The organism is Azospirillum humicireducens, from assembly GCF_001639105.2.
In the GTDB taxonomy this organism is placed as follows: Bacteria; Pseudomonadota; Alphaproteobacteria; order Azospirillales; family Azospirillaceae; genus Azospirillum; species Azospirillum humicireducens.
In genome coordinates this window covers 176,212-233,353 of sequence record NZ_CP028907.1, presented here as the reverse complement: position 1 = coordinate 233,353, position 57,142 = coordinate 176,212, and the positions used below count along the sequence as shown (strand labels likewise).

Genomic DNA, 57,142 nt, shown 5'->3' with positions numbered 1-57,142 from the left:
CGGCGTGTAGGGAACCGGATCGAGCAGCACGGCGACGCGCTGCCCCTCCGCCAGTCCGAGGTCGACCATCAGCAGGCCGAGCCCCAGCCGGCGGCAGAGCTTCTTCACGTCGCTGTCGAGAGGCGACGGCCCGGTCGCCTTGCGCCCCGGCTGCGGCACGGCGAGATAGACGCTGTCGCTGACCGCCAGCCGGTCCACCCCCTGGAGCACGAGGTCGAGGGTGAAGCGCTTCTTCAGCTCGACGATCACCGGCGGCTCGTCCCCGCGCGTGGCGACGAGATCGCAGCCGCGGATCTCCGCCTTCACATCGTAGCCCTGGGCTTCGAGGAAGGCTTTGACCGGGGCATAAAGGTCTGTTTCGGCGGTGACGGTCAAAAGTCGCCTGTCAGGACGTCGATGGCACGGAGGATGTCGGAATGGGCGCCGGATGCGGACGCGACGACAGCGCCGATTTGCGCAACAGGCAAAGCGACGATCTGCGGCGTCACGACGACGAATTGCTCGTTACCGACCATGATCGACGGCATGATTTTGGGAATTGGAGTTTCAACTTCGGATGAACGGATCAACGGAACGACCACACGGGTTCTGTCGATACCGACATAATCACCCTGAACGATCAAGAGATAGGGAATGGGGTGATTTTTCTTTCCCTTCGCCGCCGGATTGAGGCAAACGTCGAGAAATCTCATTCGAAGTTCCGGTACTCTTCACCAAAAAGACCAAGCCGGTCCACCAACGCATCATAGGCGGCGAAGGCCACCCGATTGTCTTCCATCCACTTCTTTTTTTCGGCATCCATGGACGACACATGGGATGCGTTTTCCAGCGTATCGGAAACGGGATGTTCATTCTTCTTGGCTGGATCGATCCTGGACATCGAACGGCTCCCGACCATGCGTCACCATCCTAAGGATAGTGACGCAGCATTATCCTGTCCAGTTCGTGACCAGCTGGATGGTCTCTCAGTTTGAAATCCTCGGAGTCCGACCGACACATTTCAACTTCGGGAAGGAGAGCGTGACGCCGCCCCGACCCGTGGCTACAATCCCGGCATGACGAATTCGATCGCCTCTCCTCCCAAGCCACGATAGCCCCGGCAGCGCCGTTCAATGTTGGACGGGACGCGCCGGGGCATCGAGCTTGGAGAGGCAAGATGTCTAAAGACATGACGCGGGCGCGCCGCCGGCATGAGCGTGCCCGTATGGTCGCGAAGGTTCGGCGTATTCTCCCTTGGGCCGACGTTCCGCAGAAGGTAGCCGACAATATGGCAGTGTGCAGTTGCTGGATGTGCGGCAATCCACGGCGCTACAGAATTGAACTGACGATGCAGGAGCGGCGGCAAGCCATCCGGGAACTGGATTGGGATCACTGAAAGCGACGGGGCGATGCCTCTACCGCGCATCACCCCGTCAAATTTCAAAGGCCCCCGCCGCCTGACTCAAAAGCGGGAAGAGCCTTCGCTCTTCCCGCCACCACTCATCAAACCGCCGCCTTCTGCTTGCGCAGGATGCCCAGGATGTCGGACGCCGCCTTCGGGATGTTGGTGCCCGGCCCGTAGATGGCCGCGGCGCCGGCCTTGTAGAGGAAGTCGTAATCCTGCGGCGGGATCACGCCGCCGCACACCACCAGGATGTCGCCGGCGCCCTGTTTGCGCAGTTCCTCGATCAGCTGCGGCACCAGCGTCTTGTGGCCGGCGGCTTGGCTCGACACGCCGATGACGTGGACGTCGTTCTCCACCGCCTGCCGCGCCGCCTCGTCCGGGGTCTGGAACAGCGGCCCGATGTCGACGTCGAAGCCGATGTCGGCGAAGCTGGTGGCGATCACCTTGGCGCCGCGGTCGTGGCCGTCCTGGCCCATCTTCACCACCAGGATGCGCGGCCGGCGGCCTTCCTCGGCGGCGAAGGACGCCACCTCCTCCTGGATCTTCCTGAAGCCCTCGTCGCCCTCATAGGCCGAGCCGTAGACGCCCGACACCGAACGGATGACGGCGACATGGCGGGTGAAGGCCTTTTCCAACGCGTCGGAGATCTCGCCGACGGTGGCGCGGGCGCGGGTGGCCTCGACCGACAGGGCCAGCAGGTTGCCGGTCTTCTCCGTGGCCGCCTTGGTCAGCGCCGCCAGTGCATCCTGGCACTTGGCCTCGTCGCGGGTGGCACGGATCTGCTTCAGCCGGGCGATCTGCGCCTCGCGGACGGCGGTGTTGTCGATGTCCAGCACGTCCACCCCTTCGGGGTTCTCCGGACGGTACTTGTTGACACCGACGATCACCTCCTCGCCGCGGTCGATGGCGGCCTGACGGCGGGCGGCGGCCTCCTCGATCAGCAGCTTGGGCATGCCGCTCTCGACCGCCTTGGTCATGCCGCCCATCTCCTCGACCCGGCCGATCAGCTCCAGCGCGGCGTTGGCGAGGCTGTGGGTCAGGTGTTCGATGTAGAAGGAGCCGCCCAGCGGATCGACCACCTTGGTGACGCCGGCCTCCTCCGCGATGATCAGCTGGGTGTTGCGGGCGATGCGGGCGGAGAATTTGGTCGGCAGGCCCAGCGCCTCGTCGAAGGCGTTGGTGTGCAGCGACTGGGTGCCGCCCAGCACCGCGGCCATCGCCTCGATGGTGGTGCGGATGACGTTGTTGTAGGGGTCCTGCTCGGTCAGCGAGACGCCGGAGGTCTGGCAATGGGTGCGCAGCGCCAGCGAGCGCGCGTCCTTCGGCTGGAACTTCTCCTGCATCAGGGAGGACCACAGCAGGCGCGCGGCGCGCAGCTTGGCGATCTCCATGAAGAAATTCATGCCGATGGAGAAGAAGAAGGACAGGCGCGGCGCGAACTTGTCGACCGGCAGCCCCTTGGACATCGCGGCGCGGACATATTCCAGACCGTCGGCGATGGTGAAGGCCAGCTCCTGCACCGCCGTCGCGCCGGCCTCCTGCATGTGGTAGCCGGAGATCGAGATCGAGTTGAACTTCGGCATGTGCTGGGAGGTGTACTCGATGATGTCGGCGATGATCCGCATCGAGGGTTCGGGCGGGTAGATGTAGGTGTTGCGGACCATGAACTCCTTGAGGATGTCGTTCTGGATGGTCCCGCTCAGCTTGTCCTGCGAAACGCCCTGCTCCTCGGCCGCGACGATGTAGCCGGCCAGGATCGGCAGCACGGCGCCGTTCATGGTCATCGACACCGACATCTTGTCGAGCGGGATGTCGGCGAACAGGACCTTCATGTCCTCGACGCTGTCGATGGCCACGCCGGCCTTGCCGACATCGCCGACGACGCGCGGATGGTCGCTGTCATAGCCGCGGTGGGTGGCGAGGTCGAAGGCCACCGACAGGCCCATCTGGCCGGCCTTCAGGTTGGCCTTGTAGAAGGCGTTGGACTCCTCCGCGGTGGAGAAGCCGGCATATTGCCGGATGGTCCAGGGCTTCACCGCATACATCGTGGCGCGCGGGCCGCGGGTGAAGGGCGGAAAGCCGGGCAGCGTGTCCAGCTCCAGCCCTTCCAGGTCGGCGGCGGTGTAGAGCGCCTTGACGTCCAGCCCTTCCGGGGTCTTCCAGACCAGCTTGGAAATGTCGCCGTCGGCGCCGAGATCCTTGGCGGCCAGCTTGTCCCAGTCGGCAAGGGTCTTCTGCGGGAACTCGGTCATCGACGCCTCCTGATGGCTTCTTATGGGCGCTGGTGGACTTGGCAGTGCGTTTCCGTCCGATGCGCCCCCTTCCGGCGGTCGAATGGACCGGCGGAAGGGGGGCAAGGGGGTACGCTTCCTCTCGATTGCGTTTCTTCTTCTTATACGGTTACGCGAATTCCACGATCTTCTGATCGACCGCCAGGCTGCTGCCCGGGGCTGCGTGGATTTTCGCGACCGTCCCGTCCTGCGCGGCGCGCAGAATGTTCTCCATCTTCATCGCCTCGACCACGGCCAGAACCTCGCCGGCCTTGACCTCCTGGCCTTCCGTCACCGCCAGCGACACCAGCAGGCCCGGCATCGGCGACAGCAGGAACTTCGACATGTCAGGCGGCGCCTTCACCGGCATCAGGGCGTCGAGCTGTGCCGCCTTCGGGGTCAATACTTTGACGACGGCCTGCGACCCGCTGTGGTGCAAGCGATAGCCGATGCCGACGCGGTCGATCTGGACGCAGACGGGCGTGCCGTTCACCGTGCCGCGGAACAGCGGCTCGCCGATCTGCCAGTCGCTCCACACCGTGTGGTGCTTGCCGTCGATGTCGACGGTGTAGCCGATGCGCTGCGGGCTGCCGTCCGCGGGATGCAGATGCACCGGATGCTGGGTGCCGTCCAGCACGACCACCCAGTCGTCGCGCACCTTTGCCTTGTTGCCCGGCATCTTGCCGGAGATCTGGATATCGCGGTCGTTCAGGCTGCGGTGGATCACCGCGGCCACCGCGATCAGCACCGCCGGGTCTTCCGGCGGCAGGTCCGAGGCGTGGAAGCCGGTCGGATATTCCTCGGCGATGAAGTTGGTGGTCAGCCGCCCGTCGACGAAGCGCTGGTTCGCCATCAGCGAGGCCAGGAACGGGATGTTGTGGCTGACGCCGCGGATGTAATACTGGTCCAGCGCCTCGCGCATGCCGGCGATCGCCGCATCGCGCGTCGATCCCCAGGTGCAGAGCTTGGCGATCATCGGATCGTAGTACATCGAGATCTCACCACCCTCGAACACGCCGGTGTCGACGCGGACATGCGGGTGGGCGGCCGGCGGCCGGTAGTGGGTGAGGCGGCCGGTGGAGGGCAGGAAGTTGCGGAAGGGATCCTCGGCATAGACGCGCGCCTCGACGGCCCAGCCGTTCAGCTGCACGTCCTCCTGGCGGATCGTCAGCTTCTCGCCGGCGGCGACGCGGATCATCAGCTCGACAAGGTCGAGGCCGGTGATCAGCTCGGTGACCGGATGTTCGACCTGGAGGCGGGTGTTCATCTCCAGGAAGTAGAAGTTGCGCTCGGCATCGACGATGAATTCCACCGTGCCGGCCGACTTGTACTGCACCGCATTGGCCAGAGCCACCGCCTGCTCGCCCATCGCCTTGCGGGTGGCGGCGTCGAGGAAGGGGCTCGGAGCCTCCTCGATGACCTTCTGGTGGCGGCGCTGGATCGAGCATTCACGCTCGTGCAGGTACAGGCAGGTGCCCTGCCCGTCGGCCAGCAGCTGGATTTCGATGTGGCGCGGCTGCTGGATGTATTTCTCGACGAAGACGCGGTCGTCGGCGAAGCTGGAGCGTGCCTCGTTGGTCGCCGAGCGGAAGCCCTCGCGCGCCTCCTCGTCGTTCCAGGCAACGCGCATGCCCTTGCCACCGCCGCCGGCCGAGGCCTTGATCATCACCGGATAGCCGATGTCGCGGGCGATCGTCACCGCCTCTTCATCGTCGGCGATGACGCCGAGATAGCCGGGAACGGTGGAGACGCCGGCTTCCTTCGCCAGCTTCTTGGACTCGATCTTGTCGCCCATCGCCTGGATGGCGTGGGCGTCCGGACCGATGAAGGCGATGCCGGCAGCCGCCAGCGCCTCCTGGAACTCGCGCTTCTCCGAGAGGAAGCCGTAGCCGGGATGGACCGCCTGGGCACCGGTCTTCTTGCAGGCCTCGACGATGCGGTCGACCAGCAGGTAGCTCTGGGCGGACGGAGCGGCGCCGATGTGGACGGCCTCGTCGGCCATCTCGACATGGAGCGCGTTCCTGTCGGCGTCGGAATAGACCGCGACGGTCTTGATGCCCATGCGGCGTGCCGTGCGGATGACGCGGCAGGCGATCTCGCCACGGTTGGCGATGAGGATCTTCTCGAACATGCTGCCGGCCCTCACAGCGGAATGTTGTCGTGCTTGCGCCAGGGGTTCTGGAGCTGCTTGTTCTTCAGCATGGACAGCGCCTTGGTGATGCGGCGGCGGGTTCCGTGCGGCATGATGACGTCGTCGATGTAACCGCGCGACGCGGCGACGAAGGGATTGGCGAATTTCTGCTTGTACTCTTCCGTACGCGCCTCGATCTTCTCGGCGTCGCCGATATCGCTGCGGAAGATGATCTCCACCGCGCCCTTGGCGCCCATCACCGCGATTTCCGCCGACGGCCACGCATAGTTCACGTCGCCGCGCAGATGCTTGGACGACATCACGTCGTACGCGCCGCCGTACGCCTTGCGGGTGATGACCGTCACCTTCGGCACGGTGGCCTCGGCGTACGCGTACAGCAGCTTGGCGCCATGCTTGATGATGCCGCCATACTCCTGGCTGGTGCCGGGCATGAAGCCGGGGACGTCGACCAGGGTCAGGATCGGGATTTCGAAGGCGTCGCAGAAGCGAACGAAGCGCGCCGCCTTCTTGGAGCTGTCGATGTCGAGACAGCCGGCCAGCACCATCGGCTGGTTGGCGACGATGCCGACCGTGGAGCCGTTCATCCGGGCGAAGCCGATCAGGATGTTCTTGGCGTATTCCGGCTGGAGTTCGAAGAAGTCGCCCTCGTCGACGATCTTGAGGATCAGCTCCTTCATGTCGTAGGGCTTGTTCGGGTTCTCCGGCACCAGCGTGTCGAGCGAGAAGTCCTCGCGGTCGAGCGGATCGGCGCAGGGGCGGACCGGCGCCTTCTCCCGGTTCGACGACGGCAGGAAATCGACGAAGCGGCGCAGCTGCAGCAGCGCCTCGACATCATTCTCGAAGGCCAGATCGGCCACGCCCGACTTGGTGGAGTGGGTGACGGCGCCGCCCAGCTCCTCGGCGGTCACGACCTCGTGGGTGACGGTCTTCACCACGTCGGGGCCGGTGACGAACATGTAGGAGCTGTCCTTCACCATGAAGATGAAGTCGGTCATGGCCGGCGAGTACACAGCACCGCCGGCGCACGGCCCCATGATCAGCGAGATCTGCGGGATGACGCCCGAGGCATCGACGTTGCGCTGGAACACCTCGGCATAGCCGCCGAGCGAGGCGACACCCTCCTGGATGCGGGCGCCGCCGCTGTCGTTCAGGCCGATGACCGGGGCGCCGACCTTCAACGCCTGGTCCATGATCTTGCAGATCTTCTCGGCATGCGCCTCCGACAGCGCACCGCCGAAGACCGTGAAGTCCTGGCTGAAGACGAAGACGAGGCGGCCGTTGACGGTGCCGTGGCCCGTCACCACGCCGTCGCCCGGGACCTTCTGGTTTTCCATGCCGAAGTCGATGCAGCGATGTTCGACGAACATGTCGAACTCCTCGAACGACCCTTCGTCGAGGAACAGCTCGATCCGCTCACGCGCGGTCAGCTTGCCTTTGGCGTGCTGGCCGGCGATGCGCTTCTCACCGCCGCCCAGCCGCGCCGCGGCGCGCTTGGACTCCAACTTGGCCAGAATGTCTTGCATCGGGCGTTCCCATATCGTTGGCGTCGCAGTGACGGTCCCCGCTCCGGCGCCGAGCGACGCAATCATTCACCGGAACGCCGCGGATTATTCACAAACTTCGCAGCGCTTCAAACAGCCTCTTCGCAAAAAGGTGCGAAGTTGCGAAGCCCTTTGCAAATGCGGCTTTGTGCTTGCTAAGATTGCGAAGAACGGCGGATTTCCAACGCCGCCCGTTGGGCGGGATTTTATACGCATGCAAAAGAAACTCTTCCTTGGCTATAAGCTGCGCCGCCTGCGCGAACAGCGCGGTCTGACCCAGGCGTCGCTGGCCAAGACGCTGGAGCTTTCCCCCAGCTATCTCAACCAGTTGGAGAATAACCAGCGCCCGCTGACCCTGTCGGTGCTGATGCGGATCGCCGCCACCTTCGAACTGGAACTGTCCGCCTTTCTGGAGGACGAGGACAGCCGGCTGGTCTCCGACCTGCGCGAGGCGCTGGCCGACCCGCTCTTTGCGGGAGCACCGCTGACCTCGGGCGAGCTGCGCAGCGTGGTCGGCTCCAGCCCGGAGCTGGCCCGTCGGGTTCTCAGCCTGCATCAGGCCTATCAGAAATTGCACGAGCGGGTGCAGTCGCTGGCCGACAGCCTGTCGAACCGCGAACAGGGCGACAGTTTTGCCGGGCCGCAGTTTCCGTACGAGGAGGTGCGGGACTATTTCCACTACTGCAACAACTACATCGGCCCGTTGGACGAGGCGGCGGAGCGGCTGTGGGACACCGAGAAGATCCATTCCGGATCGCTGTTGAACGAACTGGCCGCCTATCTGAAGCGCCGCCACGACGTGCGGGTGAAGATCGTCGCCGACGAGGCGGGTGAGACCGCCATGCGCAGCTATGACGCCTCCACCGGCACGCTGCGCCTGTCGGCCCTGCTGACCAGCGCCAGCCGCGCCTTCCACATGGCGAACCAGATCGCATTGCTGGAGTTCGGCGACCAGATCGACGAGCTGGTGGATCAGGCGAAATTCTCCAGCGAGGACGCCCGGTCGATCTGCCGGGTCGGGCTCGCCAACTACTTCGCCGGTGCTCTGGTCCTGCCCTACCGTGCCTTCGCGGCGCAGGCCCGCGCCTTGCGCCACGACGTGGAACAGCTGCAAAGCCGCTTCTCCGCCAGTTTCGAGCAGGTCTGCCACCGGCTTTCCACCCTGCAGCGGCCGGGCGCGCGCGGCCTGCCCTTCTACTTCGTGCGGGTCGACATGGCCGGCAACATCACCAAGCGCCATTCCGCCACCCGCTTCCACTTCGCCCGCTTCGGCGGCGCCTGCCCGCTGTGGAACGTGCACGAGGCCTTCGCACAGCCCGGCAAGATCCTGGTGCAGTTCGCCCAGATGCCCGACCGCACCACCTACATCAGCATCGCCCGCACCGTGACCAAGCGCGGCGGCGCCTATCTGAAGCCGTCACGGCAATTCGCCGTCGGGCTGGGATGCGAGGCGAGCCATGCGCCGGAGCTGGTCTATGCCGCCGGCATCGACATCGCCGACCTCAAGGCGGCGGTCCCCATCGGCGTCAACTGCCGCCTGTGCGAGCGCACCGACTGCCAGCAGCGCGCCTTCCCGCCGATCGGCAGCGAGTTGCGGGTGAACGAGCATCACCGCAGCTTCGTGCCCTACCTGTTCAATCCGCCGGACACGCCGTCCGGCTGAGCGCCGGCTCCGTCAGGTCCACCGAACCTTCGTCGAGCACGACGCGGTCGCGACCTTCGTTCTTGGCGCGGTAGAGCGCATTGTCGGCACGGATCAGCAACCGGTCGATGCTGTCGCCGTCGCGAAAGGGGGCGACGCCGAAACTGCCGGTCTGGCGGTGGCCGTTGGGAAAATCATAGGCGCGCATCATGCGGCGCAGCCTTTCGGCCAACGCGAACGCGGCTCCCGGGCCGGTCTCCGGGCACAGGATGAGAAACTCCTCGCCGCCCCACCGGCCGACCGTGTCGGTGGCCCGCAGCGCCTTGCCTGCCAAGCCGGCGAATTCGACCAGGACCTGATCGCCGAAAACATGTCCGAACCGGTCGTTGACCTGCTTGAAATGGTCGAGATCGACCAGGATGATCGACATCGGCCGGCCATATCGGGCGGCCCGCTCCATTTCCGAACGGCAGACCTCGTTCAGATGGCTGCGGTTGGCAAGTCCGGTCAATACGTCGGTGCGCGACTGCACCCGCAGCCGCTCGTTCACCCGCATCAGCTTGACGACCCAGAACAGGCTGGTCAGGACGACCGCGGCGGGAAGCGCCAGCAGCTTCGTCAGCGTCCAAGCATCGAGCGGCGACTGGACCTGAATGGCGACATGCCGGTTGGCGATGGATGTCCGTTCGGCGGTGGAAATCGTTCCAACCCCGCGGTCGAGGACAGCCAGCAACCCCGGCTCGTCCTTGCGAACGCCGATCCGCAACGCATTCTCGTAGCCCGGCAGATGGCCGGCAACCTTCAGGTTGAACCAGCCGGCGGTCTTGATCGTATAGACGGCGACCGTCAGCGACCTCAACGTCATGTCCGCCATGCCACGGGAAACCGTCGCGAAGGCCTCCGCCTCGCTGTCGACCAGGACGATGCGGAGGTTGGGAAACTCGCGCCTCACCCTTTCCTCGACCGAGGTTCCCCTGGGAAGCACCATCGTCTCGCCGCCGACAGCGGCCAGATCGGCGATGTAATCATGCCCCTCCCGCGTCACCAGCACGTTCGGGTCGATGAACAGCGGTTCGGTAAAGGCCAGCCATTCCTCCCGCTTCGGCGTCCGGTTCAGGAAGCTGAGGAAGCGGCACCGCCCGTCGCGCACCGCCGCGATGCTCTCCTCCCAATCACGGGTCGGCACGGCCCGCAAAGCCACCCCGGAACGCCGCGAAACCAGCGCCAGAAGGTCTGCCGCGATGCCCTGGTGCTTTCCGTCGGCGGACATGGATTCGTAGGGAGGCCAATCGGGATCGGCGCAGTAGGGAACGGCCTCGCCGGCCTGCGCCGCTGCACCGAACAGAAGCGGAACCGCCAACCCGATTGCCCCCAATAGCTGCAACGGCCGGCCGACCATTCGCCGAAACATCGAATCCGCCATCAAGCCATTTCCCCGGCGTTGGCCAGCCTACCTCGGCCAAGCCTACCTCGGTATGTCGTCGCAGGATAACGCGCTTTGCGTGTCGCGGCTTGGGAAATGATGCGCCGATGGCCCGCTCCTTGCTGATAATCGGTCGCATTATCGCTAGGAGCGCGGATCTCCATCGCTTTCCGACACGGTCACTGCAAGCTGCGTTGCATTTTGCCAATGGCGGGCCATGAACGGTGACATTCTGCATCAAGTCCCCCTCAACCGGGGAAGAGCGTTCGCTCCGGAAGCGATGGCCCGCATGCTGGCGGTTTCCACCACGGCTCTGGCGCAAGCGCGGGGGATAACCCTGGACGTCAGCGTGCTGACCGGCACGCCGCCGCGGCTGATCGGCAATGCCGAGACCGTGAGCAGCCTGTGCAGTGCGCTGGCCGCAAGCGCCATCTCCTGCGCCGAACCGGGCCGGCTCAGCCTCCGCCTCTCGGCCCTGCCGAACGGCGAGGAGTCGGTCGTTCTCCGGGCCGAATTGCATGGCCGCTACGATGGGCACTGCAAGGACGGGTTCGGCAAGGACTTCGCCCGTCGGCTGCTGGCGGCGATGGGCGCGCAGATGACCGTGACGCAGGAGAACGACGGCTCCCTGCGGGCGATGCTCGACATGCCGGCCGCCCTGCCGTCGCGCACCACCGACGGCGAGCTGCTGATGAGCTGGGCGCGTTCGCGCGGCGGCCGGCTCCTGGTCGTGGATGACAGCGCGACCAACCGGATGGTGGTGGCGGGCCTGCTCGCCAAGGCAGGATTTTCGGTCGAGACCGCCACCGGCGGGGCGGAGGCCGTGGTGGCCGTCGCCCAGGCGCCGGTACCGCCCGAGGCGGTGTTGATGGACGTCGCCATGCCCGATATGGACGGGGTGGCGGCCACCGCCACCATCCGCAAGCTGGGCGACGAGCGCAGCCGCATCCCGATCATCGCCGTAACCGCCAATGCCCAGCCGGAGGACCGCGTCCGCTGCCTCGCCGCCGGCATGAACGACTACCTGACCAAGCCGGTCCGCCGCGCCGACCTGCTCGGCGCACTGGAACGCTGGCTGGCGCCTCAACAGGCGTGAGACGCTAGAAGGAGGAGTCCGGCTCCTTCAGGAACGCCTCCTCCTCCGGCGTGCTCGGGCGGCCGAGGACGGCGTTGCGGTGGGGGAAGCGGCCGAAGCGCTGGATGATCTCGCGGTGGCGCAGGGCATAGCGCACCGTGGTCTCGTCGCCGACCCGCTCGGTGAACAGCGCCACCGACCGCTCCTGGCTCGCGAGATCCTCGTGATGCTCATAGGGCAGGTAGAGGAAGATCCGCTCGTCGGTGGTGCATTCCAGATCGAAGCCGTTGGCGACGGCATGGTCGCTCACGGCCCGTGCCTTGTCGTCGGTGGCGAAGGCGCGCGGATCGTCGCGGAACATGTTGCGCGGCACCTGATCGAGCAGGATGCACAGCGCGATGCAGCCGTCGACATCCTCCATCCAGCGATCATGGTCGCCGCGGGCCGCCGCCTCGTAATGGGGACCGAGCGTGTCGGCGACCGCGCGGTCGAAGCTGGCCGATCTGCGGAACCAATAGGGCTTCATCGCCTCGTCGAACCAGAAATCGACGATCTCGTCGATCAGCTTGTCCACCATTCGTCTTCTCCGCCGTAAGTCCACCGCCCGGACGACCCGTTCCCCCATAAACGAACAGGGCGCCCGAAGGGGCGCCCTGTCCAGGTCCGAATTGCCTCACCGAACCGTCGGGCTCAGTGCAGCGTGCTCCACAGCTTGCGCTTGGTGGCATACATCAGGCCAGCCAGCACCAGCAGGAACAGGATGACCTTGACGCCCATCTGCTTGCGGGCATCCAGGTGCGGTTCCGCGGCGAAGGTCAGGAAGGTCGCCACGTCGTGCGCCTGCTGCTCCACCGTCGCCTTGGTGCCGTCGGCGAAGGTGACGCCGTCCGGCTGCAGGATGTTCGGCATGCCGACCTGATGGCCGGGGAACACCTTGTTGTAGTTCATGCCGTCCATCAGCTTGACGTCGGCCGGCGGCTCCTCGAAGCCGGTCAGGAAGGCGTAGAGGTAATCCTCGCCGCCGACACGGGCCTTGGCCATCAGCGACAGGTCGGGCGGCAGGGCACCGTTGTTCGACGCACGGGCCGCCTGGTCGTTGGCGAAGGGCGACGGGAAGCGGTCGGCCGGAACGGCCGGACGCATGAACATCTCGCCCGCATCGTTCGGACCGGCCTGCACCTCATAGCCGGCGGCGATCGCCTTCAGCTCGTCCTCGCTGAAGCCGATGCCGGCCAGGGTGCGGATCGGGACCAGACGCATGGAATGGCAGGCGGCGCAGACTTCCTTGTAGATCTGGAAGCCACGCTGGGCCGACGCCTTGTCGATGGTCCCGAAGATGCCGCTGTGCGGCCAGTTCTGCTTGGGGATGTGCACGCCTTCCGCGGCCTGCGCGGCCCCGGCGAGGCCGAGAGCCAGCGCCGCCGAGAGGATAGCAGTCTTCAACGCGCGCATCAGGCCTTCTCCATCGGCTTGGCATGGGCGCCGGCAGCGATGCCGCCCCCGCCCTTCAGAACGGACTCGGCGATGCTGTTGGGGAGCGGACTCGGCCGTTCCAGCTTGCCCAGCACCGGCAGCAGGACCAGGAAGTGGAAGAAGTAATAGGCGGTGCCGATACGGGCGATGATCAGCCAGGCGCCTTCGGCCGGCATGGCGCCGGCATAGCCGAGAACCAGCGCGTCGAGGGCGAGGATCCAGAAGAACTGGCGGTAGATCGGACGGAACTTGCAGCTGCGGACCTTGGACCGGTCGAGCCACGGCAGGAAGGCCAGCAGCGCGATCGAGCCGAACATCGCCAGCACGCCGCCCAGCTTGTCCGGGATCGCGCGCAGCATGGCGTAGAAGGGCAGGAAGTACCATTCCGGCACGATGTGCGCCGGCGTGACCAGCGGGTTGGCCGGGATGTAGTTGTCCGGATGACCCATGTAGTTCGGCATGAAGAACACGAACGACGCGTAGATGATCAGGAAGATCACCACGGCGAAGCCGTCCTTGACCGTGACGTACGGGTTGAACGGAACGGTGTCCTGCGGGCCCTTCGGGTCGATGCCCAGCGGGTTGTTCGAACCGCAGACATGCAGCGCCGCGGTGTGCAGGATCACCAGACCCAGCAGCACGAAGGGCAGCAGGAAATGCAGCGCGAAGAAGCGGTTCAGCGTCGGGTTGTCGACCGAGAAGCCGCCCCACAGCAGGGTCACGATCGGGTCGCCGACGATCGGGAAGGCCGAGAACAGGTTCGTGATGACGGTGGCGCCCCAGAAGCTCATCTGGCCCCAGGGCAGCACATAGCCCATGAAGGCGGTGCCCATCATGACGAGGAAGATGATGACGCCCAGGATCCACAGGATTTCGCGCGGGGCCTTGTAGGAGCCGTAATAGAGGCCGCGGAACATGTGGATGTAGACGGCGATGAAGAACATCGACGCGCCGTTGGCGTGCACGTAGCGGATCAGCCAGCCGTAATTCACGTCGCGCATGATGCGCTCGACCGAATCGAAGGCCAGCGAGGTGTGGGACGAATACTGCATCGCCAGGAACAGGCCGGTGGCGATCATGATCACCAGCATGATGCCGGCGATGGCACCGAACGCCCACAGATAGTTGACGTTCCGCGGCATCGGGTAGTGGTTGTACTCGTGATCCAGCATCGTGAAGATCGGCAGGCGGCTGTCGATCCAGTTCACGACCGGATTCTTGAACTTGGTGGCTTGAGCCTGAGCCATCTCGGGGTCTCCAGAACCGTTGGGCCGCTTAACCGAGCCGGATCTTGGTATCGCCCGTGAAGGCGTACGTCGGAAGGACAAGGTTGGCGGGGGCCGGGCCCTTGCGGATGCGCCCAGCGGTGTCGTAGTGCGAGCCGTGGCAGGGGCAGAACCACCCGCCATACTCGCCGCGCGGATCGGTGACCTTCTGCCCGAGCGGCACACAGCCCAGATGCGTGCAGATGCCGATGACGATCAGCCATTCCGGCTTCTTCACGCGGGCATCGTCGGCAGCCGGATCGCGCAGGTCGCCCAGGTTGACCTGCTTGGCGGCTTCGATCTCCTCGGCGGTGCGGTGGCGGACAAAGACAGGCTTTCCGCGCCAGGTGACCGTGATCGCCTGCCCCGCGGCGACCGGAGCCAGATCAACGTCGATGGAGGCAAGCGCCAGGGTGTCGGCCGCCGGATTCAGGCTGTCGATGAAAGGCCAGGCCGCCGAGGCCGCCCCGACAACGCCGACCGCACCGGTGGCAAGATACAGAAAATCGCGGCGGGAACCCCCCTCGCCGCTGGAGGCCGCGTGGCCACCCGTCCCGGGCGGATGCGTGGTCTGAGCCATAAGCCTGTTTCTCCTCAAGGCATGCCCGACGCCCTTTGCCCGCGCCGGACGACCGATGGACCGTTTTTATGCATGACACGGCAAGCCCGCCCGCCGAAGGAAAAACCCTCAGGCATGCCGCATCGGTCCGGAGTGGGTATCTCCAGCTTCTGCGCTGCGGTATACCGTCGCGTCGACATCTTGAAAAGTCCTTGGCCGGGAGACAATTTGTCGCGTGTGTAGGGGCTAGACTATTTGTATGCAAAACAAACACTTCGAGGCAAGTCCCGCGTTGCGCCTTGTACTGTTCGAACCCGACATTCCGCAGAATGCCGGCACGCTGATGCGACTCGCCGCCGGGGTGGGGGTGGGGCTCGACCTGATCGAGCCTTGCGGATTCGTGCTGGACGACCGCCGGCTGCGCCGCGCCGGGATGGATTATCTGGACCATCTCGACTGGACCCGGCACAGCTCCTGGGCCGCCTACCGCGCGGCGCCGCAGACCGGACGGCTGGTGCTGCTGACCACGCGGGCGGCGATCCCCTACACCGGCTTCCGCTTCGCCCCCGGCGACCGCATCCTGGTCGGACGCGAGAGCGCCGGGGTGCCCGACGAGGTGCATGACGCCGCCGATGCCCGGCTGGTCATCCCGATGGTTCCGCCCGCCCGCTCCTTGAACGTTGCGGTCAGCGCGGCGATGGTGTTGGGTGAAGCCCTGCGGCAGACCGCCGCATCTTATTCTTGCGCACAGCCGGAAACGCCATGACTGCCGCAACTCCAGACACCATCGAAGACAGCAAGGCCCGCGCCGCATCCTGGTTCCGGGAGCTGCGCGACCGCATCTGCGCCGCTTTCGAGGCGCTGGAGGACGAGCTGACCGGCACCCACGCCGACCTGCCTCCGGGCCGGTTCGAGCGCAAGAGCTGGACCCGCCCCGACCATGGCGGCGGCGAGGGCGGCGGCGGCACCATGTCGGTGATGAAGGGCCGGGTGTTCGAGAAGGTCGGGGTCAACATCTCGACCGTCCACGGCACCTTCAGCCCGGAATTCCGCGCCAACATCCCCGGCGCGGCCGAGACCGGCGCCTTCTGGGCGGCGGGCATCAGCCTGGTGGCGCACATGCGCTCGCCGCTGGTTCCGGCCACGCACATGAACACGCGCCACATCGTGACCACCCAGGGCTGGTTCGGCGGTGGGGCCGATCTGACGCCGATGATGGAGGACGAGCAGGACACCGCGGACTTCCACGCCGGCCTGCGCGCCGCCTGCGACCGCCACCACCCGGACTATTATCCGCGCTACAAGGAGTGGTGCGACCGCTATTTCTTCCTGCCGCATCGGGGCGAGGCGCGCGGAGTCGGCGGCATCTTCTTCGACAATCTCGACTCGGGCGACTGGGACGCCGACTTCGCCTTCACCCGCGACGTCGGCACCGCCTTCCTCGACACCTACGCCGCCCTGGTGCGCCGGCACATGAACCGGCCCTGGACGGCGGAGCAGCGGGAGCACCAGCTGATCCGCCGCGGCCGTTATGTCGAGTTCAACCTGCTCTACGACCGCGGCACCACCTTCGGCCTGAAGACCGGCGGCAACACCGAGGCGATCCTGATGAGCCTGCCGCCCGAGGTGAAGTGGCCCTGATTTGATCGGACTGACCTAGCGGCGCGGCCCCATCTGCTGCCCCATCTGAATCCAGGGCGCCCAGGCCTGCCGCACCATCTCGCCCCACAGCCGCATCGGCGCCATCCACAGCTCGGCCATGCCGGCGGCGGACGCCATCGGATTGGCGTCAAACGGAGTGCCACCCGGCTTTCCGCCGGTGGAACCCGCCAGCAGCAGCGGGTTCATCAAGCCGGGTGCCAGCAGCTTCGCCACCGCATCGAAGGACGGGGTGGCGCGGAACTGGATGGCAATCACCTCCGCCCCGTCCTCTCCCGCCTCGCGGTGACGGATCTGGATCTCCAGATTCGGCAGATGGGCGGTCAGAGTGGTCTCGTCCGGCTTGCGGTCCATGCTCGCGGCTCCATACTTGGATTCTGCCGCACCAGGATAGAATTTTTGCAACTGCGAAGAAACCCTCTCCGAAGGGGGGGAGCGGGGTGAGTGTCGGATTGCGCTCACCCCCCTCAAACCGCCTCCACCGCCTCCGTCACCGGCAGCAGCCGCCGCATCACCAGACACACCAGATCCCCGGCAACCGCCCCCTCCCCGACATGGCCCTGGACGCTGCGCAGGACCAGCTCGGCACGGTCGCGGGCAGACATGCCGCGGCCATGGGCCAAGGCGGCGGCAAGGCGCTCCTCGCCGAAGGGCTCGCGCTGACCGTTCACCGACTGCAGCAGGCCATCGGTGCACAGGAACAGGGTCTCGTCCTGGTTCAGCACCGTGGCCGCCTCGCCATAGGGGGCGCCGCGGCGGATGCCCAACGCCGGGCCGCCGGCCGCGGACAGGAACTCCACCCCGCCCTCGGGGGTGACGCGGCAGGCGCCGCGGTGGCCGGCGGCGGCATGGACCAGCGTGCCGGCGACACGGTCATAGATGGCGACGAAGGCGGTGGCGAAGCCGTTGAAGGGACTCTCGCCGCACAGCCGCTCGTTGGCGCCGGTCAGGATGGCGGCGGGGCCGACACCGGGGCGGGCAGTCTCGCGGATGGCGGCGCGCACCATCAGCATCAGGAAGGCTGCCGGCACGCCGCCGCCCGACACGCCGGCGGTCACCAGCAGGCTATAGCGCTCGTCCAGCTCGACCACATCGTAGAAATCGCCGCTGACGGCATGGCCCGGCACCAGCGCGCCGAAGAACTGGCTGTCGCGGCCGACGGGCAGCTGCCGCGGCAGCAGGTTGGACTGCACGTCGCGGGCGGCGCGCTGCTCCTCCTCGATCAGCTGTTCGGCGGCGGCCAGCTTCTCGCTCTTGGTCTCCAGCTCCGCCCCGCGCATCACCAGCTGGGCGTCCAAGGTCTCCTCGCGCGCCGTCGCCTCCATCGCCATGCGGCGGAAGACGCGGGACAGCCGGCCGAACTCGTCGTCGCGGTCCGCCGCCTCGTTCAGGCTGAGGGGGTTGAAGCGCCCGGCCTCCACCGCCTTGACCGCTTCGCTCAGCCGTTCGACCGGCGCCATCTGATCGCGGGCGAAGCGCATGCTGAGATAGACGCCCAGCGCCAGCACGAAGACGCCGACCAGACCGCCGATCTTCAACTGCCGGCCCAGCATCGCCCCCGGCTCGGTATAGGGAACGCGCACGGCCGCAACCGCCGGCAGTCCGGCCGCGGCGGCATTGGCCGCGGCATAGCGGATGGGCGCCAGCGCCAGCAGTCCGTCGCCCGACACGCGGACGGTCACGTCGCCGGCGGTCGCCGCCGCCTTGGCCGCGGCGGTGTCGGCATCGGCCAGCGGACCGCCCGATCCGTTGGACACCACGGCACCGCGGGCCAGCACCCGGCCGTCGCGGTCGAGCAGCCAGGCCGCCTCCACCGCGCGGGTGGCGATCAGCGCGTCGATCGCTCCCTCTGCCCCCGACTTGCGCAGCAGGTCCCCCAGACGCCGCATGTCGGCGCCGACCTGGACGATGCGCGGCCGGTCGACGCCGGTCACGCCGGCGAATTTCATCAGCCGGCCGTTCTCCATCGCCGGCTCCGACGCCAGGGATGCGGGCGACCGGTTCAGCAGGCCGCTGTAGGCACCATGGCGCGGCCCGCTCTTGGCATCCTGGCCGAAGACAGGATCCGGACCCGGCAGATTGTGCAGATAGGCCCGGCCGCGGTTGTCGGTGATCCACATCTCGTCAGGGCCGCCCGACTCGGCGATCTGCTTCAGCCGGTCGTTGATGGCCTTGGGCGCCAGCTTCGCCGTTTCCGCCAGCGCCACCAGATGGGCGGTCAGCGTCGCTTCCGACAGCAGCCGTTCGGACAGCAGGGCATCGACCTCGCGCGGGAGGTCGACGGCCTGGGCGGCGCCACGGGCGAGCAGGCCGGCGGTCAGCCGCGCCTCCGCCTCGATCCGCTCGGTCAGCACCGCGCGCGTGGTGAATGCCATCGTCGTGGTGACCGCCACCACCGCCAGCAGCACCAGACCGGTGACCAGCAGGATCAAACGCTGTTGGAACGTCATGGGATTGCGCCCGCCCCCTCTGGCTGAAGCAAATGGCCGAAGCCATGGCCGATGCGACCGCTTCTACCGGTCCGGGCCACGCAAGTCCAGTTGCCGGGCCGCCGCACCGGTCATGGTCACGCCTGCGGCGGGCGGAAGGGCGTGGCCACGCAAGATTCGACCGCAGGCGCGACATTATCTCTTTCGTAACCACATGGTCCGTAAGACGGAGGAAGCGCGAACGGCGTCCCGCCGCGGTCCTGCGCTCTTTCGAACCAGCCACCAATCAGCCGCCACCAATCACCCGGTGTACGCCCATGCCGCTCAACGTTCTGGAAGTCGCCGTCTATGCGATGGTCCTCACCGCCAGCCAGCCCGGCTCCTTCGAGTGCGTGGCCGTGAAGCCGGAGGGCGTCAACTGCACCAACGGCCTGTCGGCGAAGCAGGACGGGCCGAACCTGCTGTTCAACACCGGCATCCAGGTGATCAAGGACAACCAGGGCCGGGTGCGGCTCAGCAACGGGCTGCAGACCCGCTTCGACAGTTCCGCCTGGGTGGAATTCCAGGACACCGGCAAGAAGCCGGTGGTCAGCGTGCGCAAGACCGGGCCGCTGCGCTTCAAGTTCTCCAACGGATTCCAGTGCGAAGCGATGGGCAACCCGGAAGACATGGCCCGCTGCCACAAGCCCTGACGGGTACCGGCCGGCTCGCCAGCGGCCGCCGGCCGATCCGTCACGCCTCCAGCGCCTCCGGCCCCAAAGCCTCCCGCCCATGCGGCGCGTCGAGGTCCAGGTCAGGCCCCTTCGGCACGATGCCGGTGGGGTTGATGGTGGCGTGGCTGCCGTAGTAATGGCGCTTGATGTGGTCGAAATTCACCGTCTCCGCCACGCCCGCCACCTGATAGAGGTCGCGCAGATAGCCCGACAGGTGCGGATAGTCGGCAATCCGCCGCCTGTTGCACTTGAAATGGCCGACATAGACCGCGTCGAAACGGACCAGCGTGGTGAACAGGCGCCAATCGGCCTCGGTCAGCCGGTTGCCGACCAGCCAGCGCCGGGTCGCCAGCGTGGCGTCGATCTCGTCCAGCGCCGCGAACAGGGCATCGAAGGCGGCCTCGTACTTGTCCTGCGAGGTGGCGAAGCCGGCCTTGTAGACGCCGTTGTTGACGGCGTCATAGACGAAGGCGTTCACGCGGTCGATCTCCTCCACCAGATCCGGCGGGCAGAAGTCGGTGCGCATGTCGGTGAAGGCGTCGAACTCGCGGTTGAGCATGCGGATGATCTCCGCCGACTCGTTGTTCACGATGCCGCCGGTCTTCCTGTCCCACAGCACCGGCACGGTCACCCGGCCGCTGTAGCCGGGCTTCGCCTGCAGATAGACCTCATAGAGGCGGCGGGCGCCGGTCACGGGTTCCGGTTCGGCGAAGGTCCAGCCGTCCGCCAGCATCAGCGGATCGACGACGCTGACGCCGATCACGTCGTCCAGCCGCTTCAGCTTGCGGAAGATCAGCGTGCGGTGCGCCCAGGGGCAGGCCAGCGACACCATCAGGTGATAGCGCCCGGCCTCCGCCGGGTAGGGGGTGGAGCCGTCGGCCGACACCCGGTCGCGGAACTGCGCCTCGGTCCGGACGAACGCACCACCGGTCTTCCTGGTGTCGTACCACTGGTCGCGCCACTGTCCATCGATCAGCAGGCCCACGGCTCCCTCCTCTCTTTTCAGCGTCTGCCCGTCGTCAACCGTGCAGCTTCGTCGCGATCTCGGCGACATGGCGGCCCTGGAAGCGGGCGCCGTCCAGCTCGACCGCGCTCGGCCGGCGCGAACCGTCGCCGCCGGCGATGGTGCTGGCGCCATAGGGCGAGTTGCCCATCACCTCCGAAACGCCCATCTGGCCCTGGAAGGAGTAAGGCAGGCCGACGATCACCATGCCCAGATGCAGAAGCACGGTGTGGGTGCTGAGGATGGTGCTCTCCTGCCCGCCATGCTGGGTGGCGGTGGAGGTGAAGGCCGCGCCGACCTTGCCGACCAGCGCACCCTTGGCCCACAGGCCGCCGGTCTGGTCGAGGAAGTTCTTCATCTGCGAGGCCATGTTGCCATAGCGGGTCGGCGTGCCGATGACGATGGCGTCATACTGGGCCAACTCGTCCACCGTGGCGACGGGGATGTCGCTCTCGTCCTTGTAATGGGCGGACTGGCGGACCGCTTCCGGCACCAGTTCGGGCACGCGCTTCACCGCCACCTCGGTCCCGGCGACGGAGCGGGCGCCTTCGGCCACCGCCTGCGCCATCTCCGACACATGGCCCCAGCTGCTGTAATAGAGGACCAGAACCTTCGCCATCGTCGCCACTCCCTGTTCGGTTGGTGAATTGGCTCGCCGCGACCGGTTTTGGCCCGGCGGTGACACCAGACATAGGGTGCGGCGGCGCTTCCGGTAATCCCGGATCTTGGCACCTCATTGTTTCCGGGTGTACAACAATGCCATGGATCGCCTCGACGACATGCTCGCCTTCATCAAGGTGGTGGACACCAAGAGCTTCACCGCCGCCGCCGACCGGCTCAACCTGTCGAAGTCGGTGGTCTCCCGCCGCATCGGCGAGCTGGAAAACAGGCTCGGCGCGCGGCTGCTCAACCGCACCACCCGCAAGCTCAGCCTGACCGAAGTGGGGCAGGCCTATTACGAGCGCTGCACCCGCATCCTCGCCGATCTGGAAGAGGCGGAGCAGGCGGTCGCCGATCTGCACGCCGCCCCGCGCGGCCGTCTGCGGCTGAACGCGCCGGTCAGCTTCGGCATCATGCATCTTGCCCCGGCGGTGGCGGAATTCCTCGACCGCTATCCGGCCATCGAGATCGACATGGACCTGAACGACCGCACGGTCGATCTGGTCGACGAGGGCTATGATCTGGCGGTCCGCATCGGCCGGCTGCGCGACAGCTCGCTGATCGCCCGGCGGCTGGCTCCCGCGCGGATGGCGCTGTGCGCCAGCCCGGCCTATCTGCAAAAGCACGGGGTGCCGGAAAGCCCGGACGATCTCGCCCGGCACGCCTGCCTGATCTACACCAACGTGCCGACGCCCGACATCTGGCAGTTCACGGTGGACGGGGAGACGCGCAACATCCGGGTGTCGGGACCGATCCGCAGCAACAACGGCGACCTGCTGCGCGAGGCGGCGATGTCAGGCGTCGGCTTCATCCTGTCGCCGACCTTCCTGTGCGGACAGGCGCTGACGCGCGGTGAACTGGTCAGCGTCCTGCACAGCTATGTCCCATCGGAGGTGAGCGTCAACGCGGTCTATCCGCAGAACCGCCACCTGTCGCCGAAGGTGCGGGTGTTCGTCGATTTCCTGGTCCAGCGTTTCGGCCCGCGCCCCTATTGGGACTGCGCGCTGCTCGACACGCTGCCGCAGGAGATGAGGCCGCAGGAGACCGGCTGAAGCGCCCTGACTTACGACGGCGAATTCGGCCGGCGGCGGGAGCGCAGGTTCAGCGCGGTGATGAAGTTCGGCTGCTGGCCGACCACCGGGCCCTGGGGAACCGGCTTCTTCGGGGCGGTCGACAGGAAGCCGCCGACCCGGCCGCGCAGCTCCACCGCATGGTGCGCCGCCTCGTCCGCGCTTTCCGCCACCTGACGGCGCACCGACGGGTCCAGCGTGTTGAAGGCGCGGGAGGCGAACTCGAAGGCCGGCTGCGACTTGGTGGCGATCACCTGACGCAGAGCCTTGGACACCAGCACCGTGTCGAGACCGCCCGGCCCCTCCACCCCGTCCAGCACGTCGGCGAGGATGCCGATGGCCTGGATCGTGCCGTTGTCGTCCAGGGAAAGGTCGTGAGCGTCCATACGGGTCTTCCGATCGTCTCAGGCGTTACGGGTCTCGCCCCTGCGGACACCCGGGTTGCACCTTTGAAATCATAGTGTTTGCACCGGCGTCTGGCAATGGACGCGCAGGGGCCGGCGGTGAAATCGTTAAGACCCTGCTTGCCCCGTTCCCAGCGACACCGGGAACGCGGTCCTGAGCGACGGCCACAGCGCCGCCCAATCGCCGTCATGCTGCATCCCCGGCACCACCCGCACCGGCGCGCCGACACGGGTCCCGAAGCCGCGCACCACCTCCGGCGGCACCACCCGGTCGCTGCCCGCGGCGATGTGCCATTGCGGCACCGACGCCAGCCGTCCGGTCTCCCGCGCCGGGTCGAGCGATCCGGTCAGCGGCGTCAGCCGCTTCGCCGCCGCCCAGGCCGCGAGGTCGAGCGGCGCCGCCACCGTCACCAGCGCCGCCACGTCGCTGCGTCTTGCCGCCAGCAGCGCCGCCGCCGTCCCGCCGCCGGAATAGCCGACCAGCACCAGCCGGTCCGCGCCACTCTCCCGCTTCGCCTCGTCCAACGCGCGGCCGAGGGCGCCGATCGCCTCCGGCGCAAAGCGGTGTGACGTCCAAATCCGGGTGGAGCAGGCGGCGTCGGTCGCCACCCCGCCATACTGGCAGGGCCGGCCGAGATAGAGCAGACGCGGCGCCGGGTCGGTCAGCGCCAGCGACAGCGCCACCGGGTTGCCGGGAGTGGGATCGCGCGAGGGCTCGGTCGGGCTGCTCCAGGCATGGCCGTCGCCCTCGATATAGACGACCAGCGGCCCGGCCCCGCCGGAGCGCAGCCAGCCGGCCAGGGTGAAGGGCGCCGCCGCAAAGCGCCGCGGCAACAGGCCGGCGGCTCCGGCAGCCTCATCGACCGCCGCAACCCGTTCCCGCGGAACCGCGGCGCAGCCGGCCGGCAGCAGAGGCAGGACGGCGAGAGCGGCACGCAAAAGAGAGGCGACCGGCCTCACCGTTCGGGCAGCCGGGTGGCGAAGGTCGGCGGCAGCAGCCGTTCGACACAGGCCCCGGCATCGCCGACGGACAGCGTCTCGACGAAGCGGGCGGCGGCGCTCCGCCCGCATTGGCTGATTCCCAGCACGTCATGGCCGAGGCCGCGGAAGGACATCGGCGTCGCCCGCTTGAGACTGCGCCCCATCGCCTCGGCACGCGCCGGGGCGGTGAAGGTGTCATAGGCGCCGGTCAGGATCAGCGCCGGCACGTCGGATTCGACTGGTTGGTAGAAGGACGCATCGATGGGCGGCAGGTTCAGCACCGGACAGGCCGCGTCGTAATCGGTCTCCACCGCGTCCGCCACCACATGGGGGCGCAGGTCGGCCGCGGCGCGCCGGGCGGCGGCGGCATCGATGCGCGGACGGTTCTCCCGGCATCCCACCGTCAGGTTCAACCCATAGGCGAGGCTGTCCAGCACGCCCCAGATGGCCGGCGGCACCATCAGGGACAGCGCCGCCGCATCCTCCAGCGGCCCCGCCCCGCCAGTCCGCGCAACGGCTCGGTCGAGCCGGTCGAGCAGGGCCGGGACGACCACCATCCCGTCGGCACTGCCCAGCCGCAGGGCCAGCAGATTCGCCAGCATCGGCCAGGTGAGTTGCAGCTCGCTTTCCCGCCCGGTGCCGGGATGGCGGAGGCGAAGTTCCAGCGGCCGCCGTTCCAGCGCCGCCGCCAGCCGCTCCACCGCCTGCCCCAGCTGCGGGAAGGCGCGGGCGCACTCGGGCTGGGCGGCGCAATCCTCCACCATCCGGCGATGGGCCTGCCGGATCGCGGTCAGCCGGTCGAGATCGAGCCACGTCGCATCCACCGCCGCCGGAGAGTTCAGCACGAGGCTGCGCACCGCCGCCCCGTCGAGGCGCAGCAGCGCCTGGGCCAGCACCCCGCCATAGGAGGTCGCGACGACGTTCCAGCGCTCCACCCCCAGCGCCCCGCGCAGCGCCCGCAGGTCAGCCGCACTCTGCCCGCTGTCGAAATCCTCAAGCCGGTAGCCGGCGCGGCGCAGCGGATCGAGGCAGGCAACGGCATCCTCCGCCGTCACGCCGCCGAACCAGATGCGCAGCGGGTCCAGCGCCGGGCAGCGCAAGGACGGCACCGACCTGCCGGTGCCGCGCTGGTCCACCAGGATGATGTCGCGGTTGGCGCGCATCGGCGCCAGCATCGCCGCGGTGCCGCGCGGATCGTCGCTGCCGCCCTGCCCCGGACCGCCGGCCAGCACCACCACCGGATCGGCGGCGGGCATGCCCTTCAACGCCGGCAGCACCATCACGAACAGGTCGAGCGGCAGGCTGTCAGGCCGCTGCCAGTCAGACGGCACCCGCAGGCTGTGGCAGCGCGGCGCCGGCCCGTCCGGCAAGCCCGCGGGGCACGACAGGTCCGAGAACGCCGGAGGCTGGGCGGGCGCCGGACTTGCGGCCGGAACATCGGCAGCCGGGATGGCGCTCGGGACCGGAATCGGCGGCGGCGGCTCCACGACCACGACCGGCGGCGGACCCTTGGGTCCGGCCAGCCAGTCGATGCCAATCCCCAGAAACCCGCCCACCAGCGCACAGAGCGCCAGTGCACCGCCAATGACGGCGAGACGCCGACCGCCGCTGTCCATCGGCCCGGCTACTCGGCCACTGTGGTGAAGAAGGCGGACTGGACGACGACGTTTCCCTTAGCCTCGGCCTTGGCGATGGCCGCGCGCAGGCTGGCCAGATAGGGACCGGCGGGCTCCACCTCCTCACGCTCGGCGGGGAACAGCGGTTCGCGCGTCACCAGCGCCAGGATCATCGCCGGGCCGTAAGGCGGCGCGATGGTGTAGACGCGGTCGCTGGGCGACTTCGCGACCCCCAGCGTGACGGGACGGCCGGCGTCGATGCGGTCGTCGCGGCGCAGGCGCATCGGCACCATGTGGATCGCGTTGCCTTCGATGTCGATGTAATCGACGGTCAGATAGCCCGGCATGCCGGCGGTCACCGTGACCTCCAGCTTCTCACCCTGGCGATAGACCATCGACGGCCGGTTCAGGCCCAGCCCCAGCGCATCGGCCCCCCGCCCCTCCGCCCGCGCCGGCAGCCCGGCGACGCCCAGCGCCTCGCACAGCGGCCAGGGACGGACGGCGACGCGCGCATCGATGTCGACGCCGCCCGGCAGGCCGGTGATCGCCGCCTTCAGCGCGCCGGCATCGGCATCGCTGCCGACATAGCCGCCGATGCGCAGGCCCTTGCCGGTCTCCGCCGCCCTGACTCCGGAGCAGGCGAACCCGCCCGCCGCGGCCTCCACCCTCTTGCGGGCCTCGGCCGGCGTGATCGTCGGCACAGGCGGAGCGACCGGAAGCGCGGCCTGCACGACCTGGGACGGTGCGGGGGGTGTCGTAGGAGCGGGCGGTGCGACGGTCTGGACGGCCGGGATGACCGGCAGCGGCGGCACGGGAGCCGCGGGAGCCGGCGCCTCCGCCTTCACGGGCTCCGCAGGCGTTGGGGAGGGCGCCGACGGAGTGGACGAGCCGAGCGGCGCCGTCGTCATGGCCGCAGGCGGCACGGCGGGAGTTGCAGGGGCGGGAGTAGCGGGACCCGCGGCTTCCTTCACCGGCGCCGTCGATTGGGCCGGCGGCTGCGACTGCCCGAACAGCAGGAAACCGGCGACGCCTGCCGCCACCAGACCGCCGACGCCACCGGCAATCAGCCCGACCGGAGCCTTCTTCGCCGGCGCGGCCGGCGCCCCAACCGTCTTCGCCTGCCTCTCGGCCACCGCCGGCCTCGGCTCCTCGGTCGCAGGGGTCGCGGCTGGGAAGGGCGTGGCGTCGAAGGGCGTGATCTCCGCCGGGCGCCGGGTCAGCGCGCCGACCAGTTCCGTCATCGTTTTTGCGCGGTTCTGCGGATCGGGCTCCAGCATGGAGCATAGGACGCCGCGCAACGGCTCGGCCAGCGCCGACAGGTCGGGCACAGCCATGCGCCGCTCGATCATCGCCTGCGGCGTGCGGCCCATGTCCAGCGGACGGCCGAGCGCCGCCGCGGCCAGCACCAGCCCGGCGCTGTAGATGTCCGACTGCGGCCCGACCTGCCCGCCGAACAGCCCGAACTGCTCGGGCGAGGCATAGCCGTACTTGCCGGCGAAGGCGTCGCCGATGACCGTCCCCGCTCCGCCTGCGGTCTGCTTGGCGATGCCGAAGTCGATGATCTTGGCGTTGGCGATCTCGCGGCCGGGCAGGATGACGTTGTCGGTGGACATGTCGCGGTGGACGATGCCGCGCTGGTGCGCCGCCGCCAGCCCCGAGGCGACGCGGTCGAGCAGAATGGCGACGTCATCCGGGTCGAGCGGCCCGCCCTGCAGCACCTCCTGCAGCGACGGCCCGTCGAGATACTCCATCGACAGCAGGATCCGGCCATACTCGTCGCGGAAGACGCCGTCGTAGGACACCACCGCCTCATGCCGGATCTCGCGCAGCGCCGCCGCCTCGCGCCGCAGAAGCTCCACCATCTTGGCGTCCTGCGCCAGTTCCGGCCGGATCACCTTCACCGCATGCCAGGTGTTCATGTCGACATGGCGGGCACGGTGCACCTCGCCCATGCCGCCGCGGGCGATCAGCCCGGCCACCTCATAGGTATGGCTCAGCAGGGTGCCCGGCCCGATCGGCGCCGGCGCCGCCCGTCCACCCGCCGCGTCGACACCGGAGACGGACGCCGCAGTAACCGAGGACGGGGCGACGGACGCCCCAGGCACCGGGGTGGCGGCTGCCGGCGGCGTGGTCAGCCTTGTCGCCTCGGCATCCGCCCCCTGCTTCGCGCCTCCGGGCGCGGCCGGCAGGATGGCGGTGGGCTCGTGGCTGTCGTCGGGGGTCTGGGCCATGGCGGGATGCGGTCCGGTTCGGGAAGGGGCGGGCGGTGTCGAAGGGTGGAGCGGCGGCGGGTCAGTCCGGCTTTCCGCCCTCCGGAGCACCGCTGGTATCGCCCCCGAGTTCACCACGCACGAAACGGTCGTACTCGCGGGCGATGGCGTCGCCGATGACCCGGTCGAAATCCTCTTCCAGCTCGACCACCAGATCCTTGTAGAGCGCCTCGTACTGGTCCCAATAGCGGGCCTTGCGCGCCGCCGGGACGATGCTGTCGAGCAGCCGCGTCTCCAGCCGCTGGCTGAGCGCGCCGGGATCGAACTTGGCGACCACCTGCTTCAGCGCGGTCTGCAGCGCCGCGGCATAGGCGAGGTGGTGGACCTGCACGTCGCTCGCCGCCTCGCGCACCGCATCGGCCATCGGCAGGAAGCCGCGCAGGCGCGGGTTGGCCAGCACCGACACCGCCTCGTCCAGCGTCTCGCACCGCTTCAGCGGGTTCTCCCCCGCCGGGCGGAAGCTGGTCTGCTCCAGATGGAACTCGTCCTTGAAGCGGGAGCGTGCCCGCAGCGAGCCATGCAGCGCGCCCAGGCTGACGCGCAGCGCCTCGCCCAGGCCGCGCATCATCGCATTCGGATCCGGCAGCCCCTCCGGCGGCAGCGGCGCGCCGAACCCCTCATAGAAGGCGGCGACCGCAGCCCCCGCATCGGCGACGGGCGCAGCGGCAGGAACGGCGACCGGCGCGGCGGCCGGCACGGGAGGCGGCGGTACGAACTGTGGCGCCGCATGGGGAACGATGACGGAGTCGTCCGGCAGCGGAATCGGCTCGGCCATCCGGGCGACCGGCGGCGGCTCCACCGGCAGCGGGTCGGCCGCCGGGTCGGGCAGCGTCTCGTCGATGTTCCAGTCTTCCGGCAGCGGCTGTGCCGTCTTCGACACGGCGGGGAAAACCGGGTCCGGAACGGCGGAGGCCGCCGGCTTCAGCGGGGCGAACAGCTCGTCGTCCCAGTCGTCGGGGATGCCGCCAACCGACGGCGGCGGTGCGGCGGCAGACGGTTGATACGAGACGCCGATCGACAGCGACTGGTGCAGCGGATCGGAATGGTCGTCCAGCGTGCCGAAGCGCCAGTCCTCCGCCCGCTCGCGCGGGGCGGCGCCGCTGCTGGAGGAGGTCCAGGCATCGAAGGGCGCCTCTTCCGACCGCAGCGGCCGGTGTTCGAACGGGCGCACCGCAGGGTCGGCGAACAGCTCGTCGAACCGGTCCGGTGCAGCGGCATGGGCCGGGGCCGGGGGCGGGGCGAAGGGATCGGGCGAGTCATCCCTCCCGCCCAGCCGGAAGGCGCCGGAGATCTCGGTGAAGCTGGGGGCGGACAGCGTTTCCACCGTCGCCTCGATGATGAAGCGGCCGACGCGGATGCGGTCGCCCGACCTGAGATCCGCCGGGACATTGCGGCCGAGCGGCCGGTCGGACCCGTTGAGGAAGACGCCGTTGGTGCTGGTGTCGATCACACGGTAGCCGGCCCCGGCCTTCTCGAAGACGCAGTGCTGGCGCGACAGCAGCAGGTCGGGATCGGGAAGGATCCAGCCATTCTCGACCCCGCGCCCGACGGTGAGGTCGCCGCCATGCAGCGTCTTCTCGGCATTGCCGCCCAGCGACGCCCGATGGTCCGAAACGATCCTCAGCCTCAGCATTCCACGTTCTCCAAACCCGCTGCCAGAACCCTCTTGCCCGGCGGTCAGCCGCCGATCACCACCGTCGGCGCGCCGGTCACGATCACGCCGCCATGGGCGGTCCGGTCGCCCAGCCGTGCCGCCGGCCGGCCGCCGACGACCACCGTCGCCGATCCCTTCACGATCACGTCGGGCGGGCCGACGCAGACGCACATGTCCGTCACCACCGCGGCCGGCAGGAACTCGATCAGGACCGCCGGCACGCCCGGACTGACGATGGGGCCGCCGACATGCGGGACCGGACCGGTCGTCATCGGGCAGGTGTGCATGTCGGTCAGGCGCGCGGCGGGTGGCATGGGCGGGTCTCCTCCGGCCTCGGGATCAGCGAACGCGGGGCGCGTCTGCACCCGATGCGGGGCCCGGAGAGGTCCGCAGCGGGATTTCGACGCGGCGCAGGTCGCCGTTCACCGATTCGAACAGGACGAGCGCGTCGGCGCCCGCATCCTCCATCATGAACCGGATGCCGGGGCCGAACAATGCGGCGCGCTGGGCCTCGTCGCTGATCGGCAGGAAGCTGCCCAGAACCGCCGGATCGTAGAAACGGAACAGATAGGCCGCCCCGCCTTCGCCATTGACGATGGTGAATTTGCGGAAATGGCGGCGCACCGCGTCGATGTCGCCGTCGGCCTGCACCAGGATGCCCCAGCCGCGGCCCCAGCCCTCCCCCACCAGCCAGTCGGCGACGGCGCTGCCGCGGGTCAGCCGGACAAGATAGGGCGCCACCTCAGCCAGTTCGCTCGCCGTGTCGCCCTGGTAGAGGGAACGCATGTCGGCCTCCTCCTCCCGCGCCAGCAGGCCGGGATAGAGGCCGGGATCGCGGGCGGCATCGACGATCATGTAGAGCGCGCGCGCCTCTTCCCTTCGGTCATCCCCCTGCGGCCACAGATGATGGGCAAGGCGCGCGACCACCTCCTGCGGGGAGCGGCGCGTGGAAAGCTCTGTCATCGCCCTGCTCGTGTCTGGGGTCATGCCGGGGGTCATGTCTGGCAGATCTCGCACAGCGGTGTGTTGGACGCGGCGGCGCTGCGCATCACCATCGCCTGGGCCGCTGTCTTCGGGGTGTGGCTTTGCGCCGGGCGCGGCAGCTTGGCCTTCGGCGGGGCCGGTATCGTTCCGCCCTTGTCCTTGTCGGCCGGCGACGGCTTGTCCGGCTTGGCCGGCGAGGCGCTCAGACCGTTGGCCGCCCCGCCGCTGTTGATCAGCACCATGGTGCCGTTCATGGCGATGCCGGCCGGGCTCAGCGTGATGAAGTTGCCGCCGACCTTCAGCGTCAGCGAAGCGCCGGCCTCCAGGCACAGGTTCGCCCCGGCATGGACCGCATAGTTGGTGCCGATCTTGTCGTGCAGGTCGACGCCGACGGTGCGCGACACGCCGCCGCCGATGGATTCCACATGGTCGCCGTCCACCGTGGCGTGGTGGTTCCTGCCCACCCATTCCCACAGGCCGCCGGCGACGTTCACATGCTGGCCCGACGCCACCGAGGTGCGGCTGTCATGGCCGATGCGCAGGTCGTAGTCGCGCTGTGCATGGAGGAAGATCTGCTCTTTGCCCGCCTTGTCCTCGAACCGGATTTCGTTGAAGCCGCGCCCGCCGGGCGAGCTGCGCGTCTTGATGCCGGAGCGCGTCTTGTGTTCGGGCAGGGCGTAGGTCGGCAGCGCGTCGGCGTTGTTGACCACGCCGATCGCCATCGGCCGGTCGGGATCGCCGTCGACGAAATCGACCAGCACCTCCATGCCGATGCGCGGCACCGTCTGCATGCCCCACTGGTGCCCGGCCCAGCTCTGCGCCACCCGGATCCAGCAGGAGCTTTTCTCGTCCGACCGGCCGCGGCGGTCCCAATGGAACTGCACCATGATGCGGCCGAACTTGTCGGTGTAGATCTCCTCCCCCGCCGGGCCGACGACGAAGGCGGTCTGGATGCCGCGCACCGACGGCTTGGGCGTCCGCCGCTCCGGCCGCACCACCGCCTTGGCTGGCAAGGCGCGGAAGCTGTTGCCGTAGGACGCCTTGCGCTTGTCGCCGGGCAGGAAGCCCTCGTTGCAGGCGTCGAACTCCAGCTCAGCCACCACCACCGGCTGGTTGTTCTCCGCCGCTGTCGGATGCTCGGTCAGGGCGAAGATCATGCCGGGATGCAGGCTGCGGCAGGCGCCGACACCGCGCACCCCCTCCAGCCCGCGCTCCTCCGTCTCCATCCGGCGGCGGGCGAGCGCCGAACCGGCGTCGCGCGTGGCATAGCGGCCGGGATATTCGAACAGCTCGTACTTGGTCGAAACCGGGACCTTGGCGACCGACGCCTCGCCGCTGTCCAGCGCCGTGCGCGGCGCCTGGAAATCGTAGTCCTTGGTCGCCCAGCGGCCCGACGCGATGGAATAGACCCGCTCCCACCGCTCGATCTGGTCGGCATACTGGCCGCTGGGGTTGAAGCGCAAGGTGGCCGGCGACAGCTTGCCATAGCCGGCGGCGCTGTCGGACAGGATCAGCTTGTGGCGGTCGCGCTCATGCGCGAAGTAGTAATAGATGCCCTCTTCTTCCAGCAGCCGGCTGATGAAGTCGAAATAGGTCTCGTTGTACTGGACGCAGTATTCCCGCGGCTGGTAATTGCCGCTCAGGCTGCGGAATTCGAAGTTGGAAAAGCCGAATTCCTGGAAGATCGTCTCGACGATCTTCGGCACCGCCATCGGCCCGCCGCCGCCCAGGCTGTGGAAGATGCGGCAATCGCTGGTGTAGGACAGCAGCGACAGCCAGGGCACCACCTCGATGGTGTAATAGCGCTGGTCGCGCCCGACCGGCACGCCGACGCCGAGCGAGCGCGCGATGCCGTTGACATAGTGGCGCTCGCCGTCCAACTGGCGGAAGCCGATGTTGACGCTGTTGCCGACGATGGTCTCGGCCGCCAGCGGTTCGATGGGGCCGAGCGCGTCGATGCGGTAGAGGAAGGGGCTGGACAGCGCCTCGCGCCCCTGCACCCGCTCCACCAGCAGCACGTCGGGTCCGGCCGGAGTTTCCAGCGACAACATGCGGTCGTCCTGGGTGAACTGCATCACGCCCCCTCCTCCTCGGCACGGCCGGTCAGGAAATGGGTGAAGTTCGCGGAAGGCGGCAAGCCGGCGCTGGTGAAGCCCTGCTCCGCCACGCCCTCCCCGCCCAGCGTCCACCAGCGGGCGCCGGTGGAAGGCGCCTCACCCGATTGTTGCGGCACCGACAGCGCAGCGACGGAGCCGACGAAGGCCTCCACGTCCAGCGTGTGGGTCAGGACGGACAGCGCCAACTCCTCCGCCGCCTCGAACCATGCGGCATCGCTTTCGGCTCCGGCGGCGGTCCGGCCGGGGGCGAACAGGGCGACCAGCGCCAGCGGGAACTGCCGCCCGGCCTTGTCGACGCTTGGCATCATCACCCCGGCCGCCGCCTGCGGCCCGCAGATTCCGGCCTCCAGCGTGAAGCGCCAGATCGGCGCATTGAGGTAGCGGTCCATCCACCCCCCGCCCAGCGCAGCGCGGCTGGCCTGCAACCCGTCGAGCAGCCAATCGTGCCATGGGTCGGCGAAGGCGCGCGGCAGCCCGCGCAGCAGGAAGTCGCCCCGCGCCGGCAGCTTCCCGAAACAGCCCGTGTTTCCCATCACCGGCTGGCCCATCACAGGCTGTCCGGGCATCGGAAGTCCTTGAGATCGCGGATCGAGAAGGGGTTGACCGCACTGGTCATCCGCACGTCGAAGCTGGCCGACTTGCCGGCGGCGGCGAAGCTCAACGGGATGCGGTCGGGCACCGATCCCTTGCGGCCGCGGCTGGCGTCCAGCGTGCGGAACCAGGCCCAGCTTCCGGTGCGCTGGGTCATCTCCGGCGGTTCGGTCGGCTGGCCGGTGAAGGTGACGCGCAGATCGCCCGCCCCGCCCGGCTTCGGCCATTGCAGCCCCTGCGCCAGCGTGGCATTGCGGGCGAAGGTCATGCGCTGGCCGTCGATGTCCAGATCCACCTGCTCCACCCCGGCGCCGAGATAGGTCGGGCGCAGTTCGAAGCGCAGCGACGGCACCCGGCCGCCATCGGGGAAGAAGGCGTCGCGGATCATAGCCGCATGCTGGAAGGCCGGCAGCACCGACGACGGAATGCCAAGGTCGGCCGCCGACGGCTGCCAGCGCCAGGGCTCCTTCGTCGTGTCGACGAAGGGGCGCAGCCGGTTGGCGAAGAAGGCGTCGATCAGCCCGCCGGGGGCGAACAGCCGGGCGAAGTCATCCATGCCGACATCGGCCGAGGCGCCTTTGACGAAGGGATAGCGGTTGTCCAGCGCGCGGCGGCACCAGGGCAGCACCGTGCTCTGCCATTCGGCGTTGATCTGCGACCGCGCGCCGCTGAGCGTCCGCGCCGTCCCCTGCTCCACCAGCTCCTCGGTCCAGCGGCGGACCGGCTGCGGGTAATAGGCCATGTCGGCGGCGAGCTTCTGGAACACCTCGCCGCCGCCGCTTGCCGCCAGATCGAACAGCTTCTGCCCGCTGCCGGAGCCCAGCGACAGCCGCGCCAGCACCGCATGCACGCCCTCCAGCTGGCGCAGAAGTTCCTCAAGCCGGGCATTGCCGCTGTTGCGGGTGAAGTCGTTCAGTGGACGGAAGCGGTCGTCCACCATCTGGGTGACCAGCTTGGCGACGCCGCTGTCGGCGACCGCCGCGGCCACCGCGGCCACCGCGGGGGAGGCGCCGGCCGGCGCCTCCGGCACGCGCTGCAGCGTCGTCTCGTTCGCCACCGCCGCCAGCAGCTTCTGCAGGGGAGAACTGCGGCCGGACAGGATGTTGACCGCCTCGCCCAGCGCCTTCGGGTTGGCCGCCGGCACCAGGGTGATGTCGTTCAGCAGCGCGTCCCAGCGCCCGGCATAATCCCGCAGATACAGGGTCAGCGCCGCCGTCTCCAGCTCCGGTCCGGCCTCTTCCCCGCGCGGGGGGCCGAGCAGCCAGCTGAGATCGCGCACCGACCGCGCCGCACCGGGCAGGCCCGGCAGCATCACGCCGGTGAAGCCCTGCTGCGTGTAGAATCCCGGAATGCCGTCGCTGAACCGCGCGCCGGAGGAGCGGCGGAACACCCGGTCGCCTTCCGGCCCGGCCTGTTCGGTCGGGCGCCATTCCTGCAGCTTGCGCGCAGCCTCGCCGTCGCGGATGGCGGCATAGGCGCGGGCGGCCAGCGGCGTGCGGGCCAGCACCTCGCGCGACTGGCGGATCAGCTCGGCATCCAGATTGACCTTCGGCAGGCCGGCGGGGGCGCCCAGCCCGGCATCGATGTGGCCGAGCAGCGCCTTGGTCTCGTCCTCGCCCGGCGGCGGCGAGACGCGGCGCAGCCAGCCGACGGTCCAGGCCTTCACCTCCTCGCCATTGACCGGCCCGGCGCCGCCCAGCGTCAGGTAGAGCCGCAGCAGCGCCTCCACCGCCGGGGCGTCATCGGCGACCAGCCGGTCGCGCAGGTCGCGCTGCACCCGCACCAGCAGGCGCGGCACCAGCAGCCCGTTGACCGCGCGGCGATACAGCGCGTCGCCGGCATCCTCCAGCTTGTCGCCCTGGTAGAGCCCGAAATCGAGCGCCAGCCTCTGCTTCAGCGCCTGCGTGTCGTGGCCGGCCGGCAGGGCGCGCAGTTCGTTCAGCACCGGCAGCACCCGGCGGATGTCGTCGTCGGCGACCGTGCCGGCGGCCAGCGCCTCCGCCTTCGGGCGATAGGCATCGACCGCCTGCTGTTCGCGGTCGATCAGCCCGGCATTGCCGAGATAGCTGGCGACCCAGGCGGCGGTGGCGGCGACCGTCACCAGCCCGAACAGGCTGTAGGCGATGCGCGGAACCCAGATGCGCCGCCGTTCCGCCGACGGGTCGAAGCCGACCAGATTGGCCTCGCGGAACACCAGATCGTTCAGCAGCCCGCCGAGGAAATAGCTGCGCTGCTGCCCGGCGGCGACGGCGCCGCCGCGGAAGGGCGCCGCCGGCAGGCCGAAGCTCTCGGCCAGCCCGCCGATCAGCCGGTCGATCTGCGTGCCTTCCTGGGTGCCGCTGGTGAAATAGACGCCGCGCAGCCGCAGCGCCGGCTCATAGCGGTTGGCCTTGAAGGCGGCGGCGACGAAATCGAGCAGCGGCTCCTTCAGCGAGGCCAGCTGCGACGGGAAGGCGAAGATGGCGCCGCGGCGCTCCTGCGCATGCTCCTGCTGGATGCGGTCGACGGCGCGGGCGGACAGGCGGCCGGCGATGCCGTCAAGCTCGCTGCCCAGCGTCGCCATGCCGGCATCGCCCAACTCGCTTTCGGCCGCCGGCAGGGTGACGCCGACGATCTGCCNTTGCCCTTCAGCCCCTCGCGATCAGGTCGGCCTTGGTCAGCAGCAGATAGACCGGCGCCTTGACCTTCAACGTCTCGTAAAGCTCGCGCAGGCGGCGGCGGATGGCGGCGGCATGCTGCGCCCGCTCCTCCGGCCCGGCGGCGGCGAGGTCGGGAACCGCCATCGCCACCAGCACGCCGTTGATCGGCTGGCGCGACCGCGCGTCCTTCAGCAGCTTCAGGAAGGCGCCCCAGCCGGTCTGGTCGACCGCCTCGTGGCTGTCCTGGGTGGTGTAGCGCCCGGCGGTGTCGAGGAAGATCGCCTCGTCGGCGAACCACCAGTCGCATTGCCGGGTGCCGCCGACGCCCTTCAGCGGCTTGGCTCCGGTCTGCTCGGCCAGCGGAAAGTTCAGGCCGCTCTTCAGCAGCGCCGTGGTCTTGCCCGCACCGGGCGGGCCGATGATGACGTACCAGGGGGTGGAATAGAGATAGCCATCGCCCAGCCCGCGCTGCTTGCGCCCGGCCTTCAGCAGGGCCAGCGAGTCCGCGAAGGTCTTGCGCAGGCCGGCGACCTCGTCGGCCTGGTCCATCGCCGCCATGCGGGCAGCGTCGCTTCCGCCGGTCAGCTCCTCCGTCATCCGCTCCTCGGCCTTGGCGTCGCGGCGTTTCAGCAGGATCAGCACGACGGCCAGGATTGGGAAGGGCACGGCGGCGGCCACGGCCAGCCAGGGCATCTCCAGCCCGGCCAACGGCGCCAGCAGCGCGATCAGCGCCGCCGCGATGGCCGCCCCGATGAAGCCCAGCACTGCGCGGGAGAGCAAGATGGCGGTCAGCCGACTCATTCCGATACCCCTGTCCCTGATCTTTTCCGGCCGCTGGCACCGCCCCCGTCGGGGACGGCTCCGCTCACTTCCTGAGGATGATGTCGATCCGGCGGTTCGCCGCCCGCCCCTCGGGCGTGTCGTTGGACGCCACCGGTTCGGTTTCGGCCTTGCCCTCCGCCTTCAGGCGGGACTTGTCGGCGAAGAGCGGGGCGAATTCCGCCATCACCGACTCGGCGCGGGCCTTCGACAGGTGCCAGTTGGACGGGAAGCGCAGCCGCCCGCCGCCGGTCATCGGCACATTGTCGGTGTGGCCGGTGATCAGCACCGCGCCCGGCTCCTCCGCCACGGCGCGGCCGACACGCAGAACCGACGCCCGCACCTTGTCGTTCAGGCTGGCGCTGCCGCTGGCGAACAGGTTGTTGCCGCGCATGCGCACGGTGATGGACAGCGCGTCCTCCGTCACCTCGACCAGCCCTTCGGCGATCTCCGGCTCCAGGAACTTGCGCACGCGCTGGACCTGGGTGGTCTGCGGCGGGGGGGGCGGGGCGATCTCCGGCGGCGGGGCGGCTTCCGCCAGCTTGACCGGAGCCGGGGTCTCGATCACCACGCCGCCATGCGGCGGCAGGCCGCGCATGCCGGCGAACAGCCGGTCCGACGCGCCGTTCAGCAGGAAGCTCAGGGCCAGGAACAGCAGCAGCAGGAACAGCGCCGTGCCGGCCCCGGCCACCCAGACCGGCAGCGAACTGCGCGGCGGCCGGTAGTCCATCGCCAGCGCCGCCGCGTTCGGGCAGAGGATGCGGTCGGCATAGCCGCGATGCTTGACCAGGATATTGTAGACATCCTCACGGATGCGGGCATGCTCGCTGTCCTGCCGGCCGGCGACCCGGTAACGGCCGCGGAAGCCCAGCGACAGGCAGAGATACATCAGCTCCAGCAGGTCGCCGTATTTGCCCGGATCCTGCCGGGCGGTGGCGAGCCGCTCATAGAACTGGTCGCCGCCGACGACGTTGTTGTGGAACATGCTGGTGACGTTCTGGCGCGTCCAGGAACTCTGGCTGCCCCATTGCGAGTTCAGCACGATATCATCGATCAGGGCGCAGAGCGCATAGTGGGCGGTCGCCTGGGTCCAGGCGTCCATGCCGGACTTGGTCACCCAATGCTGGAAGTCGCGCAGGGCCGAGATCACGCGCTGGCGCAGCGATTCCAGGTCCGGCACACCGGTCACGTCGTTCAGCCGCGCCGCCAGCAGCAGCACCGGCGACGCGGCGGCGGCAAGCGGCGAACGGGCGGCGAAGATGCCGGCCAGCGCCGGCCCCGGCAGGCCGACGGCCTCCACCCGCGCCGCAGCGGCTGGCTCCCCGTCGGAAGCGCCGGATGCGCGCCGGCCTCCCGGCGTCGGCATCAGCACAGTGCGTTCCGTCTCCGGTCCGGGCATGCCGCCAAACTGATCGCCGCCTTGCATGTCCACCCCAATCCCCGTGCCGCCACGAAAGCGGTCCAGCCCCACTTCCGTGAACACTGTGAACGAACTAACCGACCATTATCTAGCCATTTCTGGCGGGCGAATCCGGGGGATGCGCGGCGATTTGCCGTACCTCCGCGCATCCCCGTCCGGGGCGCCCCATCAGGGTTGGGCCGGCTGCGGCGCCGCCAGCGGGAAGGGGTTCAGCTCATTGCCGCCGGTCTTGAAGATTGCGGACTGGCTCCACTTCTTCTCACGCGCCAGACGCGGCACCGCACGGTTCACATACTGGCCGAGCGTGAGGTTGTAGATCGCCTCGTCCCCCGGCAGCAGGGCCTTGCCCTTCAGCCCCTCCAGCACCGCATGGGCGAAGATGCCGTTGCGGCCGTCATAGCTGTCCAGCGCCTCCTCCTGCTCCGACGATGCGGCCAGCAGGTAGCGCTGCCCCATGTCCTGGTACAGCTTGTCGACCGTGCCCGCCGACACCGCCCCCGAATGGCAGGTGTCGAGCATCACCAGCACGTTGCGGGCGGAAATGGCGCTGACCAGCCGGTTCAGCTCCTTCTCCGACAGGCCCTGCTCGCCGATCGCCTGCGGCGTGGCGGCGGTCACGTTCTGGGTGATGAAGTGGTAGAGCTTGACCGACGGGTCCTTCGGCGAGGGCACGATCACGCCATGGCCGGCCAGATAGAGGACGACGGTGTCCTCCTCCCGCGCATTTGCGGCGAGTTCCTCCAGCCCGGCGATGACGGCGTCGCGGCTCGCCTCCTCGTCATAGAGCGCCTTCGACAGCGCCAGCGACTGCTCCCGGTCGTAGCCGGCGGGAACCCGGCCGTTCAGCGTCTCGGCGAAGGACGAGGCATCGGCGCGGGCGAAGCGCAGCTGCGTGCCCTCCGGTCTATACTTGTCGATGCCGACGACGAAGGTGAGCAGACGTGGCTTGGCTGGAGCGGCACGCTCGGTCTTGGCGCCAGCCGGTGGCGCGTCGGCCGTCGCCGCCGGCTTGGGCAGCACGAAATCGACCAGCGGCGACCGCTCATAGATCGCGTCGCTGCCGTTGTAGGCACGGATCTGCAACCGGTTGCTGCCGGGGTCGAGGCGGACGGTGCTGACGCGCTCCTCCGGCGGCGGAAGCAGCTCCTTGCCGGCGTCTTTCGGCGCATCGGCCGCAGCCGGAGCCGGAATGGCCGGCTGCGCGGCGGCCGCAGGTTCCTTGGCGCGGGCGAAGGCGCGGGACTTGTCCTGGCCGCTGACGTTGCGCCCATTGAGGAACAGGTCGACCGACCCGATGCCGCCGCCGGTGTCGGCCAGACGGTAGCGCAGCCGCACCGCGCCGATGCCTTCCGGCAGCGTGACCGACAGGCGCGGCTGTTCCGCCGCGACCTCCAGCTCCGACGTCTGCGGCACCGGCTTGGCGGAGGCCGCAGGGGATGGCGCAGGGGATGGCGCAGGGGATGGCGCAGAGGGTGCAGCCGCCTGGACGGCCGGCGCCGGTTCCTTGGCGCGGGCGAAGGCACGGCTGACCGGCGTCATGTCGAGCGGATGGCAGGTTTCGGCGCTGGTGGGAACCGTGACGGCGGCCGGCGTCGACGGGGCGGGAGCCGCCGGCTCCGTGGCGCCGGTGCCGAGCGCCAGCCCGCGGCTTCCGGCCGGAACGGTGCAATAGTCGAGCAGCGTCACCTGCGGCCGGCTCTGGGTCAGCCGGCGGATGTCGCCGATGGCCGACAGCCGCGCGGCGATCTCGGCCTGACCGGTCTGCTGCAGCTTGGCGCGCACCAGTTCCGGGGCGTTGAACACGCGGTAGACCTGCTTGAACTCGACCCACTGGAGCCCCTTCTTCTTGGGATCGTTCAGGTGGAAGCCGACCAGGGTCTCGCCGCCGCTTTCGGAATGGTCGAAGAAGGCCTCCGGCGTCCACAGGACCCAGCGGCGGCCGTCGCGGTGCGGAAACAGCGCCGCCAGCTCCTCCAGCGGACGGGATCCGCCGGACAGAGCGTACCAGCGCAGCGTGCCGTCGCCCAGCGCCGCCACCGCGACGCTCCCGTCGGCCGACGCGACGACGCCCCACACCGCGGCCGGAACCTCGGCACGGGCAAGTTCCGCCCCGGCGGAATCGAGCAGGCGCAGGCTGAACTCGCCGCCCAGCAGGATACGGCGCTGCTTGCCCAGGACGGTGACGCTGCGCGCCCATTCGCCGCTGTCCAGCTTCACCGGCTGGCCGTTGACCTTGGGGTTGCGGGTGTTGCGCCAATCGGAGACCCCGATACCGGGACCTTCCGCCACCGGCCGGGCGAGGCCGGGCTGTGCGTCCGGCGCCGGAGTCAGGCTGCGGGCCAGCACGTCGAAGCGCATCGGCCGCCCGCCGCCCTGCTCCATGCCGAATTCCAGCACCAGCCCGTCGTCGGACAGGCCGAAGCGGCCGAGATGGATGTCGCGATAGTCGGCGACGTCGCCCATGCGGGCGAACTGCATCCGGCCGGCCGGGTCGATCACGCCCCATCCCGGATCGGCGGCGGCGAAGGCGACCCCGCCGCCCGGCAGGGCCAGCAGATGGGTCACGGAATCGCGCGCTGCGGGCGTGTCGGTGTAGCTTCCCTTGCCGGCATCGGCCCAGCGCCGCACCACGTTGCGCTTGCCGTCCACCGTGGCGGTGCCGGCAGCGACCAGCGCCGTGCCGTCCCAGGCGACCGCGGCGAAGCTGCCGCCGGTGACGCCGGCGGCCTTGGCCGTATGGCGGGTCTTCAGGTCGGCGGCGGCCAGAACGTCGACCTGCGCCTGATCGGCATAGCCGACCGCCAGCAGCGTCCCGTCCGGCGAGAAGGCGACGGAATAGGGCATGCCCTTGCCCGGCTTGCGCTTGGCCTTCGGCTTGAAGGCGGCGTCATAGAGGCGGACATTGCCGTCGAAGGACGCGGTGGCGAGTCGCCCGTCGGGTGCGAAGGCCAGCGCCGACACCCGCGCCTCATAGGCGCTGTCCTCCGCGACCAGCTTGAAGCTGGCGCTGTCCCACACGCGGATGCCGGCGGTGCCGCCGAAGGCCCCGGCGACGAAGCGCCCGTCGGGCGAGAAGGCAAGGTCGTTCAGCACCTGCGGCTGTCCCGCAAGCCTGGCCTTCAGCCGCTGCGCCTTGACGTCGAACAGGTAGAGCGTGACGCCGTCGCCCCAACTCGACCCGGTGTTGCCGGCGGCGACCGCCAGCGACCCGTCGGCCGACAGGGCCACGGCATAGAGCGCGCCCTCGTCCCCCGCCTCCATCGGCACGCGCAGGACGCCCAGCGGCTCCCCGCCGTCACGCGCCCACAGGCGCAGGGATTTGTCGTTGGAGACGGTGGCGATCAGCCGGCCCTGCGCGTCGCTGGCCAGCCGGTTGACGCGGGCGGTGTGGCCGCCGGTCTCGATCCGCAGGAACGCCCCCGTGGACGCGTCGCCCGCCAGCACCGGCCGGGCAGCGAACGCCACCGCCGCACCGCAGAGGAGTACGCCCAGCAGGACGACGGAAAGAGCGCCGCGCCGCAGGCGCGCGTTGAGGCGAGAGAGACAGCCGGCCATCATCCGTTCCGCTTGCACTGGTGTCGTCCGGCGGCAGTCCTGCGGGTTCTCCGCAAAAAGCCGCCGCCGGTCAGGTCCGCGCCGATCAGACGGCGTCCAGCGTCGCTTCCTTCTGGGCGATCTGCTGGATGCTGCTGGTGGTGGAGTTGATGCGCTCCGACGTCTCGAAGGCGGTGTTGGTGCGCTCGACCACCTGGGAGGCCGGGGTGGAAGCGGTCTGCTTCGCCGGCTTCTTCTTGGTCTGGGGCTTGACCGCGGTCTTGGTGCGGATCTTCTCGGCCGAGCCCGGCTCGATGTTGTCGGCGGCGACCAGATACTCGTCGCGGCGCTTGACGATGTTCTGGTTGATGCTGCTGGCGATGGCGTAATCCTTGTCCAGCTGGCCGCGGATCAGGGCCAGGCGCTGCTCGGCCTCCGGCTTGCCGATGCGCTTGGCCTTGTAGTCGGCCTTGACCCGCGCGATCTCGGCGCGGCGGCAGTTCACCAGCTGGTCCATCGCCACCTGGGTGCGGTTCAGGTTCTGGTTCTCGGTGTCCAGGTCGGTCATCACGCCCAGGATCGCCTGATCGCGGCCCTGCTGCATCTTGGAGTTCCAGTAGCCGCCCAGCGTGCCCAGCGCCGCACCGGCGGCGGCGCCGATCAGCGCGCTCTTCATGTTGCCGCCGGCCAGCGCACCGGTCAGCGCGCCCACGCCGGCGCCGATTGCGGCGCCCTTCAGCATGTCCTCGGCATAGTAGTTGCCGGTCGAATCGAGCGCGACGCGGTACTGATAGCAGGCGTCGCTGCCATCGTTGGCGCCGATGCGGTCGGTCTGCGTGGTCACGCAGCCGCTGAGCGCCATGGCGACGATGGTGAGCGAGACGAGACTTGCCTTGGCACGGTTGCTTCGCATGACCTGGATTCCCGTTTGCTTTTCTGTTCAAGACATATTTCGATCGGTTCCAGAACTCCGGGACGTCCGCACCACCCCCACAGTGGGCGCACCCCGCCGCCGATCAGGACCCGCCGCAACGCTGCCACAGCAACAACTGTAACGGAAGAGGGCATTACTACCAATTCGTGCGGCCTTTTAAGCAATTTTGCGGCCTGTAACCTTTGAGGCACGGCTTCCCGGGAAATGTATGATCTTCGGATTCAGGGGGATATGATGTTCGGAAGAGTGCGACGCCGGATGGCGGCGAGGATTCTGGCCGGGATGACTGCCGGCCTTGCCGCCGGGACGGCCGTAACGGCGGCGAACCCGGCGCGGGCGGAGATCGCGGCGCTGGTGATCGGGATCGACCGCTACACGCGGATCAATCCGCTGCAGGGCGCCGTCAACGATGCGCGCGACATCAGCGCCGCGCTCAAGGGGCTGGGCGTCAAGAAGCTGCGCCTGTTCATCGACGGCGAGGCGGAGCGCAGCCGGATCATCGCCGCCTGGCGGGAGCTGATCGCCGAGACCTCTCCCGACTCGACCCTGGTGCTGACCTTCGCCGGCCATGGCGCGCAGCAACCGGAGCGTGTTCCCGGCAGCGAGGTCGACGGCATGGACGAGTTCCTGGTGCTGGCGGACTTCGCCCCGCGCGGTCCAGGCACCGCCCAGCGTCTGACCGACGACGAGATCGCCGTGCTGCTGAAGGAAGCCGCCCCGCGGCGGGTGATCTTCGTCTCCGATTCCTGCCATTCCGGCACGATGACCCGCGGCTTCGACGACCGCGCCGGCATGCTGGGCACGCGGGCCGCCAAGATCGACGGCGCGCCGGTCGACCGCATCGAGGAGGACGCCCTGCCCCCGCCCACCCGCGCCGCCCTGCAAGCGGAGGCGGACGACCAGCCGCACGTCACCTTCTTCGCCGCCGTCGCCGAGCATGAGCTGGCGCCGGAGGTGATGATCGACCGCAAGCCGCGCGGGGCGCTGAGCTGGGCCTTCGCCAACGCGCTGCGCGGACAGGCCGACCGCGACGGCGACGGCATCGTCACCAAGGGGGAGCTGGAATCGCACATCCGCGGCGCCGTCCGCATGGCGCTGGAGGGCAAGCAGCATCCCCAGGTCCAACCGCGCGGCCGCGGCGAGATTCCGCTGATCGACCCGGTCGCCTCCAGGCCGAAGCCGCCGTCCCTGCTGCCGGCGGCGGGCCCGATCCCGCTGCGCATCCTGGGCAAACCGGCGGCGGTGAAGACGCTGAGCGCCGGTCTTTCCGGCATCGAGCCGGCCGGCAAGGACGATCCCGCCCTGGTCTGGGACAGCGCCAGCGGCGAGGTGGTCAGCTCGATGGGCGACGTGCTGGCCAGCATCGCCGGCGACCCGATGGCGCCGGAAACCCGGCGGCGGGTGCAGGGTGTGATCGACAAATGGTCGCTGGTGGTGCGGGTGAAGGCGGCGGCGCAGGACCGCTCGCTGGCGCTGGCGCTGGAGCCGGGCGACCGCAACTACCGCCAGGGCGAGACGGTCTCGCTCGACATCCGCGGCAACAGCGGGACCTATTTCACCCTGATCAATCTCGCCGCCGACGGGACGGTCAACTACCTCTATCCGCTGGCCGAGCGCAGCGACCCGGCGCAGATCCCGAAGGGCGGACCCTACCGGCTGGCGCTGACGGTGGAGCCGCCCTTCGGCGCCGACCATTTCCTCGCCATCGCCTCGCCCAAGCCGATGGCGGCGCTGCAGCGGGACCTTGCCGCGCTCGACGGCAAGCCCGCCGCCGCCGAGGTCGCCACCCTGCTGACCCGCCACCTGACCGGCCAGCCGGTGGAGTTCGGCATCCACGGCGTCTACAGCACGGGGCGGTGACTGGATCGCCCTCTCTCCCGCCGGAGGAGGGCGTGCATTCCTACCCCCGCAACGCCGCGCGGCGGTCCGCCCGCATCAGGGCGGCGCCGCGTTCGGCGATCATGACGGTCGGCGTGTTGGTGTTGCCCGAGGTCAGCGTCGGCATCACCGACGCGTCGATCACCCGCAACCCGCGCAAGCCCCGCACCCGCATCTCGGCATCGGTGACGGCGGTGGCGTCGTCCTTGCCGCCCATCCGGCAGGTGCCGACGGGATGGAAGATGGTGGTGCCGATGTCGCCCGCGGCGCGCGCCAGCTCCTCTTCCGTCTGGAAGCTGGGCCCCGGCTTGTATTCCTGCGGATGATAGGGGGCGAGCGCCGGCTGCGCGACGATGCGGCGGGTCAGCGCCAGCGCCTTCGCCGCCTTCGCCCGGTCGGCCGGGTCGGACAGGTAGCAAGGCGCGATGGCCGGATTCTCGCGATGGTCGGCGGCGGTGATCCGCGTCCAGCCGCGCGAGGCCGGGCGCAGGTCGCAGACGCTGGCGGTGAAGGCCGGGAAGCCGTGCAGCGGATCGCCGAACTTCTCCAGCGACAGCGGCTGCACATGGTATTCCAGGTCGGCCGTCTCCATCTCCGCCGAGGATTTGGCGAAGACGCCGAGCTGGCTCGGCGCCATGGTCAGCGGTCCCTTGCGGAACAGGGCATATTCCAGCCCCATCATCGCCTTGCCGAACAGGCTGCCGGCCCGCTTGTTCAGCGTCAGCACCCCATCGACCTTGTAGATCATGCGCAGCTGCAGATGGTCCTGCAGGTTGGCGCCGACGTCGGGCGCGTCCAGCACCACCGGAATCCCGAGCGTCTTCAGATGCTCCGCCGGGCCGATGCCGGAGCGCTGGAGGATCGCCGGGCTGCCGATGGAGCCTGCGGCCAGCACCGTCTCGATCCTGGAAGTCGCCCGCGCCGCCTCCCCCTTGACGGTGAAGCGCACGCCGGTGACGCGGCCGTCGGCGATCTCCAGCTTGTCGATGGCCGCCTCGATGGCGAGCTTCAGGTTCGGCCGGTCGAGCGCCGGGCGCAGGAAGGCCTTGGCCGCGCTCCAGCGGATGCCGCCCTTCTGGTTCACCTCGAAGCTGCCGACGCCGAAATTGTCGCCGCGGTTGAAATCGTCGTTGCGCGGGATGCCGGCCTGCTGCGCCGCCTCGGCAAAGCGGTCCAGCAGGTCCCAGCGCAGCCGCTGCCGTTCCACCCGCCATTCGCCGCCGCTGCCATGCATCTCGTCGGCGCCGCGCCAGTAATCCTCGCTGCCCTTGAAGACCGGCAGAACCTCCTTCCAACTCCAGCGGGAATCCCCGGTGATGGCCGCCCATTCGTCGTAATCGCGCGCCTGTCCGCGCATGGCGATCATGCCGTTGATCGACGAACAGCCGCCCAGCACCTTGCCGCGGGCATAGTGGATGCTGCGCCCGTTCAGCCCGGCCTCGGCCTCCGTCTTGAAGCACCAGTCGGTGCGCGGGTTGCCGATGCAGAACAGGTAGCCGGCGGGGATGTGCAGCCACACCCAATTGTCCTTGCCGCCCGCCTCCAGCAGCAGGACAGAGACGTCCGGATCGGCCGACAGCCGGTTGGCCAGCACGCAGCCGGCCGTACCGCCGCCGGCGATGATGTAGTCGAAGCTGCCGAAATCCAGCACGTCCGCCATCCGCTTCCCTCCCGAGGGGATTTATCGATTTGTCAGACATATTAAATTGCTGACCGGGCGAACGATCCAGCGAAATTTCGCCGCAGCCCGCAGCCTGCCGCGAAAATCGCCGCCTCGCCCGGTCAATCCGCCGCCCGGCGCCGCTGACGCTCCCGTCCGGTCAGCAGATCGACGAAGGCCCGCACCTTGGTCGGGCGGAATCGGGCAGTCGGAAAGACCGCATGGATGCCGCCCGACGGAAGACTCCAGTCGGGTAGCACATGGAGCAACCGGCCGGTGGCGAGGTCATCGGACACGCAATAATCCGGCAGGACGGACAGGCCGGCTCCGGCGCGCACCGCCTCGCGCACGGCGAAGGTGGCGTCGAGCGCGATGGATGCCCGCAGCGTCACCCCGCGCCGCTCGCCCGCGGCGGACGCGAACTGCCAGTTCAACGGATCGCGCAGCGCCGTGTTGGCGATGAAGGGCACCGCGGCGACGGCGTCCGGCCCGACGCGATTGCCCAACCGCCCGGCCATTTCGGGCGTGCCGACCAGCAGTTGCCGGAAACTGCCGAACTGGCGGGCCTGCAGGCTGGTGTCGGTCAGCCAGCCGACGCGGATCGCCAGATCGAAATTGCCGGTGAGCAGGTCCAGCGACTGGTCGGACAGGGCCATCTCGGCCCGGCAGGCCGGATGGGCGGCGGTGAAGGCGGCAATGGCTGGCACCACCACCGAAACGCCGTAGTCGAACGGCGCCGTCAGCCGCAGCAGACCGGATGGCGCCGCCGCGCTCTCCGCCAGTTCGGCGAAGGCATCGTCGGCTTCGCGCAGGATCACCACGCAGCGCCGATGGAACGCCATGCCGGCCTCCGTCGGACGGACCTTGCGGGTGGTGCGGACCAGCAGGGTGGCGCCGACCTCCTCCTCAAGCCGGGCGACCTGCTGGCTGACCACCGCCTTGGTGATCCCCAGCCGTTCCGCCGCCGCGGTGAAGGATCCGGTTTCGGCCACCGCCGCAAAATAGGCGATGCGGTTCAGGTGCCTGGGGTCGCTCATGGCCCGTCCTGCCGGCTTCAATTGTCAGTTATTGGCATACGATATGTCCATTTCATGCCGGCTATACAGCACAATCGCCGCCGGATAGGGTCGGCTCACCCCATCGGCCTCGGTCAGGCCGGCCAACCATGCCCCGGACCCCATCATGACCCGGACCAGAACCGTCACCTATCTGTTCGACCCGCTGTGCGGCTGGTGCTACGGCGCCTCGCCCGCCGTTGCCTCGCTTGCGGCGGTCGCCGACCTTGCGCTGGAACTGCTGCCGGTCGGGCTGTTTTCGGGAGCCGGAGCCCGGCCGATGGACGACGGCTTCGCCGCCTATGCCTGGGCGAACGACCAGCGCATCCAGGCCCTGACCGGCCAGCCTTTCAGCGAGCTGTACCGCAGCCAAGTCCTCGCCGACCGGCAGCGCCGGCTCGACAGCGGACCGGCGACGCTCGCCCTCGCCGCGGTGGCGATGACCGCGCCCGACCGGGAATTTCCGGCGCTGGCCGCCATCCAGTCCGCCCGCTATGTCGGTGGCCGGGACATCACGGCGGTCGAGACGCTGGCCGACATCCTGGCCGGGCTTGGCCTCGACACGGCAGCCGCCCTGCTCACCGAAGGGTCGGAGGATCTGACGGTCTTCGACGCCCTGCGGGTGGAGCGCGGCCGGCAGCTGATGGCCGCCCATCGCGCCAACGGGGTGCCGAACCTGCTGTATGACGACGGCACGCACCGCCGGAAGCTCGATTCCGAAATCCTCTTCTCCAAACCCGGCCGGCTGGCGGCGCTGCTGCAGGCCCAGTAAGCGCCCGATTTCAACCGCCAAACCCGAAGGACACCGACGATGATCACCCGCAGGGACATCCTTGCCACCACGATGCACGCCCTGGCCCTGGGCGGTGCCGCGACCCTTCTCCCCTCCGCATCCGCTTTCGCCGCCGCTGGCGCTCCGCTGTCCTGGCGTCACTTTCCCGCGGGCGAGGCCGGCTTCTTCCGGACGCCGGTCCTGCTGTCGGGCAACCGGGAGGCGATCCTGATCGATGGCGGCTTCACCCTGTCCGACGGCAAGGCGCTGGCCGAGGCGATCCGGGCGAGCGGCCGGACGCTGACCGCCATCTATGTCAGCCAGAGCGACCCCGACTATTATTTCGGCCTGGGTCCGGTCAGGGCCGCCTTCCCCACCGCCCGCGTCGTCGCCGCAACCGCGACCGTCGAGGCCATCAAGGGCAATGTCGAGAAGAAGCTGGCGGTCTGGGGGCCGAAGCTGAAGGAGAACGGTCCGCAGACCCTGGCCGACGTGGCGATGCCGGAGCCGTTCGACGGCCCCTCGCTGACGCTGGAGGGCCAGTCCATCGAGATCGTCGATGCGCAGGGGCTGGCCAACCGACGCTACCTGTGGGTTCCGTCGCTGGGCGCCATCGTCGGCGGGGTGATGGTCTTCTCCGGCCTTCATGTCTGGACCGCCGACACCCCGACCGCCGAAGCGCGGGCCGCCTGGATCCGCACCCTGGACGCCATGGCGGCGCGGAACCCCGCCCTGGTGGTCGCCGGCCATGCCGCGCCGGGCGCCGGCACCGACCCGGCGGCCATCGCCTACACCAAGGCCTATCTGCTGGCCTTCGAGGAGGAACTGTCGAAGGCCAAGACCAGCGCCGACCTGATCGCCGCCATGAAGCGACGCTACCCCGAGGCCGGGATGGGCATCGCGCTCGACATCGGCGCCAAGGTGGCGACCGGTGAGATGAAGTGGGGATGACGGAGCGGCCGTGACGGCGGGGGCGGGGGCGGGAAGCCGGACCTCCCCCGCCCCCCGCCCCCGCCGTCACGGCGCCCCCTCACTTCCGGTTGACCAGCGCCACGCCGCAGACCGCCACCGCCATCCCGGCCAGCGCCACGACGCCCAGCTTCTCGCCGAACAGGATCCAGGCGATCAGCGCCGTTACCGGCGGGGTCAGGTAGAACAGGCTGGCGACCTTGGCCGCAGCCCCGCGGCGGATCAGGGCGAACAGCAGGAAGATGGCGCCCACCGACAGGACGAAGCACAGCCACAGCAGGGCGAAGACGAACTCCCCCGTCCACTGCACCTGCATCGTCTCGGTCAGCGGGGCGGCAACCGCCAGGGCGAGCGCGGTCGCGCCATACTGGATGGCGGTTCCGCTGCGCAGGTCCATGCCGCCGCCATGGCGCTTCTGGTAGAGCGTGCCCAGGGTGATGCCGACCAGCGCAACGAGGGCATAGCAGAGCGGGACCAGATGCGCCGCATCGACGGACAGCTTTTCCCGCACCACCAGCCCGACGCCGGCAAGACCCAGCAGCAGGCCGGCCCATTGCCGGCCGCTCACCCGCTCGCCCAGCAGCGGGCCGGACAGCGCGGCGGTCAGCAGCGGCTGGATTCCGACCACCAACGCCGTGACCCCCGCCGGCAGGCCGTGCGCGATGGCGATGAAGATGCCGCTCAGATAGACGCCGTGCACCAGCAGCCCGGCCAGCGCGATCCGCCCCGCGGTCGGCCAGTCCTTCGGCCAGGGCGCGCGGGTGGCCAGCGCCACCAGCGCCAGCACCAACGCCACCAACCCCAGCCGGATCAGCAGGAAGGTCAGAGGCTCCACATAGGGAAGCCCGTATTTCGCCCCGATGAAGCCGGTGCTCCACAGCAGCACGAAAAGACCCGGCATCAGGCGCAGCCATGTCTGGCCGCCGCCCGTCGCGGTCTCGCCCATGAAAAATTCCCTTCCTGCGGTCAGCTCACCGCCGGGACGGCCGGGGACGACTGGGTCGGCTGCCGGCGGGCCTCGGCGACCGCCTGGATGTGGGATCGCAGATCCGCGTCCTTCTGCACCAGCCGGCGGAAATCCTTCTCATCCAACACCAGCAATTGGCAATAGCCCAAGGCCCGCACGTCTGCATTGCGCCGCTGGCGGGTCAGCAGCGCCATCTCGCCGAAGAAGTCGCCGGTGCCCAGCTTGACCGGTTCCGCCAGATTGGGCACCAGCACCTCGACCGCGCCGGACGCGATGAAGAACATGGCGTCGCCGCGGTCGCCCTTGCGCACGATGGTCTCGCCCGGCAGGGCCAGCTGGGCCCGCAGCAGCGTGGCGATGGTCGTCACCCGCTCCGCCGGCAGGCCGGCGAACAGCGGCACCCGGCGCACCAGCTCCGCCACGTCGAAGCGGACGTCCAGCTTCGGCAGCCGTTCCAGCACCCGGCGGCGCTGCTCCAGGTCGCGCTCCAGGTCGGTCAACACCTCCTGGCTGATGATCGATTCGGCGTAGAGGGTCCGGTAGTCGGCATGCTCCAGCCGCAGGGCGGCGCGGCCGACATAGCGGCTCTGCAGCACCACGGCATAGTCGGGATACTGCAGCTTCAGCGCAGACAGCGCCTGCTCGACGATGCCCAGCCGGCCGACCAGCATGCCTTCCAGCTCGAACGCCACCTCCTGCCCCAGCACGCGGGCCAGCCGGTCGCGGGTGAAGGCCAGCAGTTCGCGCAGCACGGTGCGCACGGCGACCAGCACCTCGAACCGCATCGACAGGCGCCGCGCCAACGGGCGGTGGATGCCGAAGCGGCGCTGCAGCCAGCTGGCCCCCCGCATCCAGGGCGAGAAGGCGATGAAGGGCTCCTCGAAGGCGCGGTAGCCGTTGCGGCCCTGGGCCTTGACGGCGTCCAGCAGCCGGCCGCTGCGCCCGGCCAGCATCTCCATCACCGCGCGCGACACCACCCCTTCGGAGAAGTGGGCGTAATAGAGCTCTTCCTCGCGATTCACCAGAATGACGAGACCGATGGTGATGCGGTCCTCATTGGACAGCTTCGCCTCGTCCCGGCTGTCCTGGTCGATCTTCTTCAGCCTCTCCTCGTAGCGGGAGATCATCACGTCCTTGACCGCGCCGTCGACCTCGTAGGTCTGCGCGACGGCGGCGACGCGGTCGCGGATGCTGTCGGTGGACAGCGCCAGCGCCCGGTTGCGCATGGCGCGCTCCACCGGCGTCAGTTCGTCCAGCTTCAGCACGCGGATCAGCCAGCGCAGCGTGGTGCCGTTGACGAACAGCGTGACGAAGACGAAGCCGGTGACCATCACCGCGACGAAGCTCTGGACACGGTCCGGCACGCGGAAATTCTCGGTCACCGCCAGCGCCAGCGTCAGCGACACCGCCCCGCGCAGGCCGCCCCACAGCATCACCGACTTGTAGGAATTGCTGACCTTCTGCGCCAGACCGGCCCAGGACAGCACCGGCAGCAGGCCGAACAGCACCACCGCCCGCGCCGCGAAGGCGGCGGCGACCACCACCAGGACCAGCCCGACCTCCGCCCAGCCGGCATCGGCCATCAGCCGCGGCACCAGGATGGCGGTCAGCAGGAAGATCATCGAGTTGGCCCAGAAGCCCAGCTGCTGCCAGACATGCTCCATGGCGCCCCAGGTGGCGGGGGAGATGCGGGTCTTGCCCACCGATCCGATGACCAGCGCCGAGGCCACCACCGCCACCACGCCGGACGCGCCGACATAATGCTCGGCGATCACATAGGACAGATAGGCCAGCGCCACCGTCAGCGTGATCTCCGCCATCGGCTGGTTGCGCATCGGCTCCACCAGCATGCAGACGATGCGGCCGCAGACATAGCCGGTGACGACGCCGCCGGCGAAGTCGCGCAGGAAGTCCAGCGCCGCCGCCCCCGCCCCGCCATGGGAGGTGCGGGTCAGCATCTCCAGCAGCAGGGTGAACAGCGCAATGGCGGCGGCGTCGTTCAGCAGGCTCTCGCCCTCGACCAGCGTGGTCAGCCGCCGCGGCGCGCCGAGGTCGCGGAAGATGCCGATGACCGCCGCCGGATCGGTGGAGGCGACGATGGCGCCCAGCAGCAGGCAGGCGACCAGCCCCAGCGAGGTGAACAGGCTGACCGCATAGCCGACGGCGAAGGTGCAGACGAACACCGCCACCACCGCCATCAGCAGGATCGGCCCCAGATCGTCGAACAGACGCCGCACATCCACCGCCAACGCCGTTTCGAACAGCAGGATCGGCAGGAAGACATGCAGCAGGATGTCGGAGGAGACGTCCAGCTCGGCCAGCGAATTCAGGAAATCGTGGAACGGGTCCTTGCCCGGCCCGGCGAAGGTCTGGATCACCGCGCCCAGCGCCACGCCGACGCCCGCCAGCAGCACCGTGTAGGGCACCTGGAAGCGCGCGGCCAGCGGCGGCAGGAAGCTGACGAGGGCGAGAAGCCCGGCAACGCCGAGGACTTGGATGACGATGTCGTGCATGTTCCCACGGGGGCGGCTGCGGCGTGGGCTGCACGGTATCGCCGCACTGTGGCGGGAGCAAGACCGGGAACCACGGAGTGCTGCGGCAAAAATGGTCCCGGACGGCGAGCCGCCTTGTCGCGTTGGGGCAGGATGCTCAGCGCGGCGGCGGCGCCGCGATCCCGCGCGACTGCAGATACTGCCGGCAGCGCTGCTGCCAGTCCGCAAGCGGCGAGGAGGGATCGAGGACGGCGTGGAAGATGTAGTCGGCCGCGGCATCGTCCGACACCGGCGAGCGGTGCAGCGCGTCGGCATTCCGGCCCAGCAGATAGGCCACGACATGGAACTGGTTCATGCGGGCCAGCACCAGCGTCACCGTGCTGCCGCTCTCGTCGGTCGCCTCGATGTCGGCCCCGGAGTCCAGCAGGATGCGGACCGCGTCGGCGTTGCGGCGCAGGCCGGCATTGACCAGCACCGGCTCGCCGATGGCGTTGCGGGCGTTGGGATCGCCGCCGAAGGCGAGCAACAGCCGAAGCCAGTCGGCATCGGTGCCCGACGCCACCATGGTCAGCGCCGATTCCCCGTCGCGGGCACGGCGGTTGGGGTCGGCCCCGGCCTCCAGCAGGGCCTTGGCCCCGGCCTTGCTGTTGCTGGCGATGGCGAACAGCAGCGGCGTCATCCCCTCCGTTCCGCCCGCATTCGGGTCGGCGCCCGCCGCGGCGAGCTGGCGCACGGCGGCGGCATCGCCCCGTCCGGCGGCGTCGGCCAGCCGGGCCGTGGCGGCATCGGGGAAGAAGTGGCTGGCGGGCGGCAGAGCGGCCATGGCGGTCCTCGCGGCGAATGGGGTGGGAAGGGACGTCCAGCCTGCTGCGGCCAGCGCCACCAGGATCAACAGCGCGCGGAGAAAGGCAATGCCGGGCTTGAGGCCGGGCTTGGGGGGCGAGGCGGCACCCTCAGCGATGCAGGGCGGCACGCAGCTGTCCCTCGTCCGCGCGCTTCTGTTTCTCCAGCGCGTTGATCGGATAGGCCATGCCGTGCTTGGTGATGGAGTCGGCGGCGACGCCCTTGACATACTCCATGCCCTTCTTGCCCGCGGCGGCACCCTGGAAGGCATTGCCCTGCTCGTCCACCGCCTCCAGCGGCACATTCCTGCCGATGCTGGTCGGCATCGGTCCGACCACATTCTGCGCCGTGGTCAGCACCTCGCCGGCGACCTGATAGTTGGTGACCTTGCCGCCGTTGGCGCGCGACTTGCCGAAGGCGGCGACCGTATCGTCCTTCAGGCCGGCGGTGTTGAAGGTGGTGCAGGGCACGTCGGCCACCACGGCGCCGGCGGTCGCCAGCCCGCCGCCCAGCGAATGGCCGGCCATCTCCAGCCGCGGCCCGACCTTGCTCTTCACCTTCTGCGCCGCCTGGATCGCCCGCTCGTAATAGTCGGAGCGCAGGCCGATGCCCTGCTGCAGGTTGTTGACCCAGTCCTCCTTGGCGGAGAAGGTGGTCCCCTTCGGCACCAGGACGACCTGCGGCGGCGACCCGAACACCTTGGGGTCCGCCACATACAGCTCCGCCCGGAAGCCCGAGGCGGTGCCGGGGTTCAGGTCGCTGGGGACGAGGCCGTATTTGCGCAGCTCCGCCGGATCGTCGCTCAGCCGGGTCCAGCCCGGCGGCGGGGTCTTGGGCGAGTCCCGACCGTTCTCGTGGTGGTAGACGTCGGCGGCCAGCCTTGCGCGCTCCACCGCCTTGTTGTCGCGGGCGAAACGTTCCGTCACCTCCGGCAGGACCTTCTTCCCGCGCGCCTCCTCGATCAGCGCCTGCCGTTCGGCGACGCGCTTGGCCTTGGCGTCGATCTCCGCCTGGGAACAGGGGATGGTCGGGTTCCTGGCGGGGACCGGGGTGCTCTTGCGGAAATGATTCGCCAGATCGTCGGTCAGCGTCTGGCCGGCGGCCTTGGCGCCGCGCTTGGCCGCTCCGCCGAAGTCGCCCTCCAGCACCGCCGCCCCGGTCTCCTTCAGGCCGGCCTTGACGGTGTCGGCCGCCATCCGGCCGCCGGTGCGCAGGGTCTGGTAGGTCGCCTTGGCCTTCGCCGTGGCGCTTCCGGCCATGTCGGCCAGCGTGGACAGGATCGCCATGGCGTCAGTCCCGCTGCGACAGGGCGGCGATCATGGCGTCGACCCACTCGGTCAGCCATTCCGCTTTCCGGTCGGCGGTCATCGCCGGATCGGCCAGCACCTCGCGCGCTGCCGGACTGTCCTCGTCGAAGCGGTCGCCGGCCAGCGCCGCGGCGACGATGTAGCAGGCGGCCTGCCAGCGCGTGGTCAGGCCATGGCCCTCGGCCCGCGCCAGCTGCTCGCGCCCGAACGCGAGGAACCGGTCGGCAGGCACCGGATCGGCGTCCGGGAAACGGTCGGCGAGGTAGCGGTGCACCGCCCGGATCAAATCCTCTTCCCCAAGCCGGTCCATCTGGGCCTGCGACAGAACGAACACGGCGCACCCCAATCGTTTGCGTAATCAGGGTATGATAGAGGTGCATTCAGCGACAGAGAAGCGGCAACTCCGGGTTTGTGAGGCTGAGTTGCTTCGCCCGAGCACAACCATGCGGTTCCGCCATGGAACGGCGACACGCTGTCGTTTAGTATGACGCCTGTTTTGTCCGAATCGGAGAGGGGGGACGCGAGGATGGGATCGGTCAGGATTTTGCGGACGGCATTGGCGGGGCTCGGGCTGCTGATGGCGTTGGGCGGCGTCGCAGCCGCCACGGATCCAACCGCTGCTCCCACAACGTCGGAGGACTTCATCCGGGCGCTGGCGCCGGCGGCCGGAGGCCGCGGCCTTTCCCTCGGCACCGCCGGCGCTGCGGAACCGGCCGCACTCCCCCCGGCTTCCCCGTCCGTGTCCGCCCCCGCTCCGGTCGCGGCGGCAGCGTCGACCGCCGTCCGTCCACCTGCCTCCCGTCCACCCGCTGCCGCGAAGCCGGCGGCCGCCCCCCGGATCAGCTTCCAGGTGGAATTTGCCTTCAATTCGGCGGAGCTGACGCCGAAGGCAGCCGGCATCCTGGATGAGCTGGGCCGCGCCCTGACCTCCCCGGAACTCAGCGCCTACCGCTTCCAGCTGACCGGCCACACCGACGGCGTCGGCAATCCCGACTACAACCTCGCTTTGTCGAAGCGGCGGGCCGCCTCGGTCCGCGAGTATCTGACCCGGAGCTTCGGCGTGTCGCCCAACCGGCTGGTGGCGATCGGCCGCGGATCGCAGCAGCTGCTCGACCCCGCCAACCCGGCCAGCGACGCCAACCGCCGGGTGGAGATCGTCAATCTCGGCTCCTGACCTCGGGAATGCCGGCGGCGGCGTGATGGCGGCCTAACGCCATCCGCCGTCGCGCGTCAGCCCGGCCAGGATATCGCGCAGGATGGCGTGGGCGGCACGGGCGGCGACCGGCATCGGCCGGCCGGCGGCATGGGCGAGCAGGATGGTCCGGTCGATCTGCGGATCGACGATGGGCAGCCCGGTCAGGCGATCCGCCACCGCGCCGTAGCGCGCCACCCGCTCCGACAGCACGGAATAGCCGCAGCCTTCCGCCACCAGCGCCTTGATCTGCTCCAGCGCGTCGATCTCCATGGCGACGGTGACGCGGGCGCGGGCCAGCAATGCTGCGTGCTCCACCTCCTCGCGCACGCCGTGCGGGCGGCCGGGCAGGATCAACGGCAGGGCCAGCGCCTCGGCGAAGGGGATCGACTTGCGTCCGCGCAGCAGCGGGTCGTCCGCCGGCCCGACCAGATGCAGGCTTTCCCGCGCCACCAGCTCCGTCTCCAGCCCGCCCATCTCCTCGGCACCGAACACCAGCGCCAGATCGAGCTGCCCCGACAGCACCCATTCCCGCATGTGGCCGGACAGCCCCTCCACCACCCGCAGCCGGATCTGCGGATGGGCCCGGCGCACCGCCAGCGCCAGCGGCACGGTCAGCACCGGCCCCAGCGAGGTCGGGATGCCGACCGTGGCCGGACCGGCGGGGACCGCCTCCACCGCGCGCACCTCGTCGCGCAACCCGTCCATCGAGTCGATCAGCGCCGCCGCCCGCTGCGCCAGCCGCCGCCCGCTTTCCGTCGGCACCACGCCGCGCGCCGTGCGCAGGACCAGCTGGCAGCCGAAATCCTCCTCCATCCGCTTCAGATGCAGGCTGAGCGCCGGCTGCGCCACCCGCAGCGCCTCCGCCGCGCGGGAGATCGAGCCATGCTCGACGATGCCGAGGAAATAGCGAAGCTGCCGCACGTCCATCCCGCCGGACCCCCTGCCCTCGATAACATGACGCTATGAGAGCGGCGCTGGAGATCGCGTGTCAATATGGCTTCTGTTTCTGACCGTTGCTGCGATTTCCGCTTGGAAGCCCCCCTCTTGATCGCCGCAAATCCGTTAACCATTTACCCATCAGGCACCGTGCGGTCGCGCATTTTGCGGACCGCGGAGGCGCCGTCCCGCGCCGGATGGCTGGGCGGGAGACCATGGAAACGGAGTGCCGGATGGACTTCGGTCAATTCACCGATCGTGCGCGTGGCGTCATTCAGGCCGCGCAGATCGCCGCCCTTGCCGAGCGGCATCAACAGCTTCTTCCCGAACATCTGCTGAAGGCCCTGATCGACGATGCGGGCGGCGTGGCGGCGCGTCTGGTGCGCGACACCGGCGGCGATCCCGACCTGCTGAAGTCCGCGACCGAGGAGCAGCTGTCCCGCGCTCCGGTCCAGCCCGGCGCCAACGAAGGCCCGCAGCCGCTCTACATGTCGCCGGCGCTGGCCGCCGTGCTGCAGGGCGCCGTCGCCTCGGCGCGCAGCGGCGGCGACCGTTTCGTCACCGCCGAACGGCTGCTGGAGAGCCTCGCCCGCCAGAGCGGCCCGCTGCGCGCCCTGTTCCGCCGCGCCGGCGTCGATGCCGACGCATTGGCCGCCGCCGCCGATGCCCAGCGCAAGGACCATCCCGCCGACGCGGAAACCGAAACCACCTCCGGCGAGGCGCTGGCCCGCTACACCCGCGACCTGACCGAAGAGGCGCGGCAGGGCCGGCTCGACCCGGTGATCGG

General features: G+C 69.2%; 49 protein-coding genes (1 of these 49 cut by a window edge). 12 read left to right on the top strand and 37 right to left on the bottom strand.

What is annotated here, in order from left to right:
• The 3 genes in view from A6A40_RS28265 to A6A40_RS28255 are tightly spaced (each overlapping or abutting the next) and all read right to left on the bottom strand, a layout consistent with a single transcriptional unit that may run on beyond the window.
• Window positions 1-375, bottom strand: partial view of a DUF2161 domain-containing phosphodiesterase gene (locus tag A6A40_RS28265; RefSeq protein ID WP_108549167.1) — the 5' portion only. The gene continues 318 nt to the left of window position 1, outside the view; 375 of the gene's 693 nt are visible here — the first part of the coding sequence; the start codon lies at window positions 373-375; its stop codon lies beyond the left edge, outside the window.
• A complete protein-coding gene (locus tag A6A40_RS28260; RefSeq protein WP_108549166.1) occupies window positions 372-692 on the bottom strand; it encodes a CcdB family protein in 321 nt (106 codons plus the stop codon). The genes A6A40_RS28265 and A6A40_RS28260 overlap by 4 nt, the downstream gene beginning before the upstream one ends.
• Window positions 689-880 carry a type II toxin-antitoxin system CcdA family antitoxin gene (locus A6A40_RS28255; protein ID WP_158279384.1) on the bottom strand — a complete coding sequence of 64 codons (192 nt, stop codon included), beginning with the start codon at window positions 878-880 and terminating at the stop codon, window positions 689-691. Before A6A40_RS28255 ends, A6A40_RS28260 begins: the two co-directional genes overlap by 4 nt.
• 276 nt (window positions 881-1,156) lie before the next feature.
• On the opposite strand from A6A40_RS28255, the gene A6A40_RS30610 reads away from it, so the two are divergent.
• A complete protein-coding gene (locus tag A6A40_RS30610) occupies window positions 1,157-1,375 on the top strand; it encodes a hypothetical protein (protein ID WP_146191666.1) in 219 nt (72 codons plus the stop codon).
• Window positions 1,376-1,482: 107 nt separating this feature from the next.
• Here A6A40_RS30610 and scpA read toward each other — a convergent pair whose 3' ends face one another.
• The 3 genes from scpA to A6A40_RS28240 form a co-directional block, all read right to left on the bottom strand.
• Window positions 1,483-3,636 carry a methylmalonyl-CoA mutase gene (gene scpA, locus A6A40_RS28250; protein ID WP_108549164.1) on the bottom strand — a complete coding sequence of 718 codons (2,154 nt, stop codon included), beginning with the start codon at window positions 3,634-3,636 and terminating at the stop codon, window positions 1,483-1,485.
• 148 nt (window positions 3,637-3,784) lie between these two features.
• Complete coding sequence (locus A6A40_RS28245) at window positions 3,785-5,785, bottom strand: acetyl-CoA carboxylase biotin carboxylase subunit (RefSeq protein WP_108549163.1); 2,001 nt, start codon at window positions 5,783-5,785, stop codon at window positions 3,785-3,787.
• Between the two features lie 11 nt (window positions 5,786-5,796).
• Window positions 5,797-7,329, bottom strand: coding sequence for an acyl-CoA carboxylase subunit beta (locus A6A40_RS28240; protein WP_108549162.1), 1,533 nt, complete (start codon window positions 7,327-7,329; stop codon window positions 5,797-5,799).
• 232 nt (window positions 7,330-7,561) lie between these two features.
• Between A6A40_RS28240 and A6A40_RS28235 the strand changes: the two genes are divergently transcribed.
• Complete coding sequence (locus A6A40_RS28235; RefSeq protein ID WP_108549161.1) at window positions 7,562-9,010, top strand: helix-turn-helix domain-containing protein; 1,449 nt, start codon at window positions 7,562-7,564, stop codon at window positions 9,008-9,010.
• On the opposite strand, the gene A6A40_RS28230 is transcribed toward A6A40_RS28235, so the two are convergent.
• Entirely contained in the window at window positions 8,982-10,349 is a 1,368-nt protein-coding gene (locus A6A40_RS28230; RefSeq protein ID WP_236784115.1) for a diguanylate cyclase, read from the bottom strand. The genes A6A40_RS28235 and A6A40_RS28230 overlap by 29 nt on opposite strands.
• A 352-nt stretch (window positions 10,350-10,701) precedes the next feature.
• On the opposite strand from A6A40_RS28230, the gene A6A40_RS28225 reads away from it, so the two are divergent.
• The gene (locus A6A40_RS28225) at window positions 10,702-11,508 is read left to right on the top strand and encodes a response regulator (protein WP_236784114.1); all 807 of its coding nucleotides are present in this window, start codon (window positions 10,702-10,704) and stop codon (window positions 11,506-11,508) included.
• Between the two features lie 4 nt (window positions 11,509-11,512).
• Here A6A40_RS28225 and A6A40_RS28220 read toward each other — a convergent pair whose 3' ends face one another.
• The 4 genes from A6A40_RS28220 to petA all read right to left on the bottom strand — a co-directional run bounded on the left by A6A40_RS28220 (window position 11,513) and on the right by petA (window position 14,805).
• Window positions 11,513-12,064, bottom strand: coding sequence for a DUF924 family protein (locus A6A40_RS28220; protein ID WP_108549158.1), 552 nt, complete (start codon window positions 12,062-12,064; stop codon window positions 11,513-11,515).
• A gap of 113 nt (window positions 12,065-12,177) precedes the next feature.
• Window positions 12,178-12,939, bottom strand: a complete 762-nt coding sequence (locus A6A40_RS28215) for a cytochrome c1 (RefSeq protein WP_108549157.1) — start codon at window positions 12,937-12,939, stop codon at window positions 12,178-12,180.
• Window positions 12,939-14,207 (bottom strand): cytochrome b, encoded by a 1,269-nt coding sequence (locus A6A40_RS28210; protein ID WP_108549156.1) that lies wholly within the window; start codon window positions 14,205-14,207, stop codon window positions 12,939-12,941. The genes A6A40_RS28215 and A6A40_RS28210 overlap by 1 nt, the downstream gene beginning before the upstream one ends.
• Before the next feature lie 28 nt (window positions 14,208-14,235).
• On the bottom strand, window positions 14,236-14,805 hold the full coding sequence (petA, locus tag A6A40_RS28205; RefSeq protein ID WP_014249761.1) for a ubiquinol-cytochrome c reductase iron-sulfur subunit: 570 nt from the start codon (window positions 14,803-14,805) through the stop codon (window positions 14,236-14,238).
• Window positions 14,806-15,076: 271 nt separating this feature from the next.
• Between petA and A6A40_RS28200 the strand changes: the two genes are divergently transcribed.
• A complete protein-coding gene (locus tag A6A40_RS28200) occupies window positions 15,077-15,550 on the top strand; it encodes a tRNA (cytidine(34)-2'-O)-methyltransferase (RefSeq protein WP_108549155.1) in 474 nt (157 codons plus the stop codon).
• Window positions 15,547-16,425, top strand: coding sequence for an oxygen-dependent coproporphyrinogen oxidase (gene hemF / locus A6A40_RS28195; RefSeq protein ID WP_108549154.1), 879 nt, complete (start codon window positions 15,547-15,549; stop codon window positions 16,423-16,425). The genes A6A40_RS28200 and hemF overlap by 4 nt, the downstream gene beginning before the upstream one ends.
• 15 nt (window positions 16,426-16,440) lie before the next feature.
• Here hemF and A6A40_RS28190 read toward each other — a convergent pair whose 3' ends face one another.
• Window positions 16,441-16,797, bottom strand: a complete 357-nt coding sequence (locus A6A40_RS28190; protein ID WP_108549153.1) for a hypothetical protein — start codon at window positions 16,795-16,797, stop codon at window positions 16,441-16,443.
• Between the two features lie 113 nt (window positions 16,798-16,910).
• Complete coding sequence (locus A6A40_RS28185) at window positions 16,911-18,893, bottom strand: PP2C family protein-serine/threonine phosphatase (RefSeq protein ID WP_108549152.1); 1,983 nt, start codon at window positions 18,891-18,893, stop codon at window positions 16,911-16,913.
• Window positions 18,894-19,189: 296 nt separating this feature from the next.
• Here A6A40_RS28185 and A6A40_RS28180 point away from each other — a divergent pair, with 296 nt between their 5' ends.
• Window positions 19,190-19,564, top strand: a complete 375-nt coding sequence (locus tag A6A40_RS28180; protein ID WP_108549151.1) for a hypothetical protein — start codon at window positions 19,190-19,192, stop codon at window positions 19,562-19,564.
• A 40-nt stretch (window positions 19,565-19,604) separates the two neighbouring features.
• Here the strand turns inward: A6A40_RS28180 and A6A40_RS28175 are convergent, their stop codons facing one another.
• Entirely contained in the window at window positions 19,605-20,570 is a 966-nt protein-coding gene (locus A6A40_RS28175) for a glutathione S-transferase family protein (RefSeq protein WP_108549150.1), read from the bottom strand.
• A gap of 34 nt (window positions 20,571-20,604) precedes the next feature.
• Window positions 20,605-21,207: an NAD(P)H:quinone oxidoreductase gene (gene wrbA, locus A6A40_RS28170; protein WP_108549149.1), complete on the bottom strand. Its 603-nt coding sequence runs from the start codon at window positions 21,205-21,207 to the stop codon at window positions 20,605-20,607.
• A 142-nt stretch (window positions 21,208-21,349) separates the two neighbouring features.
• Between wrbA and A6A40_RS28165 the strand changes: the two genes are divergently transcribed.
• The gene (locus tag A6A40_RS28165) at window positions 21,350-22,300 is read left to right on the top strand and encodes a LysR family transcriptional regulator (protein ID WP_108549505.1); all 951 of its coding nucleotides are present in this window, start codon (window positions 21,350-21,352) and stop codon (window positions 22,298-22,300) included.
• A gap of 11 nt (window positions 22,301-22,311) precedes the next feature.
• Here A6A40_RS28165 and A6A40_RS28160 read toward each other — a convergent pair whose 3' ends face one another.
• The 14 genes from A6A40_RS28160 to A6A40_RS28095 all read right to left on the bottom strand — a co-directional run bounded on the left by A6A40_RS28160 (window position 22,312) and on the right by A6A40_RS28095 (window position 42,260).
• Window positions 22,312-22,704: a hypothetical protein gene (locus A6A40_RS28160; protein WP_108549148.1), complete on the bottom strand. Its 393-nt coding sequence runs from the start codon at window positions 22,702-22,704 to the stop codon at window positions 22,312-22,314.
• Window positions 22,705-22,830: 126 nt separating this feature from the next.
• Entirely contained in the window at window positions 22,831-23,661 is an 831-nt protein-coding gene (locus A6A40_RS28155) for an alpha/beta fold hydrolase (protein WP_108549147.1), read from the bottom strand.
• Window positions 23,662-23,678: 17 nt separating this feature from the next.
• Window positions 23,679-25,319: an alpha/beta fold hydrolase gene (locus A6A40_RS28150; protein WP_108549146.1), complete on the bottom strand. Its 1,641-nt coding sequence runs from the start codon at window positions 25,317-25,319 to the stop codon at window positions 23,679-23,681.
• A gap of 8 nt (window positions 25,320-25,327) precedes the next feature.
• Complete coding sequence (locus tag A6A40_RS28145) at window positions 25,328-27,550, bottom strand: serine/threonine-protein kinase (protein WP_108549145.1); 2,223 nt, start codon at window positions 27,548-27,550, stop codon at window positions 25,328-25,330.
• A gap of 61 nt (window positions 27,551-27,611) precedes the next feature.
• Window positions 27,612-29,222, bottom strand: a complete 1,611-nt coding sequence (gene tagH, locus A6A40_RS28140; RefSeq protein ID WP_108549144.1) for a type VI secretion system-associated FHA domain protein TagH — start codon at window positions 29,220-29,222, stop codon at window positions 27,612-27,614.
• A gap of 44 nt (window positions 29,223-29,266) precedes the next feature.
• A complete protein-coding gene (locus A6A40_RS28135; protein ID WP_108549143.1) occupies window positions 29,267-29,557 on the bottom strand; it encodes a PAAR domain-containing protein in 291 nt (96 codons plus the stop codon).
• A 25-nt stretch (window positions 29,558-29,582) separates the two neighbouring features.
• Complete coding sequence (locus A6A40_RS28130; protein ID WP_236784113.1) at window positions 29,583-30,206, bottom strand: DUF4123 domain-containing protein; 624 nt, start codon at window positions 30,204-30,206, stop codon at window positions 29,583-29,585.
• A 32-nt stretch (window positions 30,207-30,238) separates the two neighbouring features.
• Complete coding sequence (locus A6A40_RS28125) at window positions 30,239-32,302, bottom strand: type VI secretion system Vgr family protein (protein WP_108549142.1); 2,064 nt, start codon at window positions 32,300-32,302, stop codon at window positions 30,239-30,241.
• Window positions 32,302-32,910, bottom strand: coding sequence for a type VI secretion system-associated protein TagF (tagF, locus tag A6A40_RS28120; RefSeq protein WP_108549141.1), 609 nt, complete (start codon window positions 32,908-32,910; stop codon window positions 32,302-32,304). The genes A6A40_RS28125 and tagF overlap by 1 nt, the downstream gene beginning before the upstream one ends.
• Window positions 32,892-35,513, bottom strand: coding sequence for a type VI secretion system membrane subunit TssM (gene tssM, locus A6A40_RS28115; protein WP_250645749.1), 2,622 nt, complete (start codon window positions 35,511-35,513; stop codon window positions 32,892-32,894). The genes tagF and tssM overlap by 19 nt, the downstream gene beginning before the upstream one ends.
• A 49-nt stretch (window positions 35,514-35,562) precedes the next feature.
• Window positions 35,563-36,375 (bottom strand): type VI secretion protein IcmF/TssM N-terminal domain-containing protein, encoded by an 813-nt coding sequence (locus A6A40_RS28110; RefSeq protein WP_108549139.1) that lies wholly within the window; start codon window positions 36,373-36,375, stop codon window positions 35,563-35,565.
• 64 nt (window positions 36,376-36,439) lie between these two features.
• Complete coding sequence (gene tssL / locus A6A40_RS28105) at window positions 36,440-37,819, bottom strand: type VI secretion system protein TssL, long form (protein ID WP_108549138.1); 1,380 nt, start codon at window positions 37,817-37,819, stop codon at window positions 36,440-36,442.
• A 162-nt stretch (window positions 37,820-37,981) separates the two neighbouring features.
• Window positions 37,982-41,386 carry a caspase family protein gene (locus A6A40_RS28100; RefSeq protein ID WP_108549137.1) on the bottom strand — a complete coding sequence of 1,135 codons (3,405 nt, stop codon included), beginning with the start codon at window positions 41,384-41,386 and terminating at the stop codon, window positions 37,982-37,984.
• A 67-nt stretch (window positions 41,387-41,453) separates the two neighbouring features.
• The gene (locus A6A40_RS28095) at window positions 41,454-42,260 is read right to left on the bottom strand and encodes a YMGG-like glycine zipper-containing protein (RefSeq protein ID WP_108549136.1); all 807 of its coding nucleotides are present in this window, start codon (window positions 42,258-42,260) and stop codon (window positions 41,454-41,456) included.
• Between the two features lie 303 nt (window positions 42,261-42,563).
• Between A6A40_RS28095 and A6A40_RS28090 the strand changes: the two genes are divergently transcribed.
• Window positions 42,564-44,141 (top strand): caspase family protein, encoded by a 1,578-nt coding sequence (locus A6A40_RS28090; protein WP_236784112.1) that lies wholly within the window; start codon window positions 42,564-42,566, stop codon window positions 44,139-44,141.
• A 40-nt stretch (window positions 44,142-44,181) separates the two neighbouring features.
• Here the strand turns inward: A6A40_RS28090 and A6A40_RS28085 are convergent, their stop codons facing one another.
• Both A6A40_RS28085 and A6A40_RS28080 read right to left on the bottom strand, forming a co-directional pair.
• Window positions 44,182-45,819: a GMC family oxidoreductase gene (locus A6A40_RS28085; RefSeq protein WP_108549134.1), complete on the bottom strand. Its 1,638-nt coding sequence runs from the start codon at window positions 45,817-45,819 to the stop codon at window positions 44,182-44,184.
• Window positions 45,820-45,941: 122 nt separating this feature from the next.
• Complete coding sequence (locus tag A6A40_RS28080) at window positions 45,942-46,856, bottom strand: LysR family transcriptional regulator (protein WP_108549133.1); 915 nt, start codon at window positions 46,854-46,856, stop codon at window positions 45,942-45,944.
• A gap of 145 nt (window positions 46,857-47,001) precedes the next feature.
• On the opposite strand from A6A40_RS28080, the gene A6A40_RS28075 reads away from it, so the two are divergent.
• Together A6A40_RS28075 and A6A40_RS28070 are read left to right on the top strand one after the other, a co-directional pair.
• Window positions 47,002-47,646, top strand: a complete 645-nt coding sequence (locus A6A40_RS28075) for a DsbA family protein (RefSeq protein ID WP_108549132.1) — start codon at window positions 47,002-47,004, stop codon at window positions 47,644-47,646.
• A gap of 39 nt (window positions 47,647-47,685) precedes the next feature.
• Window positions 47,686-48,597 (top strand): MBL fold metallo-hydrolase, encoded by a 912-nt coding sequence (locus tag A6A40_RS28070; protein ID WP_108549131.1) that lies wholly within the window; start codon window positions 47,686-47,688, stop codon window positions 48,595-48,597.
• 79 nt (window positions 48,598-48,676) lie between these two features.
• Here the strand turns inward: A6A40_RS28070 and A6A40_RS28065 are convergent, their stop codons facing one another.
• The 5 genes from A6A40_RS28065 to A6A40_RS28045 all read right to left on the bottom strand — a co-directional run bounded on the left by A6A40_RS28065 (window position 48,677) and on the right by A6A40_RS28045 (window position 54,558).
• Window positions 48,677-49,561 (bottom strand): DMT family transporter, encoded by an 885-nt coding sequence (locus A6A40_RS28065; protein ID WP_108549130.1) that lies wholly within the window; start codon window positions 49,559-49,561, stop codon window positions 48,677-48,679.
• 20 nt (window positions 49,562-49,581) lie between these two features.
• A complete protein-coding gene (locus A6A40_RS28060) occupies window positions 49,582-52,095 on the bottom strand; it encodes a cation:proton antiporter (protein WP_108549129.1) in 2,514 nt (837 codons plus the stop codon).
• A 136-nt stretch (window positions 52,096-52,231) separates the two neighbouring features.
• Window positions 52,232-53,047, bottom strand: a complete 816-nt coding sequence (locus tag A6A40_RS28055; RefSeq protein ID WP_236784111.1) for an ankyrin repeat domain-containing protein — start codon at window positions 53,045-53,047, stop codon at window positions 52,232-52,234.
• Window positions 53,028-54,203 carry a Tle-like phospholipase domain-containing protein gene (locus tag A6A40_RS28050; protein ID WP_108549128.1) on the bottom strand — a complete coding sequence of 392 codons (1,176 nt, stop codon included), beginning with the start codon at window positions 54,201-54,203 and terminating at the stop codon, window positions 53,028-53,030. The genes A6A40_RS28055 and A6A40_RS28050 overlap by 20 nt, the downstream gene beginning before the upstream one ends.
• Before the next feature lie 4 nt (window positions 54,204-54,207).
• Entirely contained in the window at window positions 54,208-54,558 is a 351-nt protein-coding gene (locus A6A40_RS28045) for a hypothetical protein (protein WP_108549127.1), read from the bottom strand.
• Between the two features lie 192 nt (window positions 54,559-54,750).
• Here A6A40_RS28045 and A6A40_RS28040 point away from each other — a divergent pair, with 192 nt between their 5' ends.
• On the top strand, window positions 54,751-55,398 hold the full coding sequence (locus tag A6A40_RS28040; RefSeq protein ID WP_236784110.1) for an OmpA family protein: 648 nt from the start codon (window positions 54,751-54,753) through the stop codon (window positions 55,396-55,398).
• A 33-nt stretch (window positions 55,399-55,431) separates the two neighbouring features.
• On the opposite strand, the gene A6A40_RS28035 is transcribed toward A6A40_RS28040, so the two are convergent.
• Complete coding sequence (locus A6A40_RS28035) at window positions 55,432-56,346, bottom strand: LysR family transcriptional regulator (protein ID WP_108549125.1); 915 nt, start codon at window positions 56,344-56,346, stop codon at window positions 55,432-55,434.
• A gap of 242 nt (window positions 56,347-56,588) precedes the next feature.
• Here A6A40_RS28035 and A6A40_RS32030 point away from each other — a divergent pair.
• Window positions 56,589-57,142, top strand: a 554-nt coding sequence (locus A6A40_RS32030) for a Clp protease N-terminal domain-containing protein (protein ID WP_272483276.1), incomplete at its 3' end; no start/stop codon positions are given.

Excerpts from the sequence above, each read along its gene's own strand:
- A6A40_RS28255 (WP_158279384.1), bottom strand. The coding sequence starts at position 880 with ATGTCCAGGATCGATCCAGCCAAGAAGAATGAACATCCCGTTTCCGAT.
- tagH (WP_108549144.1), bottom strand. The coding sequence starts at position 29,222 with ATGCTGAGGCTGAGGATCGTTTCGGACCATCGGGCGTCGCTGGGCGGC.
- A6A40_RS28260 (WP_108549166.1), bottom strand. The coding sequence starts at position 692 with ATGAGATTTCTCGACGTTTGCCTCAATCCGGCGGCGAAGGGAAAGAAA.
- A6A40_RS28150 (WP_108549146.1), bottom strand. The coding sequence starts at position 25,319 with ATGGACAGCGGCGGTCGGCGTCTCGCCGTCATTGGCGGTGCACTGGCG.
- A6A40_RS28245 (WP_108549163.1), bottom strand. The coding sequence starts at position 5,785 with ATGTTCGAGAAGATCCTCATCGCCAACCGTGGCGAGATCGCCTGCCGC.
- A6A40_RS28165 (WP_108549505.1), top strand. The coding sequence starts at position 21,350 with ATGGATCGCCTCGACGACATGCTCGCCTTCATCAAGGTGGTGGACACC.
- A6A40_RS30610 (WP_146191666.1), top strand. The coding sequence starts at position 1,157 with ATGTCTAAAGACATGACGCGGGCGCGCCGCCGGCATGAGCGTGCCCGT.
- A6A40_RS28190 (WP_108549153.1), bottom strand. The coding sequence starts at position 16,797 with ATGGACCGCAAGCCGGACGAGACCACTCTGACCGCCCATCTGCCGAAT.
- A6A40_RS28050 (WP_108549128.1), bottom strand. The coding sequence starts at position 54,203 with ATGGCGATCCTGTCCACGCTGGCCGACATGGCCGGAAGCGCCACGGCG.
- wrbA (WP_108549149.1), bottom strand. The coding sequence starts at position 21,207 with ATGGCGAAGGTTCTGGTCCTCTATTACAGCAGCTGGGGCCATGTGTCG.
- A6A40_RS28095 (WP_108549136.1), bottom strand. The coding sequence starts at position 42,260 with ATGCGAAGCAACCGTGCCAAGGCAAGTCTCGTCTCGCTCACCATCGTC.
- A6A40_RS28135 (WP_108549143.1), bottom strand. The coding sequence starts at position 29,557 with ATGCCACCCGCCGCGCGCCTGACCGACATGCACACCTGCCCGATGACG.
- A6A40_RS28235 (WP_108549161.1), top strand. The coding sequence starts at position 7,562 with ATGCAAAAGAAACTCTTCCTTGGCTATAAGCTGCGCCGCCTGCGCGAA.
- A6A40_RS28085 (WP_108549134.1), bottom strand. The coding sequence starts at position 45,819 with ATGGCGGACGTGCTGGATTTCGGCAGCTTCGACTACATCATCGCCGGC.
- A6A40_RS28125 (WP_108549142.1), bottom strand. The coding sequence starts at position 32,302 with ATGCAGTTCACCCAGGACGACCGCATGTTGTCGCTGGAAACTCCGGCC.
- A6A40_RS28060 (WP_108549129.1), bottom strand. The coding sequence starts at position 52,095 with ATGCACGACATCGTCATCCAAGTCCTCGGCGTTGCCGGGCTTCTCGCC.
- A6A40_RS28185 (WP_108549152.1), bottom strand. The coding sequence starts at position 18,893 with ATGACGTTCCAACAGCGTTTGATCCTGCTGGTCACCGGTCTGGTGCTG.
- A6A40_RS28035 (WP_108549125.1), bottom strand. The coding sequence starts at position 56,346 with ATGGACGTGCGGCAGCTTCGCTATTTCCTCGGCATCGTCGAGCATGGC.
- A6A40_RS28075 (WP_108549132.1), top strand. The coding sequence starts at position 47,002 with ATGACCCGGACCAGAACCGTCACCTATCTGTTCGACCCGCTGTGCGGC.
- A6A40_RS28040 (WP_236784110.1), top strand. The coding sequence starts at position 54,751 with ATGGGATCGGTCAGGATTTTGCGGACGGCATTGGCGGGGCTCGGGCTG.
- A6A40_RS28080 (WP_108549133.1), bottom strand. The coding sequence starts at position 46,856 with ATGAGCGACCCCAGGCACCTGAACCGCATCGCCTATTTTGCGGCGGTG.
- A6A40_RS28110 (WP_108549139.1), bottom strand. The coding sequence starts at position 36,375 with ATGAGTCGGCTGACCGCCATCTTGCTCTCCCGCGCAGTGCTGGGCTTC.
- tssL (WP_108549138.1), bottom strand. The coding sequence starts at position 37,819 with ATGCAAGGCGGCGATCAGTTTGGCGGCATGCCCGGACCGGAGACGGAA.
- A6A40_RS28215 (WP_108549157.1), bottom strand. The coding sequence starts at position 12,939 with ATGCGCGCGTTGAAGACTGCTATCCTCTCGGCGGCGCTGGCTCTCGGC.
- A6A40_RS28145 (WP_108549145.1), bottom strand. The coding sequence starts at position 27,550 with ATGGCCCAGACCCCCGACGACAGCCACGAGCCCACCGCCATCCTGCCG.
- A6A40_RS28220 (WP_108549158.1), bottom strand. The coding sequence starts at position 12,064 with ATGGTGGACAAGCTGATCGACGAGATCGTCGATTTCTGGTTCGACGAG.
- A6A40_RS28240 (WP_108549162.1), bottom strand. The coding sequence starts at position 7,329 with ATGCAAGACATTCTGGCCAAGTTGGAGTCCAAGCGCGCCGCGGCGCGG.
- A6A40_RS28130 (WP_236784113.1), bottom strand. The coding sequence starts at position 30,206 with ATGACAGAGCTTTCCACGCGCCGCTCCCCGCAGGAGGTGGTCGCGCGC.
- A6A40_RS28180 (WP_108549151.1), top strand. The coding sequence starts at position 19,190 with ATGCCGCTCAACGTTCTGGAAGTCGCCGTCTATGCGATGGTCCTCACC.
- A6A40_RS28070 (WP_108549131.1), top strand. The coding sequence starts at position 47,686 with ATGATCACCCGCAGGGACATCCTTGCCACCACGATGCACGCCCTGGCC.
- petA (WP_014249761.1), bottom strand. The coding sequence starts at position 14,805 with ATGGCTCAGACCACGCATCCGCCCGGGACGGGTGGCCACGCGGCCTCC.
- A6A40_RS28160 (WP_108549148.1), bottom strand. The coding sequence starts at position 22,704 with ATGGACGCTCACGACCTTTCCCTGGACGACAACGGCACGATCCAGGCC.
- A6A40_RS28210 (WP_108549156.1), bottom strand. The coding sequence starts at position 14,207 with ATGGCTCAGGCTCAAGCCACCAAGTTCAAGAATCCGGTCGTGAACTGG.
- hemF (WP_108549154.1), top strand. The coding sequence starts at position 15,547 with ATGACTGCCGCAACTCCAGACACCATCGAAGACAGCAAGGCCCGCGCC.
- scpA (WP_108549164.1), bottom strand. The coding sequence starts at position 3,636 with ATGACCGAGTTCCCGCAGAAGACCCTTGCCGACTGGGACAAGCTGGCC.
- tagF (WP_108549141.1), bottom strand. The coding sequence starts at position 32,910 with ATGCCCGGACAGCCTGTGATGGGCCAGCCGGTGATGGGAAACACGGGC.
- A6A40_RS28065 (WP_108549130.1), bottom strand. The coding sequence starts at position 49,561 with ATGGGCGAGACCGCGACGGGCGGCGGCCAGACATGGCTGCGCCTGATG.
- A6A40_RS28225 (WP_236784114.1), top strand. The coding sequence starts at position 10,702 with ATGCTGGCGGTTTCCACCACGGCTCTGGCGCAAGCGCGGGGGATAACC.
- A6A40_RS28090 (WP_236784112.1), top strand. The coding sequence starts at position 42,564 with ATGACTGCCGGCCTTGCCGCCGGGACGGCCGTAACGGCGGCGAACCCG.